General features: G+C 45.3%; 49 protein-coding genes, 2 pseudogenes, 1 riboswitch and 1 other annotated feature (2 of these 53 cut by a window edge). Of the genes and pseudogenes, 14 read left to right on the top strand and 37 right to left on the bottom strand.

Translation table 11 applies throughout. The annotated features are described in order from the left end of the window. Positions 1-113, top strand: partial view of an ABC-F family ATP-binding cassette domain-containing protein gene (locus MKZ09_RS05630; RefSeq protein WP_076147091.1) — the final stretch only. The gene continues 1,828 nt to the left of window position 1, outside the view; only the last 113 of its 1,941 coding nucleotides appear in the window; its start codon lies off the left edge, out of view; its stop codon occupies positions 111-113. 406 nt (positions 114-519) lie between these two features. On the opposite strand, the gene MKZ09_RS05625 is transcribed toward MKZ09_RS05630, so the two are convergent. The 8 genes and pseudogenes from MKZ09_RS05625 to MKZ09_RS05590 form a co-directional block, all read right to left on the bottom strand. Continuing rightward, positions 520-2,055 (bottom strand): 2-isopropylmalate synthase, encoded by a 1,536-nt coding sequence (locus tag MKZ09_RS05625; protein ID WP_076207391.1) that lies wholly within the window; start codon positions 2,053-2,055, stop codon positions 520-522. A 236-nt stretch (positions 2,056-2,291) separates the two neighbouring features. Further along, positions 2,292-2,572: a binding site (T-box leader), on the bottom strand. Between the two features lie 390 nt (positions 2,573-2,962). Then, positions 2,963-4,012: a tRNA (adenosine(37)-N6)-threonylcarbamoyltransferase complex transferase subunit TsaD gene (gene tsaD, locus MKZ09_RS05620; RefSeq protein WP_076099403.1), complete on the bottom strand. Its 1,050-nt coding sequence runs from the start codon at positions 4,010-4,012 to the stop codon at positions 2,963-2,965. Next, on the bottom strand, positions 4,009-4,533 hold the full coding sequence (gene rimI / locus MKZ09_RS05615) for a ribosomal protein S18-alanine N-acetyltransferase (protein ID WP_076207388.1): 525 nt from the start codon (positions 4,531-4,533) through the stop codon (positions 4,009-4,011). Before rimI ends, tsaD begins: the two co-directional genes overlap by 4 nt. Then, complete coding sequence (gene tsaB / locus MKZ09_RS05610) at positions 4,530-5,360, bottom strand: tRNA (adenosine(37)-N6)-threonylcarbamoyltransferase complex dimerization subunit type 1 TsaB (protein ID WP_076137215.1); 831 nt, start codon at positions 5,358-5,360, stop codon at positions 4,530-4,532. The genes rimI and tsaB overlap by 4 nt, the downstream gene beginning before the upstream one ends. Positions 5,361-5,365: 5 nt before the next feature. After that, the gene (gene tsaE / locus MKZ09_RS05605) at positions 5,366-5,848 is read right to left on the bottom strand and encodes a tRNA (adenosine(37)-N6)-threonylcarbamoyltransferase complex ATPase subunit type 1 TsaE (RefSeq protein WP_076137213.1); all 483 of its coding nucleotides are present in this window, start codon (positions 5,846-5,848) and stop codon (positions 5,366-5,368) included. A 159-nt stretch (positions 5,849-6,007) separates the two neighbouring features. Further along, positions 6,008-6,142 (bottom strand): annotated as a pseudogene (locus tag MKZ09_RS34365) (multidrug resistance efflux transporter family protein); the annotation flags it as partial. 121 nt (positions 6,143-6,263) lie between these two features. Further along, the gene (locus tag MKZ09_RS05595; RefSeq protein ID WP_036676525.1) at positions 6,264-6,449 is read right to left on the bottom strand and encodes an H-type small acid-soluble spore protein; all 186 of its coding nucleotides are present in this window, start codon (positions 6,447-6,449) and stop codon (positions 6,264-6,266) included. 31 nt (positions 6,450-6,480) lie between these two features. Then, positions 6,481-6,651 (bottom strand): hypothetical protein, encoded by a 171-nt coding sequence (locus MKZ09_RS05590; protein ID WP_162636663.1) that lies wholly within the window; start codon positions 6,649-6,651, stop codon positions 6,481-6,483. Between the two features lie 139 nt (positions 6,652-6,790). Between MKZ09_RS05590 and ku the strand changes: the two genes are divergently transcribed. Together ku and MKZ09_RS05580 are read left to right on the top strand one after the other, a co-directional pair. Beyond that, complete coding sequence (ku, locus tag MKZ09_RS05585) at positions 6,791-7,762, top strand: non-homologous end joining protein Ku (protein ID WP_076137211.1); 972 nt, start codon at positions 6,791-6,793, stop codon at positions 7,760-7,762. Positions 7,763-7,774: 12 nt separating this feature from the next. Further along, positions 7,775-8,722 (top strand): ATP-dependent DNA ligase, encoded by a 948-nt coding sequence (locus MKZ09_RS05580; RefSeq protein WP_076207385.1) that lies wholly within the window; start codon positions 7,775-7,777, stop codon positions 8,720-8,722. A gap of 45 nt (positions 8,723-8,767) precedes the next feature. Here MKZ09_RS05580 and MKZ09_RS05575 read toward each other — a convergent pair whose 3' ends face one another. From MKZ09_RS05575 to MKZ09_RS05560, 4 genes are all read right to left on the bottom strand, one after another. Continuing rightward, complete coding sequence (locus MKZ09_RS05575; protein WP_076207382.1) at positions 8,768-9,574, bottom strand: hypothetical protein; 807 nt, start codon at positions 9,572-9,574, stop codon at positions 8,768-8,770. A 26-nt stretch (positions 9,575-9,600) separates the two neighbouring features. Further along, the gene (locus tag MKZ09_RS05570) at positions 9,601-10,416 is read right to left on the bottom strand and encodes a hypothetical protein (protein ID WP_076207379.1); all 816 of its coding nucleotides are present in this window, start codon (positions 10,414-10,416) and stop codon (positions 9,601-9,603) included. Positions 10,417-10,969: 553 nt separating this feature from the next. Continuing rightward, the gene (locus tag MKZ09_RS05565; RefSeq protein ID WP_076207376.1) at positions 10,970-12,154 is read right to left on the bottom strand and encodes a hypothetical protein; all 1,185 of its coding nucleotides are present in this window, start codon (positions 12,152-12,154) and stop codon (positions 10,970-10,972) included. Further along, positions 12,118-12,720 (bottom strand): RNA polymerase sigma factor, encoded by a 603-nt coding sequence (locus MKZ09_RS05560; RefSeq protein WP_232061158.1) that lies wholly within the window; start codon positions 12,718-12,720, stop codon positions 12,118-12,120. The genes MKZ09_RS05565 and MKZ09_RS05560 overlap by 37 nt, the downstream gene beginning before the upstream one ends. 123 nt (positions 12,721-12,843) lie before the next feature. On the opposite strand from MKZ09_RS05560, the gene ligD reads away from it, so the two are divergent. Continuing rightward, positions 12,844-13,728, top strand: coding sequence for a non-homologous end-joining DNA ligase (ligD, locus tag MKZ09_RS05555; protein WP_076137202.1), 885 nt, complete (start codon positions 12,844-12,846; stop codon positions 13,726-13,728). Between the two features lie 203 nt (positions 13,729-13,931). On the opposite strand, the gene MKZ09_RS05550 is transcribed toward ligD, so the two are convergent. Together MKZ09_RS05550 and cls are read right to left on the bottom strand one after the other, a co-directional pair. Then, positions 13,932-14,771 carry a YitT family protein gene (locus tag MKZ09_RS05550; RefSeq protein ID WP_232061500.1) on the bottom strand — a complete coding sequence of 280 codons (840 nt, stop codon included), beginning with the start codon at positions 14,769-14,771 and terminating at the stop codon, positions 13,932-13,934. Between the two features lie 240 nt (positions 14,772-15,011). Continuing rightward, positions 15,012-16,442: a cardiolipin synthase gene (gene cls / locus MKZ09_RS05545; RefSeq protein WP_076137198.1), complete on the bottom strand. Its 1,431-nt coding sequence runs from the start codon at positions 16,440-16,442 to the stop codon at positions 15,012-15,014. Positions 16,443-16,604: 162 nt separating this feature from the next. Between cls and MKZ09_RS05540 the strand changes: the two genes are divergently transcribed. Together MKZ09_RS05540 and MKZ09_RS05535 are read left to right on the top strand one after the other, a co-directional pair. Next, on the top strand, positions 16,605-17,885 hold the full coding sequence (locus MKZ09_RS05540; protein WP_076207373.1) for a M23 family metallopeptidase: 1,281 nt from the start codon (positions 16,605-16,607) through the stop codon (positions 17,883-17,885). Between the two features lie 38 nt (positions 17,886-17,923). Next, a complete protein-coding gene (locus MKZ09_RS05535; RefSeq protein ID WP_038568928.1) occupies positions 17,924-18,373 on the top strand; it encodes a bactofilin family protein in 450 nt (149 codons plus the stop codon). Positions 18,374-18,381: 8 nt separating this feature from the next. Here MKZ09_RS05535 and MKZ09_RS05530 read toward each other — a convergent pair whose 3' ends face one another. From MKZ09_RS05530 to MKZ09_RS05510, 5 genes are all read right to left on the bottom strand, one after another. Beyond that, a complete protein-coding gene (locus tag MKZ09_RS05530) occupies positions 18,382-19,170 on the bottom strand; it encodes an ABC transporter permease (protein WP_076137194.1) in 789 nt (262 codons plus the stop codon). After that, positions 19,163-20,089, bottom strand: coding sequence for an ABC transporter ATP-binding protein (locus MKZ09_RS05525; RefSeq protein ID WP_232061156.1), 927 nt, complete (start codon positions 20,087-20,089; stop codon positions 19,163-19,165). Before MKZ09_RS05525 ends, MKZ09_RS05530 begins: the two co-directional genes overlap by 8 nt. 169 nt (positions 20,090-20,258) lie before the next feature. Continuing rightward, the gene (gltB, locus tag MKZ09_RS05520; protein ID WP_076137192.1) at positions 20,259-24,854 is read right to left on the bottom strand and encodes a glutamate synthase large subunit; all 4,596 of its coding nucleotides are present in this window, start codon (positions 24,852-24,854) and stop codon (positions 20,259-20,261) included. Positions 24,855-25,230: 376 nt separating this feature from the next. Beyond that, positions 25,231-27,585 carry a YhgE/Pip domain-containing protein gene (locus MKZ09_RS05515; RefSeq protein WP_076207370.1) on the bottom strand — a complete coding sequence of 785 codons (2,355 nt, stop codon included), beginning with the start codon at positions 27,583-27,585 and terminating at the stop codon, positions 25,231-25,233. 212 nt (positions 27,586-27,797) lie between these two features. Continuing rightward, positions 27,798-28,373: a TetR/AcrR family transcriptional regulator gene (locus tag MKZ09_RS05510; RefSeq protein WP_076129243.1), complete on the bottom strand. Its 576-nt coding sequence runs from the start codon at positions 28,371-28,373 to the stop codon at positions 27,798-27,800. Positions 28,374-28,638: 265 nt separating this feature from the next. Between MKZ09_RS05510 and MKZ09_RS05505 the strand changes: the two genes are divergently transcribed. Beyond that, a complete protein-coding gene (locus MKZ09_RS05505) occupies positions 28,639-29,826 on the top strand; it encodes an MGDG synthase family glycosyltransferase (protein WP_076137188.1) in 1,188 nt (395 codons plus the stop codon). Positions 29,827-29,891: 65 nt separating this feature from the next. Here MKZ09_RS05505 and MKZ09_RS05500 read toward each other — a convergent pair whose 3' ends face one another. The 3 genes from MKZ09_RS05500 to thpR all read right to left on the bottom strand — a co-directional run bounded on the left by MKZ09_RS05500 (position 29,892) and on the right by thpR (position 32,255). Further along, complete coding sequence (locus MKZ09_RS05500) at positions 29,892-30,575, bottom strand: metal-dependent hydrolase (protein ID WP_076137186.1); 684 nt, start codon at positions 30,573-30,575, stop codon at positions 29,892-29,894. A gap of 73 nt (positions 30,576-30,648) precedes the next feature. Then, on the bottom strand, positions 30,649-31,575 hold the full coding sequence (locus MKZ09_RS05495; RefSeq protein WP_076137184.1) for a cell wall hydrolase: 927 nt from the start codon (positions 31,573-31,575) through the stop codon (positions 30,649-30,651). A gap of 77 nt (positions 31,576-31,652) precedes the next feature. Further along, positions 31,653-32,255, bottom strand: a complete 603-nt coding sequence (gene thpR / locus MKZ09_RS05490; protein ID WP_076207368.1) for an RNA 2',3'-cyclic phosphodiesterase — start codon at positions 32,253-32,255, stop codon at positions 31,653-31,655. 89 nt (positions 32,256-32,344) lie between these two features. On the opposite strand from thpR, the gene MKZ09_RS05485 reads away from it, so the two are divergent. Continuing rightward, on the top strand, positions 32,345-33,301 hold the full coding sequence (locus tag MKZ09_RS05485; RefSeq protein ID WP_076207365.1) for a D-2-hydroxyacid dehydrogenase: 957 nt from the start codon (positions 32,345-32,347) through the stop codon (positions 33,299-33,301). Positions 33,302-33,379: 78 nt separating this feature from the next. Next, complete coding sequence (locus tag MKZ09_RS05480) at positions 33,380-33,895, top strand: GrpB family protein (RefSeq protein ID WP_076207362.1); 516 nt, start codon at positions 33,380-33,382, stop codon at positions 33,893-33,895. A 75-nt stretch (positions 33,896-33,970) separates the two neighbouring features. On the opposite strand, the gene MKZ09_RS05475 is transcribed toward MKZ09_RS05480, so the two are convergent. Next, the gene (locus MKZ09_RS05475) at positions 33,971-35,380 is read right to left on the bottom strand and encodes a deoxyguanosinetriphosphate triphosphohydrolase family protein (RefSeq protein ID WP_076207359.1); all 1,410 of its coding nucleotides are present in this window, start codon (positions 35,378-35,380) and stop codon (positions 33,971-33,973) included. A 279-nt stretch (positions 35,381-35,659) separates the two neighbouring features. On the opposite strand from MKZ09_RS05475, the gene MKZ09_RS05470 reads away from it, so the two are divergent. Further along, positions 35,660-36,409: a polysaccharide deacetylase family protein gene (locus MKZ09_RS05470; RefSeq protein WP_076129284.1), complete on the top strand. Its 750-nt coding sequence runs from the start codon at positions 35,660-35,662 to the stop codon at positions 36,407-36,409. 66 nt (positions 36,410-36,475) lie between these two features. After that, positions 36,476-37,474: a substrate-binding domain-containing protein gene (locus tag MKZ09_RS05465; RefSeq protein ID WP_076207356.1), complete on the top strand. Its 999-nt coding sequence runs from the start codon at positions 36,476-36,478 to the stop codon at positions 37,472-37,474. A gap of 389 nt (positions 37,475-37,863) precedes the next feature. Here the strand turns inward: MKZ09_RS05465 and modB are convergent, their stop codons facing one another. From modB to MKZ09_RS05435, 6 genes and pseudogenes are all read right to left on the bottom strand, one after another. Beyond that, entirely contained in the window at positions 37,864-38,520 is a 657-nt protein-coding gene (gene modB / locus MKZ09_RS05460) for a molybdate ABC transporter permease subunit (protein WP_172628881.1), read from the bottom strand. 40 nt (positions 38,521-38,560) lie between these two features. Continuing rightward, entirely contained in the window at positions 38,561-39,355 is a 795-nt protein-coding gene (gene modA / locus MKZ09_RS05455; protein WP_370511183.1) for a molybdate ABC transporter substrate-binding protein, read from the bottom strand. Between the two features lie 204 nt (positions 39,356-39,559). Next, positions 39,560-39,646, bottom strand: a pseudogene (locus tag MKZ09_RS05450) (oligopeptide transporter permease oppC); the annotation flags it as partial. Positions 39,647-39,900: 254 nt separating this feature from the next. After that, positions 39,901-40,866 carry a helix-turn-helix transcriptional regulator gene (locus tag MKZ09_RS05445; protein WP_076207354.1) on the bottom strand — a complete coding sequence of 322 codons (966 nt, stop codon included), beginning with the start codon at positions 40,864-40,866 and terminating at the stop codon, positions 39,901-39,903. Between the two features lie 199 nt (positions 40,867-41,065). Then, a complete protein-coding gene (locus MKZ09_RS05440; protein ID WP_076137171.1) occupies positions 41,066-41,752 on the bottom strand; it encodes a hypothetical protein in 687 nt (228 codons plus the stop codon). 190 nt (positions 41,753-41,942) lie between these two features. Further along, positions 41,943-42,629 (bottom strand): M50 family metallopeptidase, encoded by a 687-nt coding sequence (locus MKZ09_RS05435; protein WP_076207351.1) that lies wholly within the window; start codon positions 42,627-42,629, stop codon positions 41,943-41,945. Positions 42,630-42,854: 225 nt separating this feature from the next. On the opposite strand from MKZ09_RS05435, the gene MKZ09_RS05430 reads away from it, so the two are divergent. Both MKZ09_RS05430 and MKZ09_RS05425 read left to right on the top strand, forming a co-directional pair. Beyond that, the gene (locus MKZ09_RS05430) at positions 42,855-43,322 is read left to right on the top strand and encodes a hypothetical protein (protein ID WP_076137168.1); all 468 of its coding nucleotides are present in this window, start codon (positions 42,855-42,857) and stop codon (positions 43,320-43,322) included. A gap of 48 nt (positions 43,323-43,370) precedes the next feature. Beyond that, the gene (locus MKZ09_RS05425; protein WP_076137166.1) at positions 43,371-44,075 is read left to right on the top strand and encodes an AIM24 family protein; all 705 of its coding nucleotides are present in this window, start codon (positions 43,371-43,373) and stop codon (positions 44,073-44,075) included. Positions 44,076-44,169: 94 nt separating this feature from the next. On the opposite strand, the gene MKZ09_RS05420 is transcribed toward MKZ09_RS05425, so the two are convergent. Then, a complete protein-coding gene (locus tag MKZ09_RS05420; RefSeq protein ID WP_036676579.1) occupies positions 44,170-44,625 on the bottom strand; it encodes a Dps family protein in 456 nt (151 codons plus the stop codon). Positions 44,626-44,812: 187 nt separating this feature from the next. Further along, positions 44,813-46,291 (bottom strand): potassium/proton antiporter, encoded by a 1,479-nt coding sequence (locus tag MKZ09_RS05415; protein ID WP_076137164.1) that lies wholly within the window; start codon positions 46,289-46,291, stop codon positions 44,813-44,815. Positions 46,292-46,485: 194 nt separating this feature from the next. Between MKZ09_RS05415 and MKZ09_RS05410 the strand changes: the two genes are divergently transcribed. Beyond that, entirely contained in the window at positions 46,486-47,550 is a 1,065-nt protein-coding gene (locus MKZ09_RS05410) for a GNAT family N-acetyltransferase (protein ID WP_076207349.1), read from the top strand. Between the two features lie 87 nt (positions 47,551-47,637). Here MKZ09_RS05410 and MKZ09_RS05405 read toward each other — a convergent pair whose 3' ends face one another. From MKZ09_RS05405 to MKZ09_RS05380, 6 genes are all read right to left on the bottom strand, one after another. Next, a complete protein-coding gene (locus tag MKZ09_RS05405; RefSeq protein ID WP_081394372.1) occupies positions 47,638-50,343 on the bottom strand; it encodes a discoidin domain-containing protein in 2,706 nt (901 codons plus the stop codon). A gap of 51 nt (positions 50,344-50,394) precedes the next feature. Beyond that, on the bottom strand, positions 50,395-51,915 hold the full coding sequence (locus tag MKZ09_RS05400) for a glycosyl hydrolase (protein ID WP_256719280.1): 1,521 nt from the start codon (positions 51,913-51,915) through the stop codon (positions 50,395-50,397). A 151-nt stretch (positions 51,916-52,066) separates the two neighbouring features. Then, a complete protein-coding gene (locus tag MKZ09_RS05395; protein WP_081389089.1) occupies positions 52,067-53,617 on the bottom strand; it encodes a glycosyl hydrolase in 1,551 nt (516 codons plus the stop codon). 12 nt (positions 53,618-53,629) lie between these two features. Further along, positions 53,630-53,709, bottom strand: a riboswitch (cyclic di-GMP riboswitch). Positions 53,710-53,845: 136 nt separating this feature from the next. Beyond that, positions 53,846-55,219, bottom strand: coding sequence for a sugar phosphate nucleotidyltransferase (locus MKZ09_RS05390; protein ID WP_076129262.1), 1,374 nt, complete (start codon positions 55,217-55,219; stop codon positions 53,846-53,848). Between the two features lie 705 nt (positions 55,220-55,924). Next, entirely contained in the window at positions 55,925-57,265 is a 1,341-nt protein-coding gene (locus MKZ09_RS05385; protein WP_076207344.1) for a UDP-glucose dehydrogenase family protein, read from the bottom strand. A gap of 4 nt (positions 57,266-57,269) precedes the next feature. Further along, positions 57,270-57,671, bottom strand: partial view of a glycosyltransferase gene (locus tag MKZ09_RS05380; protein ID WP_036676592.1) — the final stretch only. The gene runs 699 nt beyond the window's last position; the window shows 402 of its 1,101 coding nt (coding positions 700-1,101); the start codon falls outside the window, past its right edge; it ends in the stop codon at positions 57,270-57,272.

Raw genomic sequence — 57,671 nt, 5'->3', positions numbered from 1 at the left:
CTGAAGTTTATCAGGATTATTTAGCACTTCAAGGTTATGAAGAGGACCTGAAGAACAAAAAATCTCAGCTGACAGATTTCTTTAGCGAATGGGAAATCCTTGCTGACGAATAATGTAAATCCTCCTTATAAATATTTTTTAATCGTTCTAGATTTGTTCATAAATAGTTATCCACAGCTCTATACACAGGTTTCGTGTATAACTCCCTACTTCAAAAGACCCTTCGGGGTCTTTTTTATGCGTTAAATCGGTATTTTCAAAGAAAAGGAATTATTATCCACGGATTTATCCACATTATCCACAATTCTCACAGTGTTTCATTGCCAACAAAATTGTTTATTAGCGCATTTTGAAAAAAGCCGTTATTGCTGATTTTACGCACTTTTTACACAACTCAGGCAGAATATGTGGATAACGTTGTCCACAACTTGACAAAAGACGTAACCCCATTTTACAAGACTGATTTTCTGCTAAAAAAGAACCCGCTATCTCCTAAACTGACAGCGGGCACGTCGTATTTTAGACAATCTGTGTAGAGAGCAGGGCAGCATTACAGGCTGCGATATAAGCGATGCCTGCCGCCATAATTATATCTTGATGAGTGGCTGTGCCTCTGAATTTAAGGCCCTCCCACTCCACCATCACCGCTGCTTCTGCTTGCGCATTCTCTCCGCTTCCAAGCGAATGAAGCTCGAGTCCTGCAAAGTCAATCTCCTCAGCAATCCCTTGCCCAATAGCAGCGATAATCGCTTCAAGCGGACCTTCACCAGTGCTGGTATGTGACGTTTCCCGGCCAGTCTGCAAATGGCGTACCGTAACTGCAGCTACACGGCGCTGGGCACTGCCCGCCAATACCTGAACCTCACCCAGCTCATAGACCTGAGCTTGTTGTCCAGTTGTACTGCTTACCATTTGCAGCAGCTGGTCATCACTTACGACCTTTTGACGGTCAGCGGTCTCTTTAAAGGACTCATAAAGTGCATCCAACTCCGCAGGCTCCAGCGTTATTCCATACTTCGCAGCCCGATCCTTCAGCGCATGTCTGCCAGAATGTTTGCCCAGAATGATCATGCTGCGGGGGATGCCCAGCCGTTCGGGATCCATAATCTCATAGGTACTACGATCCTTGAGCAGGCCATCCTGATGAATCCCGGATTCATGCTGGAAGGCATTTCTTCCGACGACCGGCTTGTTATAGGCGATTGGGAAATGCATCGCTCCACTAATCAGCCGTGAAGTATCATACAGTTTATCGAGCACGGTGCCTGTTTCTGCACCAATTGCATCGCCGCGGGTTTCGAGTGCCATAACAAGCTCTTCCAGTGCGCAGTTCCCAGTGCGCTCGCCTACACCATTCACGGTGACTTCTATCTGAGTCGCCCCTCCATCAATCGCTGCCAGACTGTTAGCTACAGCCAGCCCCAAGTCATTATGACAGTGGGCACTATAGCTAACCTTGCCGCCGCCTCTTGCTCCCTGCCGCACTCTACGGAACATCTCGCCATATTCATGTGGCAATGCGTATCCTACTGTATCCGGCAGGTTAATAATGGAGGCTCCTTCCTCTATAACTGCTTCAACCATTTCAATCAGATCATCAATCCCTGTCCGCGCAGCGTCCATGGCCGTGAATTCAACTACATCACAGAATTGTCGCGCATAAGCCGTCATCTCGCGCGCTTTAGCTACGACTTCAGCTCTGCTCATACGCAGTTGATGCTGTAAATGAATATCAGAAGAGGAGATGAACAAGTGAATCCGCCGACGTTCAGCGTCTTGAGTGGCCCGGACTGCAGCATCGATGTCTCCTTTTACGGCCCGCGCGAAACCACAAATCTCCACGTTGCGCACCTTACGCGAAATCGTCTGCACCGCTGCAAAATCTCCAGGACTCGATACCGGGAACCCCGGCTCCATTACATCAACACCCAGATCAGCGAGCTTATAGGCCAACAATATTTTTTGTTCAGGAGTCAGACTAGCCCCAGGGGCCTGCTCACCGTCACGCAGGGTCGTATCGAAAATTTGAATACGTTTCTTAACTGGAATAATCATCTGAATTCCTCCTAGTTTTGTTTTCATGTAATTGGATGCCTTATCTCTATCCTATGCTTCGGCGCAGAACCACACGTCGACTTGCGGTTCTGCTCATTTCCCACCCACTGCTGCCGGCAGCTGAAACAAATGAATCTCTGCACAATGTGCAGAGTGTTCACTTTTGGCGTTTTATGTAGCGATGAGTCCATTCCCCGGACTTTTTCTACAAGAACGCAAAAACCCGCCGTCTCTAATAAAGAGACGGCGGGTTACCCCTCCGCGGTACCACTCTTTTTGACGCATCGGCTGTCTTAATAACAAGCCTTAAAGCTGCGTCCAGCTCTTCTTCCCGGTTCAAGCTGGCATGCCAGCTTAAATCCGGAAAGGTCCGATAACGAGGACAGCCGTAGGCAGCGTACTCTTGTTCCGCCGCTCCGCTCCCGGGCGAGCTTCAAGAAATCCGGTGACTGCGTCGCACCAACCCGCAGCTCTCTGTTCACCGTCAAACTCTACTACTCCCGTTCTTAGCGTGTATTATATAAATTATTCACCACTCTAAATCCATACAAAAAAGCCTGCCATCTCATTCAAGAGACGACAGGCTGTTAACCTTCGCGGTACCACTCTTGTTGATGCTCTGTATCAGCTAAGTTCCTGCCGATTCTAATTGAACATCCACTCTACGGTCCAGTATGTTAGGTACTAGACCACCCTATCACGGAGGTTACCCGTAAACGATGTACAAACGTTCCGGCGACAATTGCCAGTAATGCTTCCACCGCTCCGCTCCCAGACGAGTTCAGGACTCCTTCGACTGCGTTGCACCTACCCGCAGTTCTCTTATCCCAGAGTATCCTTACTACTTCCGCTCATCGCGTTTGCCTTGTTTAATTGAACTGATTATACTCGTTAGCTCCAAATGATGTCAATAGGCAGATACAGACCATTGTTCCAGTGAGAATCCAGGGTCAGCAACCATATCCAGCGGTATTCCTCCGTCATGCTGCCACTTCACGTATGCAGCCGCTCCAATCATCGCCGCATTATCCGTGCAATACACCGGTGGAGGAATAATAAGTTCAATGCCCTCCGTTTCACAGCGTGAAATTAATGCCGAGCGGAGTCCGCCATTAGCAGCGACTCCCCCACAGAGCAATAACTGTCTGGAGTTAGTGGCTTTAACGGCGCGTACCGCCTTTTCCACCAGTACTTCTACTACGGATTCTTGGAACCCCCGGGCAATACCTGCCACATTGGGTTCAAGACCTTTCATTTTGCTCTGATTCACCACATTCAGCACCGCCGATTTTAGACCGCTGAAACTGAAATCATAAGAGTTCGGCTCCAGCCATACCCGCGGCAATGCAACAACTTCCGTTGCTTCGCGTGCCAGGCGATCTACATGGGGTCCGCCGGGATAAGGGAACCCTAGCGCCCGAGCCACTTTATCATAGGCCTCACCTACAGCATCATCACGCGTACGGCCGATAATTCGAAATTCACCCTCACGCTCCATATGAACCAGTTCAGTATGTCCACCTGACACCACTAGTGTCATACAAGGATACTGCAACTCTGCAACTAGGCGGTTAGCATAGATGTGGCCTGCAATATGATGCGTGCCAATTAACGGCTTGCCCCATGCAAGAGCAAGGCTTTTAGCTGCTACTACCCCGACCAGTAAAGCTCCCACCAAACCCGGGCCTTGAGTCACCGCTACCGCAGTCAATTGTTCGGGTGTAACGCCTGCCTTGGCGAGCGCTTCCTCGATTACGAGCGTAATTACCTCCACATGTTTACGGGAAGCCACTTCTGGCACCACGCCACCAAAAGCACGATGTGTCTCTATTTGACTCGAGATGATGTTGGATAACACTTCTGATCCGTTTTTGACCACGGCCACCGAGGTTTCATCACAACTGGTCTCTATAGCAAGTATTAGTACAGGTTGAGCTGCGCCCGTTTCTGTCTTCATTTCAAGTCCACGCTTCCTTCCAAATAGCCTTGCTCCTTATACTCCGGTAGATCCGCCCACATAATGAGTGCATCCTCGCGATTATCGGAATAATATCCTTTGCGCGTACCGGCAGAACGAAAGCCTTTTTTACGATATAAATTCTGAGCTACCTCGTTGGATACCCGCACCTCAAGCGTAATAGATTTCATGCCTACGTAAGAGGCAGTATTCATTAACTCCTCCAACAGGCGCTCCCCCCATTTACGTCCACGATAAGCTTCGAGTAAGGCAATATTCGTCACATGCGCCTCATCCACGATAGCCCACATTCCAGCATAGCCAATGATATGACCCGCCAGCTCCATGACCATGTATTTAGCAAAATGATTATGCGTCAGCTCATTCCGGAAAGCTTCCTCCGTCCACGGCATGGTAAAGGCTTCGCGCTCAATAATAAGAATGTCCGGAATATCCTCCAGCTTCATCAGACGAAAAACAAGGTCAGCCTCTTGTGCTCTCAATGATTCCACTTCCGTCATCGTTTTAAGCCTCCTTTACTACTTAACCGCAGATTGGCCTCCGCTTCCGAAATCTGAGTATAGTTAGGGATCAAGCTATGAATATCATCATTCTCTACTTGCAGCCGGGCTTCACCAAGGAAGCCTGTCCAGCGGCCCTCCAGCTCATATGGAACAGCTACAGAAGTGCCGAGTTCCGCCAGTGGATGTAGTGATTCTTCGCTGCCATGTACAGCGGTTTCTCCAACAAACCATAGAATAGCTGGTTTAGTTCCTTCAGCTGAAGCCTGTTGTAAACGTTCTGCCAAGTACTCCACCCAGTCAGCCATCAACCGGATGGCATCTGGTTCAAGGCGGCTAAGAGAACTATTCCCATCCGCTGCGAATAATCCTGTGTAGACCTGTCCCCGACGCGCATCCATCAGTGGAATGATCCAGTCTGGACCGTAGCCACTGTTCGCAGTGGCTTGTCCTGACTCTGCTGTCGTCTTATTCTTAAGGGCTGTTTCATGCCCACCCCATGCCACAGCATGCAGGCTCGAAATACCAACTACCGGGACATTCCATGCCCAAGCCAGTGTTTTGGCAGCGGTAACCGCGATCCGTGTTCCCGTATAAGATCCCGGGCCCACACCAACCGCAATCCCGCCCAGATTAGCAACGTTTGTTCCCGAAGCTTGCAGCGCCTGCTCTATAATCGGCAGCAAATGCACCGAATGATTCCGTTCACCGGAAGCATTAATTTCATGCAATAATTCTCCATTCTCGGTCACTGCAACCCCCAATACGGCAGTTGATGTATCCAGCGCTAAAAGCCGCTTGCGCGGCTCAGTATTCTCGTTCGTCATTTTTATTAACCCCACTTCTGGATCAGCTCCCGGCAAAGCTCACCATAAGGCTCCCCGATTCCGGTCACCGTAATGATTCGTTCCTCCGGTCCAACTGTTTCCATGTATATATGCATATGCCGCGGCGGCATCAACTCCGTAATAATACTGCTCCATTCTACCAAACAAACACCCTGACCATAGAAATACTCATCCAATCCAAGCTCATCTGCTTCCTGAAGTGAAATCCGATATACATCCATGTGATATAACGGCAGACGACCTTCGTACTCTTTAATAATAGTAAAAGTAGGACTGTTTACGATCCCTTTCACTCCAAGATGGCGAGCGTAACCTTGCGAGAAGGCCGTTTTTCCTGCGCCTAGATCACCGTCCAAACCGATAACCATGCCTGCCGTTGAAGCAGCAGCTATTGCACTTGCCAGTTGCTCCGTATCCTGCAGATTGTAAGAACGGTAAGTGAACACCGTTTCGACTGTTTTGTCCAACTACAACTACCACCTTTTAAAATATACCTGTCGAAAACCATTACATTCAATTATATCGGTATGGTCCATCCACCGCAACAACTGTCCCTGCCCATTGTTTAAGCTGAAGGAGGTAAAGCCCTCTTCTTCACTTGCGTGGTTAAGCAGATTTCGATAATGAACGCTGCGAGATTGGGTGGCTTCGACTGCCGCTAATCCGCTCATGCTGCTCCTTACCATATCTGTAGCCTGAAAGAATAATACTGTCGCAATAACTCCTGAACACAGCGCAACAATAATGGACTGTCCTGCCTGACCCAATATATTGCTTTAATTCTTACGCAAAAAAGAGACCTTTACGCAAACTTAAGCATAAAAAGTCTCTTTTTTTAAAAACTATAATTCAGCTTTAACGTAGGCTCTAAGTAGACCTTTGTTAGTGCTCTTGCTCTTCGAGTCGTTCAACACCCACAGTGTGCGTATTGGTTGGTCGAGAACCAACTTGTACCGTAGCCATTCCGTTCTCTTCATCCACATGTTCAATCCATACAGGCTCCCCATCCAAATGTACACTTACCGTTTCTTTAGAAGCATAAATATCCTGTGCCCGTTTGACGTCCACAACTGTTCTCCTCCTTTATCTTTCCTAAAGTTTACGATTCTAAGGGTGATGTATCTTCGAGGGTTCGTTCCGCATCCAGCTTTTCCGAATCGGATACCTGACTGGCCTCCGCGGGTGCAATAATGCTCTCCCAATCCACAACTGTGGCCGGAATATCCTGCTCGCTCAGCGCATCGCTCCATTCGTTATCTCTTGGTTCCATACCTTAGATTCTCCTCCTCAACTTCACAGGTCCGAGTTTATTTTTTCCCAAGCTTCTCAAAAAATGCACCCGGCTAGAAAAGCCTTTCCTGCCTCATACTAACCCAAAGCAAATCAACTTAGATCAGGAGGTGTTTCTCATGCATACCGTTTGGAAAGGAGCCATAAGCTTCGGGCTTGTGCATGTTCCGGTTAAAATGTTCTCCGCTACGGAAGACAAGGACATTTCTCTGCGTTATATCCATAAGGAATGTGGCAGCCCGCTGTCGTATGTACGCAAATGCCCGGTGTGTGACAAAGAGGTCGCTTGGGAAGAGATCGGTAAAGGATATGAGTATGAAAAAGGGAAGTTTGTGCTCTTCGACAAAGAGGAATTGGATCAACTATCCGACGAGACCAGTAAAAGCATCTCCATTCTCGACTTTGTTGACCTGACAGAAATCGATCCGATTTATTTTCAAAAAACCTATTATTTATCCCCGGATCAGGCAGGATCAAATGCTTATCGACTTCTTATGGAAGCCATGAAGCAGACAGGTAAAATTGGCATCGCCAAAATTTCAATCCGCTCAAAAAGCAGTCTGGCAGCGATCCGTGTGCTTGAGGATTGCCTTGCGATTGAGACCATTTTTTATCCCGATGAGGTGCGGCCGATCTCACAAGTGCCTGGTCTGCCCGAAGCAGGAACAGTGAACGATAAAGAGCTGGAAATGGCTAAGCTGCTGATCTCACAGCTATCCACTCCTTTTGATCCGGCAAAATATACCGATGATTATCGCCAGCGTATGCTTGATCTGATCTCACATAAAATTGCAGGCGAGGAATTTCATATCGCTCCTGCTAAACAGGAAAGCAATGTGATTGATCTAATGGCCGCCTTACAGGCTAGTATTCAAGCTGTGCAGCATATTCCTTCAGACCCTGGTCCTTCATTAACAGGCAACACAAAAACCAAAACTAAAGCGGCTCCTGCTGCCAAAAGAAAAACAGTCAAGACCAAAACAACCGCCGCGGAACCTGCGGAGCAGCAAAACGAGGTCTCCGGGCCGGCTCCAGTCATCACGCCGAAACCGAAACGCCGCAGCACGAAAAGCAAAACAACCGTATCTTAGGAGGCTCTGCGGATGAAGCTTCAGCCCATTATTCCTTTTGAACCTATACTGGCTGGGCAGCTTCCAGCAGGTGACCAGTGGATCGCACAAATTAAATGGGACGGCGTACGGATGTTGTCCTATTACGATGGAAGCACTACTCAGCTTATTAACAGACGTGGCAATTACCGTACTACGCAATATCCAGAACTTACTGAGGTATCTGCTTACTGCAAGGCTGACTCCGTTATTCTAGATGGTGAGATTATCGCGCTCAAGGACGGCAAACCCTCATTTCATGAGGTGATGCGGAGGGACAGTTTGAAAAATGGTTCCACAATTTCCGTCGTTAGGCATCAGGTTCCTGTCATTTATATGATTTTTGATATTCTGTTTTATAATGGCCAATCGACGATGGATCAACCATTATTCTTGCGGCAGCAGCTGTTAAGTAACATTCTGCTGCCGCATCCCCATGTTCAAGCTGTGCCAAGTTATACCGATCCTACAGAACTGTTCGCCGCCACTCAGAACCAGGGCTTGGAAGGGATCGTCTGCAAGGACGTCAACAGTACTTATGCTCCGGGCGGAAAAGATAAACGTTGGCAGAAACGCAAAATCAGTTCTGATATTACAGCTGTAGCCGGGGGTGTGACGTTCCGTGACGGTATCGTCAACGCGTTGCTTCTTGGTCTTTATGACGAAAAAGGAAATTTGCATTATATAGGACATGCCGGTCCGGGCAAATTGACTGTACAGGATAAACGCGACTTAACTGCGGAGGCACACCGCCTTAAACTGGATCGGATGCCCTTTGCAGATGTTCCACAGCGAGGCAAGGGTGCTTTTTGGATAAAGCCGGAGCTCGTCTTCAAAGTTCATTTTCTGGAATGGAACACCTCGGGCACTCTGCGTCAGCCTGTTACTCAAGCTAAAGTGGATCTTCCCCCGGAGGCATGCACAATGGAGCAAAAAGGATAAATTAATAAAGAAACGTCCTCCCAATCTGAAGTGGGAGGACGTTTCTTATTGCGCTGTAAGACTTGTTACAAGGGCCTCCAGCTCTGCCTTTGTCTGCGCGGTATTTTTTGTACTCGTAAGTGTATAATCGACACTTCCATCAGCACTGGACCATACCAGCTGGACTTTACGATCACCGTGATGAGGCCCGAAGACTGTGTAGACCGCCTCAACCCCGTTGATGGTCAAGCTCTCATCCTGATCCCCAGGCAGCTGGGCCAAAGTCACCCCTTCCGGTAGCGTGTATGCAGGTGCAGATCTTAAATTCACCCTCTCTCCATTTCGTAGATAGGTGATAGAGGTTTCTGTATTGCTCCACTTCAAGCTTTGCGAAATCACCTTTTTACCACCAGCTTGGGCTTTAGCTTTTAATTGATCCCTGAGGGTTTTATACTCTGAGCTAAAAAACATTGGAATCACTGGATTTAAAACGACATCCTGTAACTTATAATCCTCTGGTAGAGAAGTGGGTATCAGGAGTGACTTCCCGCTTAAGGAAAGTAACTTCTGCGCCGCTTCGTTTATAGAACTAAATCTATATGGCATATAGCTTATACTCAAGGTTTCATGTGGATTAGATTTCTTATCATTTACATACAGGACCTTAAGTTCGCCTGCTTGTAAGGGAACCGTATTTTCTTTAGCAATCAAAGCTTCAATCGTTGAAGATACGGGCGTATTCTGCTCAACGGGTGCGGTAGCTTTACTTTTATTATTACTCCCCGCAGGCACTGCTCCTGCTGTTCCACTCACCGCACTCATCAATACTAATAAGCTTAAGGCTGTAATCGCCGCGCTTTTCTTAATCGTCATTATAATATCCTCCTTTAGCCCCTTGGTTATTTGATCATGGTTTTAGCTACCGCCAGCATTTCATTTGTCGTCAGCGTACTGGCCCGATTGTCTGAAAGGGTGTATTGTATCGTGCCTGAGTTATCCAGCCATACTAGCTTTGTGTTAAAGCTTGCGTCTTTAGCGGAATCAGTTGTAAGTACTACTTTCCTGCCGTTGACCGTTAATTCTTTCTTAGATTCCGAGGTTCTTACAAATGGTACTGCTCCTTCCGGAAGTTTGGATGGCGGCGACCCAGTTACAATGCTAAAATTGGCTTTTCCTTTGGCATACAGCTGCATAGACAAATTCGTCTGGTTCCAGCTGATGATTTTACTAAACAACTGTTTATTAGAATTACCAGCAACCGCTGCTGCCTTCAATTCCTGCTCTAGTTGCAAATACAGCTCTGAATCATTAGCTACAGCCGGTGGATAGATGATCGCTCTCGCCAGAGTGAAGCCTTTAGGAAGATTTCCGGGCTGCGGAATAGACGGACCCTTTAGCGCTTTAAACTTCGCAGCAAAGGATTTATAGTCTTTAAAAACAAACCCTTTGCCAGAGAAGCTGATCGTATCCTGTGGATTGGAGACTTTATCCCGTACGTAGTAGGCCAAAAGCGTACCTTCCTTCACTCCAGCTACGAGTGCCTGCAATTCCTTTTGGGTCTTCTGATCGGTTTGTGATGCAACCTGTGCTCCTGATGCCGCCGCAATTGTAGAAGACAAGCCGGGTACATCCACACCCCCGGCCACTCCTGTTCCCAGCAAGATTGCTGCAGAGAACGTGATAACTGTTTTTTTGAAATCAGAATGGAGCTTCAATTTCTAACATCCTCTCCTTCAATAAGGTAAATGTATTTTCACCCCTGTTTTTAACTACACTTCTATAACAATCCAACATTAGAAAAAGGGACATTTCTCACAAAAAAGAGGCTGTCCCAAAAGCCATGAAATAGTTGCTTGGGACAGCCTCTTTTTTATTCTTAACATTACAAGTGACGCATCAAGTGATGCAATAAGTAAAGCTCTTATAGAATAATTGGGAATTTCTCCCTAAAATTCAGAGATTTCTGTTCATCGGACTTATAATTAGTTTAAAGCACTCTATACATTGCACAAACACAGAACGTAACGCCCATAGTCCACCGTCACATATACCAACTAATTCCACAAAATCATCTACTGCAAGCCGCACGAAAATCACACATAGCACATCGCCCACCGCCCCAACCATTAGCATAGAACACTACGCGTGGCATATCGTCACATGGCACAGTAAAATCCATCATTCCCCTATTCCATAAAAAAAGCTGCCTCCCAAGTAGAATTCACTACTTTTGAGACAGCTTCTCATAATGTACTGTTAGAACAGTAGCTAGTGAATAAAACTGGTGGCAATCTTTTGCCATTGCTCACGAGTCAGTTTATTCTCCTGCTTGTCGCTTAGAGAAAAAACCATCTGGGTGACTTCATCATACCAATACAATCGATTCTGAGAAAACCAAGCATTCTTCCCTTTTCCAGTACCCGCCGCGATAAATATTGCCTCTTTACCTGTACCTGTCACAGACCATTTTTCAGCAGTCTGGCCTTCCAAGATAGACACTTGCATGGTATAACCCTTAAAAACACTCTGCCTTAAGGATAGTGTAATTCTTTGATCTCCCTTGTCGTAGGTAACCTCAGCATTATCTATGGAATTTGCAGCTATCTTCTCCATAAATAAGTTCTGCCCAGTTTTATCGGTTGTAGCCTTTTTTTGAAATTGTTCAAGGATTTCTTCATATTCTGGGTCTAGCGACCTGTATAGGGGAGCTGCATTAAAGGTTCCTTGCTCGAATTCATAACCATCAGCTAACGAGGAAGGCAACCCTGGCCAGAAATCGCCAACAGTTTTTAATTCTTTTACGAAGTCTTGATATTTCGAATACACCGGCGAAATAAAAGCAAACTGCAATTGATTTCCATAGCCTAACCCTAACTGCAGCTTATTTAATTCAGCATCCTTCACATAATAAGCAGCCATTTCTCCAGTGTTTAAACGAGCAAGCACTTGCTCTTTATAAGTCATAGATAAGCTCTGATACTTCTCTATCGCAGGCGAGGTTGTCGGATCAGGCGTATTATTATGCATCGTCTTCACAACAGCCTTCCCTCCGCTGTTCACTAGTGTAATAATACCACCTTGGGGTTTTGTGATATCAATTGTAAACTGGCTACCTTGTTCCGATAACTTTCCATGTTCAGACAGCTGCAGAGCACCCAACCCGAAAATCCCCAGCAATACAGCCGCGGAGACTCCAGTGAGCACTCTTTTTCTAAACTTAGACGGGTGTTGGGGCATCTCCCTTTGCTTTTGCATAATAGGATCTTCCGGTTCTGGGAACGGCTTCAGCTCGCTAACCATGCTCGTCCTTTCACCGTCAATCCTATTCTGTTGTTCATGAATTGCTCTTACCCGCTTCATAACAGCTGCTTTTACATCCAGCTCTTCGCAGCTCCCTACCGCACCCATTTTCTTGATCATTTTCTCTTCAACAAAGCCTCGTTGCCGCACCATTCCGTTCCCCCTTTCTGAGCATTCAGCATTTTGCCAAGCTTCGTAATCGTTCGCCTGTATTTCTTCTTCACAGCATCAGTATTCTTATCCAGAATCTCCGCAATCTCCGGGAAGCTCTGTTCCTCAAAGATTCTAAGTACTAACAGGTTTCGCTCCTCTGTCTTTAGCTTCGCGAGGGCAAAAATCAGATGTTCGTTAAATATGTAACGGTCCATCAACTGTTCCGGGCTTTCCGCAGGCGGATCTGGTTGAAAAAGCGCCATAAACTTTATTTGGCTTTGACGTTTGCGGATCAGACTGAGGCAATGATGGTAGGCAATTTTATATAGCCATGAAGAGAAGCTCGCGATAGGGCGGTATGTGCCTATATGCTGATATGCCTTTACCAGAATTTCCTGTACTGCATCCTCCGCTTCAGTACGGCTCCCAAGCAGCCGACAGCAATAGCGGTAAATCGGCTTTTGAAACGCCTCGACGATTAAGGCATAGGAATCTACCTCGCCTGCCTGTACCCGAACAACGGTGTGCTCGATCCCGTCCAAAATCAGCAAACTCCCCTTTCTCATTAACGTATATCCTTATAAGTCTTATGATCATCCAAAAGGGACACTTTGGGAATATTTTTTTCATGAAAAGGAGCAGACTGACACATAATACCTTCATTCCTATCACAGAAAGGAGTTTCCCCGATGCCGGCAGCGATCAAAGGTACAATTACCATAGACGGAGAAGAAATCATCATCACTAATCCAGAGAAGCTGCTGTGGCCCGAATGTGGCATTACAAAACGGATTTATCTGCAAAAGCTCGCTGCACTCTCTCCCTATCTGCTGCGTTATTGCCGGGACCGGCTGCTTACCGTCATTCGTTATCCGCACGGCATCTCTGGAATGTCCTTTTATCAGAAAAATGCACCTGATCCGCTTCCGGCCTTTGTCCAAACCGCTGTGCACGAGAATATTAACTATATCAAGCTGCAAGGTTTACCTGAGCTGCTTTGGCTGGGAAATCTCGCTGCTTTGGAATTCCACCCTTCCCTGCATTATGTAGGCAGCGAGCTGCCCTGTGAGTGGATGATTGATCTTGATCCGTCACTTGAGATCGAACCCCGCATCATGGAAGCAACTGCGATCGTTGGGGGGGTCTTAACCTCCCTCGGCCTCTCCTCTGTACCCAAAACCTCCGGTGCTACCGGGGTGCAAATTATCGTCCCTATCGAGACTGGCGTTACTTTTGATGGATTGCGGAAAATCGGGCATTTTGTGGGTCGTTATGTCACCGAAAAGCATCCCAACCTGTTCACCCTGGAACGTCTAAAAAAGAATCGCGGAGATAAAATCTATTTTGACTACCTCCAGCATTATAGCGGCAAAACATTAGCTGCACCTTACACGCCACGTGCAAGACCACTCGCTACAGTTTCTACACCCTTGCTCTGGGAGGAGGTTCAGCAAAATGTATCTCCCTCTGATTTTCATCTGCTCAATATCGAGGAACGCCTTCAGCGTATGGGAGATCTTTTAGAGAAAGTGCCACCACAGCCCGTTGAACAGCTCATTGCTAAGCTCCCATAAAGGAGCAATCCCATTGAAAAAAGCCCCAAAAACAGCAATAAGCCCGCAGCATCAACTACATGCTACGAGCTTATTTGGCGTCCCACTCAAGGACAGAAGGTATACTATATAAGAATACGGCATGCCTAGCTTTGTTCACCGTATTTATTGCTTTTTTATCCGTAAAAATACCTTCTTTCAGTTAATGATACTTAAGAGCTACGCTAGTGGATGGATTTCTTCTTGAAGCGGCCACCTTTAACATCATGGATGTTACCTATTGCGATGAATGCATCAGAATCCCAATCTTCAACAATGGTTTTAAGCTTAGCTTCTTCCAGACGGGTGATAACTACAAAGATCACTTTCTTGTTCTCACCGGAAAATCCGCCTTCTCCATCTAAATAAGTAACACCACGTCCAAGACGCTCTGTCAAAGCTTCCCCGATATCGCGGAATTTATCACTGATAATCCATACTGATTTCGATTGATCCAGACCCTCAAGGGTGATGTCAATAACCTTAAATGCAATATAATAAGCAATCAGGGAGAACATCGCGTTATTCCAACCAAACACAAATCCAGCTCCGGACAAAATGAACAGGTTGAAGAACATAACTACTTCACCTACAGAGAAGGGAAGCTTCTTGGCTACTAAAATCGCAACAATTTCTGTACCGTCTAGAGATCCCCCGAAACGTACAACCAACCCAACACCTACACCTAGAATAATACCGCCAAACACGGCAGCAAGCATCGGTTCAACTGTAAAGGCCTCTACATGATGCAGCATTGAAGTGCCGATAGACATAAGTAAAATCGCATATAACGTAGATAAGGCAAATGTCTTACCGATTTGCTTATAACCGATTAACAGGAACGGAAGGTTGAGCAATGTCAATAATATACCCAGAGGAATGTCGAATAAATGTGATAACATAATGGAGATACCGGTAATCCCGCCATCAATCATTTGATTAGGTACTAGGAATATCTCAAGTGCAACAGCCATCATGGCGGCCCCTACGGATAACATGATCATACGCTGCGCGAACTTAGCCATTTTATGGGCACCGGTCTTCTGCAGTTTGTTCTGCTCCTCTTTGGTAAACATTTGTGGACTCACATTCATAGAACTCCCCCTACAATTTAACAGTATAGTTTTGAAACATTCGGAAGTATAATTACAATCTATACTTTCTTACATTTCTTCTTATACAATTATTATATCACAAAATATGCTCTAATAATGAATGGAACACGTACTATCCTTCGAAAAATTCAGATTTAGTCCTCTTTCCGGTCATAACAGCGGTGATAACAACTGACATAGCCCTTCACCGAGTTTGACAATTCTCCCTCTCTCCTTAAATTTTACAGGATCAATGAATTCACTGTTCTTTTGATCCTTTTCAAACCCCGCGACTAGCACTGCTATCGTCTCAGCATGCAGCAAAACCGCTGTCATTTCGAAATTAGAATAGAAGCTGCGCATATCCAGATTCGCACTTCCCACCGTACCCAGCAGATCATCCACTATCATGACTTTGGCATGCATAAATCCTTTGGTGTAGCGATAGAACTTCACGCCTGCATCTTGTAAATTCTCCAGATAAGACAAAGAAGCATGATAAACAAGCTTATTATCGGGCTTCGCCGGAATGATGATTCTAACATCCACTCCACGAAGGACTGCACTCTTCAAAGCACGACAAATCGCAGGGTCCGGAATAAAATACGGCGATGTAATCCAGATCCGTTCCCTAGCAGAGCAAAAAGCGGCAAAATACATCTCCTGAGAAGCATCGATTGCAGCATCCGGTCCACTTCCTACTATCTGCACGGCTTCTTGCTCCTTACAAGAGTGCTCAGGGAACAAACGAGGATGGCTCATACCTTCACCAGAGGCCAGTCTCCAATCCTTCAGGAAGACATACTGAATATAATAAACAGAATCTCCTTCTAAACGCAGATGGGTATCGCGCCAGTAACCCATCTTGGCGTCCTTTCCTAAGTAATCATCCCCGATATTCATTCCACCTGTAAAACCAATCAATCCGTCCACCACTAGGATCTTCCGATGATTGCGGAAATTAAACCGACGATCCAGTAAAGAACTAATCGGAGGTAAAAAAAAGTGGAACTCGACCCCGGCATTTCTCAGGGTTCGAATAAACCTACGGCTTAATCGATGACTGCCCAGTCCATCACAAAGCAAACGCACCTTTACTCCCTGCCGCGCCTTTCGAATCATAACGTCCTGAAACTGTTCTCCAATCTCATCATCACGATAAATATAAAATTGCATGTGGATATGTTCTTTTGCCTCTTCCATGGCTTCCAGCATAGCGTCGTAAGCTTCTCTTGCAGTTGACAGTACTCTGCTTTTGTTATGGCCTGTAATAGGCCCTTCCGAGAGCTTTGCAAGCAAACCCAATAAACCTTCGTTATTCTCAAACTGAGCGTTGCCAGTATCCGATGCTTGTTTTACTACCTTAATCTTACCAGTGACATACGAACGAATTTCCCGGAAGAGCGAAGTACATCTTTTGTTCAATTTTCTATTCTGTCTGTAGTCACGACCTAGAAAATAATAGAATGCCAGACCGAGCGGTGGACAACAGAAGGAAATAAACAACCATGCTATAGCCCTTTGCGGGCGGCGGTACTCCAGAAATACAATCAATGCAATCTGTATGATAAAAAGAATTAGAATTATCGCGAAAATCTTCAATTCTCTACCCCCCTCAATTCATAAAAACAGATGCAATAGACTCTCTATGATGACTCTAGTACAGGTTTTGCCGTAACTCTCCTTCTTTATTCAAACAAACCGTTGTCATGTTCCTGAAAGATATGGAATACATAGAGTAGTAGGACAATTCGGATGAGCCTAATGGAAGAAAAGTCGTTAGCCTCAGGTATCGCAAGCGGCTACCATAAGCCGCAGAAAGGAGAAGCCATGAAGAGTCAGCCAGATCATAAACGGATTACGCTGCTTGTCGTAAGGGATGCCGGACGTCCAGTCAAACAGCTCCACATCTCCAAACCGCTAGCGTTCGCCTTACCGGCAGCAGCAGCCCTGTCTATCTCCAGTCTGGTCACCTCTATGCATTTCCATGCCTCTCAGTCCATCTCACAGCTAGAAGCCGAGGCAGCCGCACTATCGCTAACCAATCTCCGCATGGAAATGAAGGTCGCCGACAAGGATAAAGATTTAACACAGCTTCGTAGCCAGGTCAGCGAGCTTTCGGAAGAGGCAGATAACATTAAAGACAAGCTGAAGAGTGTAAATGCACTGGAACAGGAGCTGCAAGCATTGATTAACAAAAGCAAAGGTGCTGCTGCCGCTACAGACTCGAATGAATCCCAAACGGAGAAATCTGCAACAGAAAAATCAAAAGCTGGATCGGCCACTTCAAATTCAACATTAGGTTTATCGAGCCGTCTTTCTTCTCCCGTTCCTAAAGAGACCTCCTTTAAGCAGAGTACTGAAGAGAACTCATCTTCCACTTCTCTATCCGCCATAAGTTTCCGCTTTGGAGCCATCACCGCAGCCCTTCCAAAAACACTCACCCCGCAGGTTGGTGGAGAATACATCGCAGTGTATCAGAACGACGCTACGAGCTTGGTGGAAGAAACTAAGGATGACTTTGAGGAGATTCACGGGATGCTTGATGAAATGGTGGAAAGTATCACACAGACAATCACACAGGCAGAGCATGAGAATAACGTACAGGCAAATCTGCAAGCTCAAAAGGCCCGTGCAGAAAAGGCTAAACTTAACGCAGTACCGCTCTGGCCTACCGAGTCCAAAGTCATTTCTTCAAGCTTCGGCTACCGCTCAGATCCATTCAAAGGTTTATCTGCGTTCCATTCCGGTGTCGATATTGCTGGGAACATCGGTGATCCTGTATATGCTGCCTTAGATGGCGAGGTTATTACTGCGGAACAAATGGGCGCACGCGGAAAATACATCGTGATTAAGCATCCAAATGGATTGGAAACCTGGTACATGCATTTGAACGGAATGATCGTATCTGCGGGAGACAAGGTTAGCAAGGGGCAGAAAATCGGCTTACTTGGAAGCACTGGCCGAAGCACAGGTCCTCATCTTCATTTTCAGGTTGTGAAGCAGAATAAAACTGTCAACCCTTTGGCGTATGTCAAACCCTAAAAGGTTGCATTTAATTTCAAAATAGGAGGAATTTATAAATGTGGAACAAACGGCAGCAGCGTGTCCCCTTTAAATCTACCGATTCCCTAATTGGGCATGGAGGAACACTAGAGGGTAAGGTCCAATGTGATACAAACCTGCGTATTGAGGGTACCTTTAGCGGTGAGATTATTTGCAGTGGTGTCGTAACTGTAGGAGAAGAAGGAACAGTGCGCTCCAGTATTAAAGCGGAGGAAATCGTGATCGCCGGCAAAGTATACGGGGATGTTACGGCTGATCGCAGACTCATTATGACCGGAACCGGGGAGTTGCATGGCAATATTTCAGCAGGAGCACTTAGCATTATGGAAGGCAGCCTCCTGAATGGCTCCATTGCCATGCAAGAACAGCCCACCTCTGAAAAAGCAGGTGAGCCCAAAAGTAATATGAAAAAGGACAAGGCAGCCAAGCGCTCCTCCAAAGCTCAAGGAACACTTGAAGCCGGCTAGACTTATTTCTATGAAGCAACGTCCCTTTTACGGAAGACAATCCAGGAAATGGCCAGGAATAGGATATAGTACACCGCTAATACAGCTATGGAGAAGCCAAGTGTAGAGCCCCCCGGACCCGTATCTGACAATAGGTAGCCTCTTAGATCCATATGTGTGAAGATCAAGTATTGGGCCCATTCAAACCGTTCTGGACTAAAAATAACCGTAAAAATACTCTTGGCAAACATAATAAATAAGGATAATCCAATAGCCAGCCCACTTGCGCGGAATACGCTAGATACCATGAAAGCCAGAGCAGCAGTCAGGAAAAGCTCAATGTAACGACATAGGAGATCTAGGAAGGAATATTCCGCTGGACTCCAAGCCGTAATGGACGACATCGTATCTCCCGAAGATGAGGAGAAGATTAACGAAGCACCAAACCCAAAAGCAATCAATACTGCGGTGCTAAGCAAACTGAATAACACCATGGAAATATATTTCGAGAGCAGGATCTTGGAGCGACTCCACGGGCGAATCAGCAGCAGCTTGATGGTTCCCCAGGTAAATTCGCCCGCTACGGAGTCAGAAGCCACTACAACGGTAAAGATTGTATTCAAGAAGAACGCAATACTCACCGTCATCTGAAAGTTGTCCCAAAGCCCCAGAAGCGATGAATCGCCTTCGCTTGTGAAATAAATAAGCGCAGGAAGCAGCACGCTCATCACTGCAAGAATAAGCAGCATAATCCATGTGCGGACACGGCTGTATATTTTGATATTCTCATTATGTATGAGAGCTGTAAACTCACCCAATTCCTTCACCTCCTGTAACCTCTAAGAATTGATCCTCCAGCGTACGGGCAAGAGTTCTGATGTTATACACCTTAATCCCACCTGCCACTAGCTTGGCATTTAATTCTGCAATCTCCTCACGCTCTGCCTCAAGCACAAGTCCCCCACTCTTAAATACTCCACGTCCAATGAGGGCTAAGGCAGCTTCAGCATTATCAACCTCGAACAAGGTTTCTCCCAGAGGCATTACAGTATTGCCTACCCCTTTCAGCTGCTTCACATCCACCAGTCGTCCATTTTGGATAATCGCTACGCTGTCACACATGAGCTCCATCTCGGAAAGTAAATGACTGGAGACGAATACAGTTGTTCCTTCTTCCTGACATAAACGGCGTAAATAGTCTCGGAGCTCGCGTATCCCTTGTGGGTCCAGCCCGTTGGTTGGCTCATCTAGAATCAGCAGCTTGGGTCTGTGCAGCAGTGCTTGAGCCACTCCCAGCCTCTGACGCATACCTAGCGAATAGGTCTTAACTTTGTCATGAATTCTTTGACCCAATCCGACTAGCTCGACAACCTCATCTATCCGTTGCTTCGTTACCCCTGGTACCATTCGTGCATATTGGCGCAGATTCTGATAACCGGTGAGGAACTTGTACATCTCTGGATTTTCTACAATGGCCCCTATATTTGCGATAGCCTCTTCAAAATGGTTTTTAATACTACGGCCACAGATCAAGATGTCTCCACGACTAATGGAAATCAATCCTACCATCATCCGTATTGTAGTAGTCTTACCTGCTCCGTTGGGTCCCAAAAAACCGAAGATTTGTCCTGGCGGGATGTCCAGCGTTAAATCGCTCACCAGCGTTTTCGAGCCGATTTTTTTGGTGACTCCCTGCAGGCGGGCAACAGGCTCCATCAATATTTCTGTATTCGACATAGTCTCACTTCCTTTCATCTATAACCTAGTTTACCACATATACCCTTTTTTCCGAAAATCACTAGAGGATAAGAGTCTGCCATCTAAAAAAAGGAACCTGACCTCTCCGGTATTAGGAAGAGTCAGGTCCCCTTATTCATATAGTTCCTATTTCATTCAAGTACAACAGTTAACCGCCAACACGGGCAAGCTCGCGCATATTCGCTTCAAATGCAGCCATCAACGCAGCTTCTCCGGTCAATCCGGTTTGTTCTACCTTGCGAATTTGCTCCATCATCCGTTTGTAATCCTTCGGAATGACACGAACGAAGTTCGGCAAGCTATCTGCCCACTGATCCAGTACCCGTGCGCCAGCCGCACTACCTGTAAGCTCGGTATGGCGGATAATCAGCTCACGCAGCTCTTCGATCTCCTCAGACTCTTCCACTCTCTCGAGCAGTACCATTTCGAGATTGCAGCGGCCGATGAAGGTTCTATCTGGGTCGTAGACATAAGCGATACCGCCTGACATCCCTGCCGCAAAGTTACGGCCAGTTTCACCAAGGACAACCACTCGGCCTCCAGTCATGTATTCACAGCCGTGGTCACCCACGCCTTCTACAACAACCTTCGCTCCGGAGTTACGGACGGCAAAACGTTCCCCAGCGATACCGTTGATATAGGCTTCTCCACCTGTTGCACCGTAGAATGCAGTATTTCCGATAATGATATTGTCCTCAGCAGCAAAGGTAGCTTTCGGAGATGGCTTGATAATAATCTTACCACCCGACAATCCTTTACCTACATAGTCATTGGAATCTCCTTCCACCGTAAGCGTGATTCCCTTAGGCACGAATGCACCCAAGCTTTGACCAGCAGAACCGGTGAAATGAAGCCGAATCGTATCATCCGGCAAACCTGCGGCCCCATACTTGCGGGTCAGCTCGCTGCCAAGGATAGTTCCGACGGCACGATTAACGTTCGTGATTGGCAGTGATGCCTCAACAGCCGTACCTGATTCCAGTGCAGGTGCTGCCAGGTCGAGCAGCTGCGAAACATCCAGTGTCTCTTCCAGACCGTGATTCTGGTATTTACTGCGGAAGCGTGTACTTCCTTCCGGTAATTCCGGTGTATGCAGCAGGCTGCTCAAATCTATGCCTTTCTTCTTCCAATGCTTCGACGCCTGAGTTGCGTCTAGACAATCGGTACGGCCTACCATCTCTTCAATTGTACGGAAGCCGAGACTTGCCATAATTTCACGCAGATCCTGTGCCACAAAGGTCATAAAGTTAACTACATGCTGCGGATCACCGGTAAAATTCTTACGAAGATCCGGATTCTGTGTAGCTACACCAACCGGACAAGTATCCATTTGGCAGACACGCATCATAATACAGCCAACAGAGACTAGTGGAGCAGTAGCAAAACCATACTCTTCGGCCCCAAGCAATACAGCTACAGCTAAATCGCGGCCGCTTAGCATTTTACCATCTGTTTCCAGAACTACACGGTCACGCAGATTGTTGAGCATCAATGTCTGATGGGTTTCAGCCAAGCCAAGCTCCCACGGAAGACCCGCATGACGAATGGAGTTCATCGGCGATGCCCCTGTACCTCCATCATAGCCACTAACCAAGATAATATCAGCGCGCCCTTTGGCTACACCCGCAGCAATCGTACCCACTCCAACTTCCGATACGAGCTTAACATTAATATTTGCACGTGGATTTGCATTTTTCAGATCATAGATCAGCTCTGCCAAATCCTCGATAGAGTAAATATCATGATGCGGTGGAGGTGAGATCAGACCCACACCTGCTGTTGAGCCACGTACTTCAGCGACCCAAGGATAAACTTTACGTCCCGGAAGCTGTCCACCTTCCCCTGGTTTAGCGCCCTGAGCCATTTTAATCTGGATCTCATCAGCGTTAACTAGGTAGTTCGAGGTAACACCAAAACGTCCAGAAGCTACTTGTTTAATCGCACTGCGACGTGAATCACCATTGCTATCCGGAATATAGCGGGCTGGATCTTCGCCGCCCTCACCTGTATTACTCTTGCCACCGATCCGGTTCATCGCAATGGCCAATGTCTCATGTGCTTCCTTACTAATGGAACCAAAGGACATTGCACCCGTCTTAAACCGTTTCATAATGGATGATGCCGGTTCTACTTCTTCCAGTGGAATCGGTTCATAGGCTGACTTGAACTGCAACAAGGAACGAAGCGTCAATTGCTTCTCGCTTTCTCCTTGAACAAGGGCAGCATATTTCTTGTACATATCATAATTCCCGCTACGCACAGAGTGCTGAAGCAGATGAATAGTCTGTGGATTGAATAGATGCTCTTCCCCATCATTACGCCATTGATAATCGCCACCGGAGTCAAGCACCTTATCATTTCCGTCTTTTTCTGTAAAAGCACGGTTATGATGGATAAGCGCCTCAGTTGCAACTTCCTCCAGGCCAATACCGCCAATCCGGGAAGGTGTCCAAGTAAAGTAACGATCCACGAATTCAGAGTTCAGACCCACAGCTTCAAAAATCTGCGCACCGCGGTAAGATTGAATCGTCGAAATTCCCATTTTGGAAAGAATCTTAACTACGCTCTTAGTCGCAGCTTTAATATAGTTCTTCACTGCTTTTTCATGCGAGATTCCCCGCAATAAACCTTGGCCGATCATGTCATCCAAGCTTTCAAAAGCCAGATAAGGATTTACTGCACTCACACCATAACCGAGCAGCAGCGCATAATGATGGACTTCACGTGGTTCACCGGATTCCAGCAAAATACTAACTTTCGTCCGTGTTCCTTGGCGGATCAAATGGTGATGCAGACTTGATACCGCAAGCAGCGCTGGAATCGCAGCATTCTCACTGTCCACACCGCGGTCAGTCAGAATCAGAATGTTATGCCCTTTAGCCATAACACGGTCAGCAGCCTCGTTCATGCGCTCAAGCGCGATGCGTAATCCTTCTGCCCCAAGCTCAGCCGGGAAAAGAATTGGAATAGACATCGATTTGAAGCCTGCACGGCGAACATGGCGAATCTTAGCAAAATCTTCGTTCGAAAGAATTGGCGTTTGCAGCGAGATCTGGCGGCAGCTTTCCGGTTCCGGTTTAAGCAAATTACGCTCTGGTCCAATCGTAGTCGTTGTGGATGTAACCAGCTCTTCACGAATGGCATCGATGGGTGGATTCGTTACCTGAGCAAACATTTGTTTGAAATAGTTATAGAGACGTTGCGGGCGGTCCGAAAATACGGCGAGTGGAGCATCATAACCCATGGAACCGACAGCTTCAGCACCAGTAGAAGCCATTGGTTCAAGCACTTTGCGCAAGTCTTCAAAAGTATAGCCGAAAGCCTGCTGTAGCTGTTGTACATTGTCATGCTTAGGATTTGGCAGTTCAGGCGCATCCGGAAGCTCATCAAGACTGATCAAATGCTCATCCAGCCACTGGCGATAAGGCTTCTCAGAGGCGATAGCCGATTTAACTTCCTCATCGGAGATAATGCGGCCTTCCTTCGTATCCACGAGCAGCATGCGTCCAGGTTTCAGGCGGTCTTTATATAAGATGTCCTCTGCTGGAATGTCCAGTACACCGGCTTCTGAGGATAAAATAATCATATCGTCTTTCGTTACATAATAACGAGCAGGACGCAGGCCGTTACGGTCCAGAATAGCGCCGATTTGTATACCATCGGTAAAGCCCATTGCAGCAGGCCCGTCCCATGGCTCCATTAGAGTACTGTGATATTCATAAAATGCTTTTTTATCAGCATCCATACTATCATGATTGCTCCATGGTTCAGGAACCATCATCATGGCTACCTGTGGAAGGGAGCGTCCGCTCAAATAGAGAAACTCGAAGGTGTTATCGAACATTGCAGTGTCCGATCCATCCGGGTTAATAACAGGCTTGATCTTGTTCAGATCTTCACCAAACACTTCGCTCTTAAACAATGATTGGCGCGCATGCATCCAGTTCACATTACCACGCAAGGTGTTGATCTCACCGTTGTGGATCATAAAGCGGTAGGGATGTGCACGTTCCCAGCTTGGGAAGGTGTTCGTGCTGAAACGGGAGTGAACTAACGCGATCGCTGATTCCAGCTCTTCGTTCTGCAAATCCAGGTAGAATTGTCCAACTTGTTCTGTAGTCAGCATGCCTTTGTATACAATCTTACGGCACGACAAGCTTGGAATATAGAAGGATTCATCCTCTTCTGCACCACCGTAACGAATGGCAAGCTCTGCACGTTTGCGGATTACATAAAGCTTACGTTCAAAAGACAACTCATTCGTGACCGAAGCCGAGCGGCCGATAAATACTTGACGCACAAAAGGCTTAGCAGCTTTCGCTGTCTTGCCAAGCATTTCATCATAGGTAGGCACATCACGATAGCCGAGTACTATTTGACCTTCTTCAGCAATAATATTGCTTAAGAGAGCTTCATGCTGCGCCCGAACTTCTTCGTTATGAGATAAAAAGATCATGCCCACGCCATAATGGCCTTGTTCCGGCAAAGCAAAGCCTAGCTTCTGAGCTTCGCTTGCAAAGAAACGGTGCGGAATTTGAAGCATGATACCTGCTCCGTCACCAGAGTTGGGTTCGCTACCTTGGCCTCCCCGATGCTCCATATTAAAGAGCATTGTCAAAGCATTACTTACGATATTGTGAGACGGTGTGCCTTTAATATGAGCTACAAATCCCATGCCGCAAGCATCTTTTTCGAACTGGGGATCATACAGGCCCTGTTTTACGGGCAGTTCAGTGTGTTTCATCGAACGCAACCTTTCTATTATAAAGTATGCAATGTCTTAGGAAAATTTTTCACATGAAAATCTTAATAATTATTCAATCCAGATTAGTGCTATTATTTTATCACCGAGGTATCATCAGCGCAATTTAAACTTTTTTATGATGCTGATTAACATTTGTTTTTGCATCACAGCTTTAGTGAGTAAAAGTTTAAAAAAACTTCATATTGCATAATTATACATAAATAACGCATAAGTGCATATGCAATGAAAGCGTTACAAGATTTTTCATTCCTTCTATTATGTTTGCAAGAAAAAGGGTTTTTATGATTTTAAATCAAAAAAAGCGTCTCCCGGAGGAGACGCTTTTTTATACTTTTTTTTCAAAAAATTTATCAGTTTATACAGTCAAAACTTGTTCACTATTCACTCCAACTTCATTCTCACGGCTACGAGTCATGAAGTAAGCGAAGGTAAGAGCAAGGAATCCAAGACCAAAGATTGCCAGGATACCCACATCTCCCCACATCGCACTGAAGTCACCTGTAGAAATTACTGCTTTGAGACCACTAACTGTGTAAGTCATTGGAAGCAGTGGATTAAAGAATTTCATCCAGTCAGGGATCAATTCAAGTGGGAATGTTCCGGCACTAGTTGTTAATTGGAAGATAAGAATAACGATAACAACGAAACGTCCCGGTTGATCCATCCAAGTAACAATCGCTTGAACTACCCATGTGTAAACTAAGCTGGTTAAGAATGTAAATACGAAGAATAGCGGTTTACTTTGTACTTCCAGTCCAAGTCCGTACAATACAACCACAGCAGCCAGCATAGACTGGATAAAGCTCATGATTGTGAAGGTAAGCGTACGGCTGATGAAACGGTTCATACGGCTAGCACCAAGGACAGCCGAATCACGCATTGGAATAACAATTGTTGAAATCAAAGCACCTACAAACAATCCAAGGGATAGGAAGTAAGGAGCAAAACCTGTACCATAGTTCGGAACATGATTCACAACTTTATCCTCAACCACAACTGGTTGTGCGAACATTTCCATCATTGCATCTGTTTTGTTCACACTGCCTGTTTTTTCAGCAGCATCGCCAAGCTTAGTTGCCAGTTCTGTTGATCCAGATTTCAGATCATCCATACCATCTTTCAGCTCGCCTGCGCCATCAGCCAGTTTTTTCGAACCATCTGCTACAGCACTGATACCGGAACCTAGTTCGCCTACACCGCTAAGCAGTTTTGAGGTACCATCACCAAGTGCTTTACCGCCTTCAGCCAGCTTGCTGCCTCCAGCTGCAGCTTCTTTAAGCTTCGCACCAAATTGTTGCATTCCTGCATTCAGCTTGTCGCCACCAGTTACAAGTGCAGATGCGCCTTGTGCCAGTTTTTGTTGGCCTGTCAACAGCTGTGTGCTACCAGCATTTAATTGCTTTGCTCCATCATGCAACTGAGTTACACCAGCATCTAACTGCTGTGAACCCGAGTGCAGTTGAGTTGCACCTTGTGCCAGTTGCTCTTGCCCACTGTGGAGTGCAGTTGCACCCTGTGCCAGCTGCTCTTGGCTTTGTTGCAGTTGCTCACTGCCTTGTGCCACAGCTGCACTAGCTGCCAGCAGCTTCTGTACCGCTGGATTTTGTGCCAGCTCAGGACTAGCCTGTGCCAATTGCTGCAATCCTTGAGCTACCGCTTTAGCACCCTCAGTTACCTTCGTGCTGCCTGCGGCGGAAGCTTGCAAACCTGCTTCCAGTTTTGCGCTGCCATCTACGGAAGAAGTTAAGCCCGCTTCCAGCTTCGCGCTGCCATCAACTAAAGATTGTGTTCCTGCTTGTAGTTTAGAAGTACCATCCACAGCAGACTGTGTTCCCGCCTGAAGCTGTGTAGCACCTGTTACAGCTTGTTTCAAGCCGTCACTAAGCTGTTTACTGCCGGCAGAACTTTGTGCAACACCGTCTTGAAGTTGCGTATGTGCAGTAGACAGTTGTTGCAATCCGCTTGCCAACGTGGTTGATCCTGTTTTAAGTGCTGTAGCACCTGCATTCAAATCAGTCACGCCTTGTGTAAGGGGTTCTACACCATTTTGAAGTTTACCTGTACCATCTGTCAGTACAAGAAGATTATCTTTCAGCTTCAAGGCTCCGTCATCTAGCTTACCAGCGCCATCAGCGATCTTGGAAGCACCATCTCCGGCTTCGCCCAATCCATCAGATACTTCTGTAATCTGATTGAATACAGACTCAACATAAGCTTCTGTTACTTTAGCAGATACTTTATTTTTAATTTCTGCAACAGCCGTACCACCGATCTGACCTGCCAAGAAGTTATAACCTTCATTTGGCTCATAAATAATTTTTGCCGGCTGTGGTTCATCATCCATAAGAGTAGTAGCTTTAGCAGAAAAGTCTTCCGGAACAATGATCGACATATAATAAGTATTGTCCTTCATTCCTGCTTCCGCTTCTTCAAGGGAAACGAAGTTCCACTGGAAGCCGTCGGTTACCTTCAACTCTTCTATAAGATCATTACCGGCTTGTAGTTGCTTGCCTTCATAATTAGCGCCGACATCCTGGTTGACCACAGCAACCGGAAGTTCATTCATCTTGCCATACGGATCCCAGAATGCCTTCAGGAAGAATCCGCTGTACATCACCGGAATAAATAGGATAGCAATCATTGGAATCAGCACCTTCGGATTTCTAAGGGCTGCGCCAAGATCCTTGGTAAATACGGATAATGATTTCATTCTGGTTCTCTCCTTATGAGCTTATGCTCTCTTTAAAATGCTTTGTTTGCGAAATATTACGTAACACTAAATGACTGTTTTCCCCATTCGGTCAATTCAGGGTATAAAAAAATGCCTTGCGGCTCTTCTTCAATGCCTAATCATCTTGAGAATTGTTAAGGGAAAGCGAATCGAGTGATGCTGAGAACGCCATCCCTATCCTGAATCAACCCTTACTGTGCCAATCCTTCGGCGAGAAACAAATGAAAATACATCTTGATCTGTTCCTTGTCCAAGGGAGTATGTGTTTTATTCAGTTCAGCAGTCAATACAATATATAATCTGAACATGACTACCGAGACGATTTTGGGATCGCAAGGTTTGATTTCTCCCTGTTGGAGCGCTTGTTGCACCTCCCGTTCTAAATATTCTAAAACTACGTTCTCGATCTTCTCGAGTCCTTCTCCAGCCTGCGGCGTACCGAATTCGCGATTCTCCTGGGAAAGTTTTATGAATAGCTCCTGCTCACTTCGAAACTCAAGCAGGGCATCCAGCACACGATGCAAGTTATCAAAGAAAGGTCTGTCTCGCCTGATCTCCCGTTCAGCTATCGTCTTCATTTCCATCATCATATCGCGCAGGATCTCGTCAAACAATTGTTCTTTGTTTGTAAAAAAGGTGTAGATGGTTCCCTTACCGACATTTGCAATCTTAGCAACCTGATCCATTGTAGTTGCCTTATAGCCAAATAATGAAAAAGATTTTGCTGCGGCCTGAAGCACCTGCTGTCTTCGATCCACCACTGCCACCTGTGCACACTTCCTTTCTCCAGAAAATATCGTTCCCGCTGACTTCTGACCACTTTACTAATCCGGTCATTTGGTCATTCACTACTTTATCATGTTGTTTTCTAGTTTGCAATACTTTGGGCGAACCTTTTATTTTTTTATTTATTGCAGGGTTTTAACTTTCTATTTACGTCTTACTTGTATAATGTGAGTATAGTATAGATTTCCTAGTATAATTAGAAGAAGGAAAGCATTTCTATAGAAAAGGAAAGTAGCAGGTGAACTTATGCGAAAGAAAAGAGTACTGCTGTTTTCGGAAGGCTTCGGTACGGGCCACACAGGAGCAGCCTATGCTCTGGCCGAAGGAATAAAGCTGCTGAATCCGGATGTCCAGTGCCGAGTCATCGAGCTGGGGAAATTTCTTAACCCGACGGTCGCCCCTTGGATTCTTTCCGCTTACCGCAAAACAGTTAGCAGCCAGCCTAAGCTGGTCGGCATGATGTATAAGACACAATATCATAAATCATTGAACCCGTTGACTAAAATGGCGCTTCACCGGATTTTTTATACACATGCTTCACAGGTGATCGAACAGCTAAAGCCTGATTTGATTATCTGCACTCATCCCATTCCGGCTGCGGTCATTTCCAGACTAAAGCGTCGTGGATTAAATGTGCCTCTGTATACATTAATTACAGATTATGATGCCCATGGAAGCTGGGTAAATTCCGAGGTCAATCGTTATCTCGTATCTACCCCACGCGTCAAATCCATTCTGACGGGCCGTGGGATCGCTCCAGAGCTAGTAACCGTCACTGGCATCCCAGTGCACCCAAAGTTCTGGGAACGCTCCAACAAGACGCTGCTGCGCAAGGAACTGGGATTGGCTGATATACCAACCGTACTCATTATGGGTGGAGGTTGGGGGCTGATGTTCGGCAAAGAGATTATGCATTCCCTCACCGCCAGAATGGATGAGATTCAGCTCGTCTTCTGTATGGGCAGCAATGAGAAGCTAATCGCCAAAATGAAGTCCAATCCGCTGCTCAATCATCCCAATGTTAAAATTCTGGGATATAGCAGTGAAATCAATAAATTGATGGATGCCTCAGACCTGCTGATCACGAAGCCTGGAGGGATGACCTGCACAGAAGGTCAGGCCAAAGGAATTCCGATGCTTTTCTATAAAGCCATTCCAGGTCAGGAAGAGAAAAACTGCCAATATTTCGTAGAGCTTGGGCTGGCAGAGGTGCTCGACTCGGAAGTAGTGAACAAATGGTTCACTATGATGCTGCGTGAATATTCAGTTCTGGAAGAGCAACGCAGACGACGTCTCGCTCCAGATAAACATCAACCGCAAAGCTGTGCGACTACTGTTCTGAAGATGTTAGGTAATCCCGTAAGCGAGGCAACTGAAATCAGAGGCTCTAGAGCGCCAGCACGTAATGAAGAACCTGTATGTATTACACCTTAAAGAATAAGCAGGTAGTCAGGGAATTCCCCCGGCTACCTGCTTTTTTTAATATAAATCGGATTGGTTTAAATTTCTACACTCTCACCAGCTTTAAGCGGGAAACCTTCCACTCCCTCTTGGTGCAGGCGATCGCAGAAATCAGCACCATCCTGAGCAATATCCGGAAATGTATTGTAATGTAGCGGGATCACCTTATCCGCCCGCAGCCAGCGTGCGGCCAGCAAGGCGTCATCCGGTCCCATGGTAAGCATATCGCCTATAGGCAGAGCTGCCAAGGCAATCGCATTCCTTTCTCCAATGAGGCGCAGATCACTGAATAGCGCGGTATCCCCCGCATGGAAAATCGTCTTGCCCTCAATCGTTAACAAAATCCCCGCGGGTTGTCCAGCATAAATCCAAGAGTCGCCTTCCTGAATGGATGAGGAATGAAATGCCTGCGTAAATTTCACAGTCATCCCGGCATAGGTATGACTACCACCTATATTCATGTGCTTTACCTGTGCACCCTTCATCCGGCAATATTCGGCAAGCTCAAACACCGCAAAGATCGGACAATCATTCTGCTTGGCAATTTCGACAGCATCTCCTAAATGATCAGAGTGGCCGTGAGTAAGCAGAACGGCATCAACGGAAATCTCGGCAGGTGAAATACCGGAGTTCGGATTGCCTGACAAAAAGGGGTCAATAATAACCTTCACGTTCCCCGTCTCTACCAGCAGAGCTGAATGTCCATAATAAGTGATTTTCATGGTTATCTTCACCTCCAGATTCATATAGTTTAGTTTACCCTATATAGCGCTGAGGTTCACAGATCCACCAAATTTATTTATAAAAAGTATGATTGCCAATGGTTTTAACATAAGTCTGTGTATGATGTACGGTCAGATCCTGTGCAAGTTTTAGCGACAAGAAAAAGTAAGTATTATCGGGAACTTCCTTTACTCCGGAGAGTGCAGCATTCACCGCTTTAATACTATCATCGTTAGGCTTCACACGGTTAAGACGCCCGTTAGCTACAGGGCTGAACTGGCTCTTCTGATAAATAACCTTATATATCGTGTCGGGGAAATTGGCTGACCGCAGCCTATTCAGAACAACGTTGGCAACTGCCACCTTGCCCTTGTACGGTTCACCTTCCGCCTCTGCCATTACAATTTTTTGTAGCAGAAGCAGTTCTTCTTCGGATACAGCGTAGCGCCGGGTTGCTTTACTTTGCTGCTCCTGGCTTAATAGCTCTGTCCGAGAGAAGTACAATGTTGTGAGGGGATGTTTCTGAGAAGCCGAGACTGTCTTCGCTGTCGCCTGACTACTCTTTGTTGCTGTTTCCGCCAATTGCGACGCTTTTTGCGCAGCTGGCTTGGATTGTACTACATCAGCCTTCACCCGAATAATGGAAACGTTCGATGTGTTTTTTGTGTTTTTTTGTTTTAATTTTTTTACACTAAGCCATTCCACACCCTTCGCCGGTTTCCAAGCGGAACTTAAAAGACTGAATGTGTTATTAAGCTTATTGGCTTGTGTAACTTCAGTAATGCCCCTCGTAATGCTACTCGTTATACTAGACTTCGATTCATCTTGCAAAAGAGAAAGTACGGATGCACGGCTGGTGGATTGCAACTTATCCATCTGCACCCTGTCCATCTTCCCTTCCGCAACTTGTTCGGGTTGCAATAAGCTTATGGCAGAGAAACACACTAGTATAACGCCAACGAGCAACGCAATATAGCGGTTTTGTTTAAAAATTAACATGATATTCCTCCTATTTCACGGCACATTCCTATTGTATGTAACCGAAAACGGAAGCTTTGAAAACTTTATTATCGATTTTAAACTGTAAACTTTTCAATAATTTCATACATAGGAATGGCATACATTCTGGTAGCATACAACACAAAACTATCAATCGTCCAGTCTCTCTGATAGTTTTTTAGGTTCCAATCATCATCCAATTTCAGTAAGTTTTCCAGCAATTTATCATCATATGAATTTTTTCCCCGGTACTTTCGAGCCACGGTAAGATGCGGTTTATAGGCCCTGGATTCGCCTGAAAAACCTAATGGAAACGTCGCTGAATGCACTCTGGCAGCTAATTGATTTAATGCCTCTATTTCGCCGGAAACCCCTATCCACAGGACTCTTGGGGAAGCTGGAAGACCAAATGTGTCCCATTTGTCCAAAGACAGATTGAAGGGTCTGCCTTGACCCGCAGTCTGCCTCAAGAATTTTACTAAATCTGGAATTTTGGACTTTGGGGTATCTCCTAAAAATTGCAGGGTAATATGATAATCTTGCGGATTTGTCCATTTAGCAAAATCAAAATTTTCAGATAGCTTTGAACATGCCTGTGCCACTATTTCTCGCAGCTCAGAAGGTAATTTTACAGCAAGAAAAAGCCGTTCTGATTCGTTCTCTGATGGTTTAGCATCCATGGTCAATTTCACCTTCTCCAATAGATTTGGTATTCTTAACCTATAACATGATCCATATCCATTAAACCACAAAGTAGGAGGAATACATCATGACTAAGTCTATAGTATGTCTACAACCACTTACATCTCAGCAGCAGGAAAGGATCAAAGCCGCTGCCCCAGGCTATACATTTTCACAAGGAGACGCAAAAAATCCGGATTTGCAGCTGCTTGCAGAAGCAGAAATTGTAATTGGCTGGGCAAAAGGTATTTCGGATACACTCCTTCGCCCCGAGTCCTCCCTTCGCTGGGTTCAGTCCTGGTCTGCTGGTATTGAGAAGCTTCCTCTCGATCGTCTTAAAGAACAAGGAATCCTGCTCACCAGTGGGAGCGGAGTTCATGCCGAACCTATTTCTGCGGTAATCTTCGGGTTTATGCTTCTCTTCACCCGTAATTTGCATACGGCTGTACGTAATCAGCAGAACCGTATTTGGAAATCTGATGGCAGTGAAAGCGAGCTGTTCGGTAAAACAGCTGTAATAGCTGGAACTGGAGCGATCGGCAGTGAAACCGCCAGAATTGCTAAAGCCTTCCGGATGAAGACTATCGGTGTCAGCCGTTCCGGTAAGCCAGTTGCAGACTTTGATCAAATCTATACAACAGATCGTTTATCCGAAGCTGTAAGTCAAGGCGATTTCATCATCAATACCCTTCCTATTACCGATGAGACCAAGCATTTATTTAATGCCACCAGCTTCTCCGCGTTTAAAGAAGGCTCCTATTACATTAACATTGGCCGGGGCGCAACTACCGATACAGAGGCGCTGATCGATGCCTTGAATCGCGGACAACTCCGTGGCGCTGGGTTGGATGTTTTTGAGACCGAACCTCTTCCGCAGGATCATCCGCTTTGGTCTATGGAGCAGGTTATCATCACTCCACACTCCGCTGGAATTACAGATCAATACGCTGACCGGATCGTTAATATTTTTACCGAAAATGTGAAGTCTTACTTATCATCAGGCACGCCTTCTCTAAATCTTGTTGATTATGACCGGCAATATTAATAATAAGCTTTACAAAACAGGAACATCTGTTCTATAATAAGAAAATCCAAAGTTATCCATAAAGAGAGGGTTAGTGCAATGAAGGTCACGGTCACAGAATTTAACGAACAATGGGGTCTACTGTTCAACGAAGAAGCTCAGAAGATTAAAGATATCTTTGCTGATGCCCTTGTTGATATTCACCATATTGGCAGCACTTCTGTTTCCGGACTCAAAGCGAAACCAATCATAGATATAATGCCTGTAGTACGAAATATCGCAGCTGTAGATGAGTTCAACCAGCAAATGACAGCACTTGGTTATGAATGTATGGGTGAGTTCGGTATCAGTGGCAGAAGATATTTCAGAAAAGGCGGAAATAGCAGAACCCATCATGTTCATGTCTTCCAAATGGATAATAAGATAGATATCGGTCGTCATCTGGCTGTAAGAGACTACCTTCGATCACATCCGGAGGCGGTTAAACAGTACGGAGATTTAAAGAATACTCTTGCCAAACAATTCCCAGAAGACAGTGGAGCTTATATAGACGGGAAAGAAGAATTTGTAGTTAATCTTGAAAAAAGGGCATATGAGTGGTATTTAAATCAATAATCCTTATAAAAATAGCCCCTGCTGTTCATTTAGATCATCCTAAATGAACAGCAGGGACTACTTGTCTAAGAGCCTCTAATCCAAATCATAAATCGAGCCGACTTTCAGTCCGTACAGCTCATTATATATTTTCTCTGCAAAAGCATCAGTCATCCCTGCGATATAATCAATCACCATATGCTCCCAAGTCCAAATCGGCTTTGCCTGCTTCTGATCTTTCTCAAAGCGCTGCAGCCAATCCGATGGAATAATGGCTTTAGAGGTCTGTGGATCCAGAAATGCTCCCCATAGACGGCGCAAAATCCACTCACTACGTTTCTGCAGCCGCTGCACACGCAAATCACGGATCATAGTGACCCATGCGAAGCTTTTCAGCACACTGACGGTCCGCAGCATATCTTCATCTTCTTTTCCTTCCTTTATAAAGGTGACCTTCTTCCAGTCTCCATCTTGGATCACTCCCAAGCTTGCGACAAAGGTACTTACCCAATAAGCCTTAACTTCACGTCGAGTGCGGGAATAGTCGTTTTCACAGGTTGGCATTTTTTCCTTCCAAACCCGAAGAAATGAACTGAGCACTTCCTCAACCTTCGCGCGAATGCCTTCCTCTTCCCAGCCCTTCCAGAAGAAATCCTCGAGCGTGGTGATTTTCTCCACGATTAACCGCTGGATATAAGAATCATGCATAAAGTGTTCATGCACTTCAATCTTTCCGGCTTTAATCCCATCCTCCAGATCATGTGCAGAATAAGCGATATCGTCACAAAGGTCCATAAGCTGAGCCTCCAACGTTTTCTTACCTGTTGGTATTCCCCATTCTTTGCGGATCTCCGAAATATATCCCCATTCGTGCAGGTACATCCCCTTCTTCAGCGAGGTGCCGGGAAAAGGATATTTATTTATGCCTAGCAGCACAGCATCCGACAGATTTAGGCCATCAATATTTTCACGCTTCTCCAGAAACATAATCAGCCGATAATTGTGGGCATTTCCTTCGAAATGCTCATAACGTTGCTTCATCTGCTCATGGATCAGCAGCCGATCCACACCCGTTGCGCCTGATTGCAGCGCAGCTTCGTTAGTTTTCTTTTCAATAAGCTGTTCCAAAATATTATCCAGCACTTCTTCCCCTTTATGTCCAAAGGGAGGATGGCCAAAATCATGAGCGATAGCTGCGCATTCCACTACCTCTGGATCAATAACAAGACCCGGATTCTCTGCCTTAGTGGTTTCCACTTCTGGATACGATCGCAGCAGACTTTTCGCCGCCTCACGGGCAATCTGCGCAACTTCAAGTGAGTGAGTCAGACGCGTACGGTAATAATCACCCGTCCCTGCTCCGAATACTTGTGATTTACCTTGTAGCCTACGAAAAGTAGGCGAATGAATCAGACGTGAATAATCACGCTCATAAGCAGCTCTCGACGTTTCAAGGCGGGTAATCTCCGGATATTGCCGGTGTTCTCTTTTTTCAATAAGTGTCATATTCCCACCCCTAACCAAATGTCTGTATATAGTACTTCATTATAAGGCATTTTCATAACTATTTTCACATCAAAATACAAAAGCTAATTTAATTATAAACGGGCATGTCGATAACTATGTAATCATCAGAAGCCAAAATGAATCTCATAACCTTTACATGAAGGTATAGTAGAAAGAAGAAAGAGCACGAAAAAAGACTGGTTGTCTATACAAAACTTAAACTATGAATATACCTACCCCCAAAAGGAGCACTCTAAAATAAAAAAAACAGGTGAAATGATGAAAACTCGCAGCAAAATTATGATGATCACCCTTACACTCTTTTTATGCTTCACGAACTCTGCTCTAGGCAGTCCAAGCAAAAACCGCGACTACTACGAAAAAAGAGGAGACATGATTTGGGAAGTACATACTAACCAAAAAGTGATTGCATTGACGTTCGATGACGGTCCTGACCCTACTGAAACCGATCAAATCTTAAAGGTATTGAATCAATACCATGCGAAATGCACCTTTTTTGCGATAGGAAAAAGAATTGCAGCCTATCCAGAGGTAGCGAAACGAGTTATTGCTGAGGGGCATGAATTAGCTAACCATACCTACAATCACGTTTATTTTAAAAGACCTATTAATGAAGCGCAATTTGAGCAGGAGCTAAAATTAACCGAAGAAGAGATTATAAAAGTCTCCGGTAAACATAGTTCACTGTTCAGACCACCAGGTGGCATGTATGACGAGACCTTAGTAGATCTGTCTAACAATATGGGCTTGAAGCCAATATTATGGTCCTGGCATCAAGATACACGTGACTGGAATCGCCCAGGCGTATACAGTATTTCGAACAAGGTCATTCGAAATGCGCGTAATGGGGACATCGTTCTGTTTCATGATCATGTGCACGGGCAGTCACAAACTAGAGAAGCGCTTAAAATTATTTTGCCGGAATTAGAAAAGAAAGGCTTTCGATTTGTCACTGTCTCTGAGTTGATCAAATTATCCAGTACACAGCAGGCTGGGAAACAACAATAGGCTAATTGCACAGGGCTTCAAAATAGGGTAGTCTTGTCCTAATATGAAGTTCTGGAGGCTTTTGTGATGCCCGATAATACATCCTATACGACAGAGGAAATTGCCCGCTTATTAAAAATATCAAAATTAAAAGTATATGATCTAATTAAAAAAGGGGAGCTCCCCTCCTACCGTGTAGGAAAACAAATGCGCGTGGATCAATCCGATTTGGAAGCCTACAAACAAAATACACGGAGTGGGGCGTCTACCGCTAACCTTACTACTATAATGGGCCAAACTCCACCAGCAATACCCTTAGCCTTTTCCGGTACAAATCCAGCTCAAATGCCAGCACAATCTCCTCACCTTAAAGCTGTAGGACACAGCTTGGTGATTACAGGTCAGGATATGTCACTAGATATTCTAGCTACCTATTTAGAACGGGCTCTGCCTACTGAACGTCCTCTTCGTTCTTATGCCGGGAGTCTAGACAGCCTGATAGCCATGTATAAAGGGGAATCGGACATTGTCAGCACACATCTGCTCGACGGGGATACTGGAGAATACAACCTACCCTATATCCGTAAAATACTCGTCGGATGCTCTTATGTTGTAATTCGCCTGCTAACCCGAAGTGCTGGTTTTTATGTACAAAAAGGGAACCCTAAAGGTATTCAGGAATGGTCTCACTTAGAACAGAATGGACTCACGCTGATCAATAGAGAACGAGGCTCAGGTGCACGCGTATTATTGGATGAAGAGCTTCGATTGCATGGCATTCCAGCAGCCAGCCTAACAGGCTATAAGAACGAGGAGAACAGTCATTTGGCAGTTGCCGGTAAAGTGGCCCGGGGAGAAGCTGATGTAGCTATCGGCACCGAGAAAGCCGCCAAGATTGTCAACGGCGTTGATTTTATTCCTATGATTCAGGAGTGCTACGACCTGGTGATGATTAAAAAACCGGAGCATGAGCAATGGATCGCTGCCGTGATTGATATTTTGCGTTCACCAGCCTTCCAGAATGAGCTTGGATCCATTCACGGATATGATCTCACGGAAACTGGGACGATTATTTATGAGACTTAATGGTCGCAGACAGAAGAAGGAAGCAATATGCAGAAGCGTTTAGCTGTATTTCGTACAACTATATTTCTTCGAACAACTAGCAAATTAGATATAACTGTATTTGGTACATCTATTTCTTTTGAATTACTACCACATAGGTGATTTTCGCGTTTTAGTTGTATAGAATACAATTAAAGCTAGAACGATCCCTTATGCAGACCGAATAACTGTATAGAATGCAGTTAACTCACAGATTCCATCAAAATTTGGCGGTGCTAAAAGCTAATCTAAAAGCTGACATCAAAGTCGCCGGGTTTCCACTCGCTCAGCATCTGCTCAAACCGCCGCCGCAAACCAGAAACACCAGGCAGCAACTCTCCCATAACCGGAGAATCGCTGTCTGGTGTTTTTTAAGAACGCCGATTCACAAACATCAGCATAGCGGCTGAAATAACAATAATTGAGCATACCCACATCCACGCGAGCGTCATATTGCCTCCATCTACCGCAACATAGATCGCTGTGGGTAAGGTTTGCGTACGACCCGGAATATTGCCAGCTACCATGATGGTAGCTCCAAACTCCCCAAGACCGCGGGCAAAGCCAAGAACATAACCGGCTGCCAGCGACCGGCCCGCAAGCGGCAGCGTGACATAACGCAGTACTTGCAGTTCACTTGCCCCTTGTGCCCGCGCTGCATCTTCAAGATCTGCTTCTATCCCTTCGAAACCCGCCTTCACTGTGCGGTATACGAGTGGAAAAGCTACGACTACAGCGGCGATAACAGCTGCCCCCCATGTGAACAGGATCGTCTGCTCCGTCATCTGTTCATACCATCTGCCGATCCAGCTTCGTCGGCCTAAAATAACTAAAAGCACAAATCCCACGACCGTCGGCGGCAAAACGAGCGGAAGCAGCATTATGGTCTCTACTAAGCTGTGACCGGGAAACTTCCGGCCTGCCATGGCCTTCGCAGCAGCTGTTGCCAAAATGAATACAATAATGCTGGTAATCACAGATATTTTTACGGAAAGCCATACCGGGGCGAAGAAATCAGTCCAATTTATTTCCAACCTTATTCCACCCGCTTCTACTCGTAATTTCTATTTAAGGAAGCAGGAAGCCATAACTTACAAAGATATCATTAGCTTCCTTGCTCTGAAGGTAACTATACAACTCCTTAGCTGCCTTTTGATTCTTCGAGCTCTTCACGATGCCTGCCGGATAATTTATGGCTTTGTGTACATGTGGACCGACCGTCAAAGCGATTTTAGTTTTCTTTGAAGTAAGCGCATCTGTCTTATAGACAAAACCAGCATCGGCATTTCCTGTTTCTACATAAGAGAGAACCTGACGCACATCCTTGGCAAATACGAGTTTGCTTTGCAGCGGATCCCATACCTTTTTCGCTGCCAGCGATTGCTGAGCATATTGACCCGCCGGCACAGATTCAGGCTGTCCCACTGCCACCTTCTTAAAAGCTTTATCCGTAAGCTGAGTAATCGTAGTTAATTTGACCTTTGAATCTGAGGGTACAACTACAACCAATTGATTCTTAAGCAGAACCTTATGATCGAAGATAAGTCCACCTTCCACCAGTGCATTCATCTGTTTATCACCTGCAGAGAAGAACAGATCCGCCGGGGCCCCTTGCTCAATCTGCTTTTGCAGAGTGCCGGATGCCGCATAATTAAAAACCAAATCAATATCGGGATGTTTCTTTTCATAAAGGAGGGCAATCTTATCCAGGCTGTCTTGCAAACTAGCCGCTGCGGAAACAATAATTTCGGTCTTCTTGGTGGCTGCTTGCACCTCTACACCTGAACCTGCAGATAAATTTACAACCAGAAGGATTGCCAATATCCCCATCACGGAGAGTGCCCATTTCTTAAACATTTCCATTCCTCCCAATTTCGTATGTATATATTTAGATGCTATTCTAGCATACAGTTTTTCGTTTTTCTATAACTACAGTTGTGTTTGGATATGTTTAGTTATATATTGTTATAATTAGACAATATATAACGATGATTTTGGCTTTTTGCACACAAAAAAGATGCCTCTGACGCCCCTAAATAGGGCTGCAAAGACACCACACGAATGATGTTAATTCTTTATACGAGGGTCAAGCACAGCACGCAGACCATCACCCATCAAGTTAAAGCCCAGTACCGTCAACATAATGGATAATCCACTCCCCCAGAAACCTCACCCGGATTAATATATTCATTTTTAAGAATCAAATGAATCTAGAGAATAGCTTTCTTCTGTATAAAATTGAACAAAGGTCAAATTCGAGGATAAAAATAACTCTATAAATTGCAATTATGTTATTTAATGTATGGTGATATTATAAAAAGACTCACCAAACAAGAGAAATATTCTATAATTTTTGATTTGTAACAATATATGTAAACGAATATTTCATTTGAAGGTGAGAATCCATCTTATTTATATTGTGATATCCATTTCTCCAACTGCTGCCTGAGCACTTCCCGATAATATAACGGCTCTATGATTTCTGCATCCTCTTCGAATCTCTTAATCCAGCGGACAAATGCAATATCTTGTTCCAACGCGACTTTAAAATAACAACACCGAGCTTGACGGTCTACTTTATTCGGCTTATAGGGCAGATCCTCTCTCTTAAGCCCTTCCATGATTCGCTCCGAAAATTTCACTTTAAACTCTACTTGCAAACTATCGCGGTCAAGCGACCATTTTTGCTTCATAAAAGCTTGCAAATCAAATGATTCCTTTGAGAAGCAGCGGTTTAGTGGCTTCACGTTTGAAAAATCGTTGATATGATATGTACGAATAACACCCTGATGATGGCAAAATCCAATGAGATGAAAACGATTTTCCAGTGGGACTAAACAATAAGGATCGATGGTTATTTCTTTCTCCTCCACCGCATTCTCACAATAATTCGCTTGAATACTCCTCTGCTTTAATAAAGCCTCCAAAATAGGTGTTAAAAAAGATTGATGCTCCATCTGTGCACCGCTTCTTTCCAACCAGATTGTACCTGCTTCTCTTCTTGCACGTTCTATCGTTTCTTCCCGCTCCGCCTTTCGCTTGTATTCAGCTGCAACTACTTTTTCATAAGCGCCTTCAAAACCGATAGGCAGAACGGGTTTAATATCTTCCATAATATAGCGTAGTTGCGAAAACGCAGACGCCTCTTCTTCCGACCAATCCAAAGGATAAAGTGCAAAATTGCCAATAAAAGCATAGCCTTTTCCATGTCCAAGGTGGGTTATAGGAATATGCATGGCGCTAAGCGCGTCCATATCCCGGTATATCGTTCTCTCGCTGTTGCCGCAGCGTTCCGCCAATTCACGGGCTAATATCCCTGGCTTGGCTTGAACAAGTGTAATAATGCGCATCAGTCGGATTAATCGGTCTGTCATATTCAGTTCCCCTTGATTTATGGTTAAATAGACCCATTATTTTATGAAAAAAAGTAATAGTGTGATAGAACTTTTTTACTATGTTACCACATTTTATATTACAATTCTTCTGATTATTTTCCGCCGAACCCGCTGACAAAACAAATTTATGTATAGGTCTTTTTTCGTCAATATGCATCTTCTAGTTGTATGTCCTATATCAATTTCCAGTAGCAGTTTTCCCCCGCTTCTGATACTCGAATCCAATCTGTTTATACAACATTTCGGCCTCTTTAAGTAGTAAAGGATCTCCAGAACGTACGGCTAGTAATAGTAATTTATCTGCGTGACGGCAGAGCATTTCATGAGCTTGACTATGTTGTCCTTTATTTTGCAACATGGTTGCCTCCTCAATCGTTTCAGCTGTTTTTAACAATTCCAAATGTTTCTCTACGTGAAAGCAGCAGCTTTCACTCAGAACCTGAGTATGATGGGTGTATTCTAGCTCAAGAACCTTTACTGGAAGTTCTTGAACACGCTCTACGGTTGGCTTTTTATATTTCCACTGTAAGGAAAGAGCTTCATATCTACCTGCAATAGTAGTAGAGATATTGAATTCCAAAGCAATAAACTTTCGTTGCCCCGTTTTTATTTTGCCAAGCTTAAGAAGTAGCGATCTGCCTTCACCGACTTCAAACTCACACCCATACGAGCGCTTAAAAGTTACATGGGGTTCAAGCCAAACCCGCAGCTCAATTTCACGGGCAACCACTTTATAACTGCTGGGTCGGCTATGCTCTGCAGGTATATTCCCTTTCCATTCAACAAGCAAAATAACATTACGATTGCCGCCTGCAAAAATACGATTTTGACTCCATGTGAATACGGGATGAATACTTTCTATCATTATTTCCACCTCTTTCTTTTTTTGGGTCTTCTATTAATGTACCAATAATGGCGGACAACTCCATGTCATGGAATGTATGTTCGGTTCTATATTATCGACAAAAAAAGAGTCATTCTACATGCTTAGTAGACTGACTCTTGTAAAAACAACCCCTTTTGTCTTTTTATGACGAAAATTTTATGTTTTTTTCTCATCGACTCCCTAATTTAGTCTGCACTCGCTCTCGTTTGAAAAATAGTCCCAGTGCCCATTTAGCACACAACAGAGAAAATATAAAAAACAGTGTGGCCCAAAATATTGCGGGTATGGGAGTCATTCTTGCCAGATTACTGGCATCTCCTGCACGGGACGGTGATACAGCAGCCGCGTATACCAGAAATAAACTTCCCATTACAGACTCCTCCAAGGTTAAAAAGGCCAATAACAAATAATAATATTTGCTGGCCTTCTTCCAAACCACCAGCATTAGAATATTTAGCGTAATAAATCCGCCCAACCACATCATGCCAAAGCTTCCTCGTACGTATAGCAGGAGCATAATCAACGCCACACCCGTAGCTAAGATAAGGCCCCAATCATGGCGTCCCTTACTATATAAATAGAAGAGCAGAAGTGCAAATAAGGAGGCTAGCAAATAACCCGAGAGGGAAACTAATATTGCCTTGCCCCCTTCTTGAATCGCTGAATAGGTTACACCGCTATGATCTGCGTATAATTCAATCCTCAGCACACTGCCCGACAGTAGTAAGGTCATCAAAGCATGATCAAATTCATGAATCATCGTGTCTAAATTCCGAAACAAAGATGAAAATGGGATCAATCTAGTCAAAAAAGCAGATCCGATCAGAAGCAATATTGTTTTAAGCCATTTGTTCAATCGACAGCAGCCCCTTTCGTCCAAAGTATACGATAAATAGTACCTCTTCTCAATCGAGATAATCACGGACTGATCGTGTTTAATAATGAGTAAACGAAATCCTTAAGGAGGTAAAAATTACTTTCATTATAAGCATTGCCAGTCCCATGGCGTACGCTGTCAGAAGCTGTCAAGCTGTGTTAAAATAAAAGAACTACAAGCCTAAATTGGGTGGTGATTATATAGATGAAGCAACATAAATCCCGAACATATCTACAGCTGTTATATTCGCTCCTGTTCTTGCTGACGCTTACTGTATGCCTGCCAGCTCCTGTAGCAAAGGCTAATATATTCAGTGATATCTATAATGGAGTTAAAAATTTCTCCGAGCTGCCAAACGAAGTGAATGAATTAAAGGAAGGTTTTCAGCAAACTGCTGAAGAGCTTCAGCAGGCAAAGGATAAGCTCGCGAATACCACGCAGGAGATGGAAGCTTACCGGATACAGAACGAAAGCCTACAAGAGCAGAATCGCCAACTGACGCAGATGGTTGATGAATTAAAAAATGACCGGACGGCACGCGAAGAATATTATCACAAAATCAAAGTGACTATTTTTACAGGGATTGGACTAATCCTAGGTTATTTTATACTGATCCGTTTTATTCGTTTCAGCATGCTTTACCGTTCGCGAAAGGGCGACCGTCTGCGTTAGTCTTATGTATTCTTGAAGATCACAGTCACAGCATGAGGGAGATGAACTATGAACATCGATATCCAAGATGAAAGCGACAGTGGAAGCGGACAAGCCGTAGCCTTCTCCCTTGAGGAGAAGGAAGAGGTTCATATACTCCATCCACAACAAATTATCGCTTATCAAGGTCCTTCCTCAGGACGGGCGGACAGATTTATGGATGTAAAGGGCATATACCGCAAGCGAAAGTTGATTCGTTCCGATATGGCAGGTCCTTGCCATTTCGTTGCCGCCCTTCCACCAGGCTATCGCATAAAAATCCTGAAGCTCGATGGTAAAAGCGATTTGCTGTACGACTTTAAGCATCTTTTCTTCTACAGTATTGGTATTTCGCTGGAGACCCGAGTGCTAAGCATGAAGAATGTGCTCGTTACACGGGATATTGTAAAGGTGAAATTTTCGGGCAATGGCATGATTGGCATACTGACAGAAGGTACGGTCTGTGAAGCTGTACTGCATCCGACCAACCCCCTTTATGTGGATGCTGGCAGCATTATTGCCTACCCTGAGAATGCCAAGTTGGAGCTCACCGTTTACGGCAACCATTTGGCTAGCCAGCATATGAGCTATCACTGGAAGATGACAGGTCACGGGCCTGTGCTGTTTCAGGCAGGACGCCAGAATCGCCGATTCGAAAGAGATAATAACGATGATGGAATTGTTAAACGATTTCTACGCGAGGTAGTCCCCTTCGGGGGTGTATTTATTAAATAGTTGTGTTCAGCAGTAAAACAACAAAACAAAGAGCGCCATGCGTATCCTACACGCAGGCGCTCTTTGTGGTTCTATCCTTTATAAGAATGTTGTCTTAGGCGATAAAAGCATTCAACATCCAAGCATGTTTCTCAATGCTGCTTCTAATACCAATCAGCAGATCCGCAGTAGGTTGATCAGCCAGTTCTTCTGCAGTAGCAATCGCAGCTTGCAGTTCTTTAGAAACAGTTGTAAAGTCTCTAACCAGCTCCATTACCATACCCTTGGCATCTTCGCCGCCACGAGCTTCCTGTAAATCGGAAAGCTCCAGATATTGTTTCATAGAGGAGGCAGGTTGTCCACCAATAGCAAGCAGGCGCTCAGCCAAATCATCTGCATAACCAGCAGCTTCATTGTAGAGTTCTTCAAACTTCTCATGCAGCGTGAAGAATTGGGAGCCGCTAACATACCAGTGATAATGATGAAGCTTTACCCCAAGCAGGAACCAGTTCGCGGTCTGGCGGTTCAAAGCAGCGTGCAGTTCAGTTTGGCTCTTTAGTTGTGTACTCATTAATAAAACCTCCTATGGTTAATTTATTATATTGTATTTAGACTCGTTCTAAATCTATATACAATTTAACACATCCTTTTGCTTTTTGCAACCACTCTGAAGATTTACATGTTGCCGATTCTAGCATAACTTTTGTTATAACGCCTATTATCTCTGTCACACTCTGGATAACGGTCTCTTTCTAGACTTAAATCAAAGATATATTTTCCTCCGCCGTCTTCCCTTTCTGACTCCGGAAAAAAGCCCTCATCTCATCGCGTTTGCTCTTTGGACTTAAGACATATACAGTATCCCCTGGCTCAATGACCGTACTGCCATGGGGGGTGACAATGCTTTTATTCCGGATAATAGCAGTAAATAAGATATCATCTGGCAGTCCGATATCGGAGATTTTCTGCCCGGCAATGGGCATGTAAGGTTCAATTCCTATGTGGTTAAACTCGGAATCCGTCTTGCCAAGGGCGACCAGCTCCATCAGTGATGGCTGTGCTGAATCCTCTTGCCCCACCAGCTTCAACCGGGAAGCCAGCGGTGAAATGCTTGTTCCTTGAATCACTGCTGAGGTCAGCACGACGAAGAATACCACATTGAAGAACAGTCGGCCGTGGGGAAGATTAGCTAGCAGCGGATAAGTTGCCAGCACAATTGGAACGGCTCCGCGCAGGCCGGCCCAGGAAATCAGTGTTTTCTCACGAATAGAGAATCTGGAAAAGAGCAAGCTTATAAACACGCCTATTGGCCTTGCCACAACCATCAGAATGACGGACAGCAATATACCTTGCCAAGCCACCTCTGCCAGCTCCTGTGGAAATACCAGTAGACCCAGCAATATAAACATAAATATTTGCATCATCCAAGCAAAGCCATGACTAAAATTCATAATGGTTCGATGATACATCAGCTCGGAATTGCCAAGAGTAAGACCCATTACATAGACAGCCAGCAAGCCGCTGCTATGAACGAGTGCAGATAAGCCGTAGGTTAGGACAGCAAATCCAATTGCCAATACCGGGTAAAGCCCGGTGGAATCCAGGTTTATTCGATTGATAAGATACACTGCGACTTTGCCAAGTACAATCCCTATCACCAAACCAACTGCCATCTCCCATATAAAGGACAACACAAGTCCCCATATCGCCATATCCGGATGCTGAATCCATTCGATCAGCGATACTGTCAAAAACACCGCCATGGGATCGTTGCTGCCTGATTCCGCTTCGAGTGTCGAGGTCAGTCGTTTGTCAATATTCTTACCGCCTAATACCGAAAAAACCGCAGCCGCATCAGTCGAACCCACAATAGCTCCGAACAAAAAGCTTTCCGCCCATGACACCTCAAGAATCAGCTTAGCGAACACCCCAACGATAGCTGTCGTTAACAATACGCCTACCGTGGATAAGGATAATGCCGGCCGAATAATAGGCTTGATATCCTTAATACTGGTCTGCATCCCACCTTCGAACAGGATAACAACCAGCGCAAAAATCCCAGCCATTTGTGTTAAGGAAGCATTGTTAAAAAAGATAAATTGACTCAGTACCATCCCCGCAGCAAGGAAAAGCACTAGAGCTGGCATTCCAAATTTAGTGGAGAATTTGGTGGAAAACACACCTACAAGTAAGAGAGCTGCCAGCAATAATATGATATTATCTGCAAGTTGGGTCACCGTTTATTCACTTCCCTTTCGCTTCTAGCTTAAAATATAAGCTTCCTTATTTATGTACGTTATTACCCTTATCCACCTCCTTTTGAGACATTGAATAATATAAGCAGGATTGAAGATTTCATCCGCTGGGGCTTATACTTAAAATAATTCCTTTCTACCCTACTCGTATTTACATATAAGGAGGCTGACTGTATATGCAATTGAGATTAATTAAACCTGCGGAGCTGGAGCAAGCTGCTCTTCTAGCCCATTCCATCTTTCGCCAAGCCGGCGACACTTCTATGAAAGAGCTGTTTCCGCTGATTTTCAGCCCTGGTTACACTCACTCTTATGCAGCCGTTGCCGAGGACGGTAACATCGCTGCTTTTATGGGATTAGTGCCCTCCACGATCCGCACTGGAGAAGCTCTCCTGAACGTGTTCTCCATCGGCGCGGTTTGCACAGATCCTGCTTATCGCGGCCAGGGACTAGCCGGTCAGCTTCTACAGCTATGCCAGACCCATGCTGCGAATGCCGGCGCATCGCTTATCTTTGTCTCGGGTGACCGCTCGCTGTATACCCGAGCGGGCTGCGTACCGTTCGGCGGTACGCAATTTGCCGAGCTGAACGCAAGCTCGGCTCACGCACTTGCTGCCGCAGCAGGGGAAGAATGGACGCTGCGGCCCATGCAGCCGGGCGACTTCTTCGCCGTCAACCGGCTGCTGAATGAACGCGAAGCCGGACAGGTATACAGTCCGGGTGAGCTGGCGCTGCTGCTGGGTGCCGAGGCTTACGCAGGTGTGCTGGGCTTGTCCCAGCGCACACTCGTAGCCGTGCGGGACGGCAGCATCGAGGGGTTCGCCGCGATGGCTGTGCCCGCGGCGGGTGTGCCGGCGGCGAGCCCAGCGACGGCGGTGGAATGGGCCGGCCAGCCGCAAGCGGTAGCGGCGTTGCTGGCCAAGGCGGCTCTGTGCAGCGGCGTTGGCACGCTGCAAGTGCCTGTGCCGTGGCAGGAGCGCAGCCTGCTCGCGCTTCTGCGGGACGCCGGCGCCGCCTTAAGCGCCGGCGCGAACAGCGGGACGGTCTGCATCGCAGACCGGGAAACGCTTTTGCGGCAGACGGAAGTATGCCGCAAGCGCAGCCTCGACTTGTCGTCCGTGGACGACAAGGAGCTGATCTCGCTGCTGTTTGATCCAGCGAGCCCGCTTCGCACCTCTGATTCCTTGGAGGAATCAGAGGTAATTCCTTTACCTTATATGTCAGGCCTCCATTTTATTTAAAGCACAAAAATAACCTCAGCGGGAGAATGATCCCGCTGAGGTTATTTAGTATGCTCTATTAACAGTTATATAAATTCAAATAATTGCTTATTCTCTGGAGTACACCTGTAGCTCTTGAATAGACCAATAATTCCCGCCGGCTCCGTTCTGTACAATTTTGACATACCTCGTCTTCACTTTAGAAAAGGATATCTTAGTAAGCTCTTTCGTACCTTTACCAGACGTGAGTTTTTTCCAGTTTTGAGCATCGTCAGAAATATAAACTACATAGTCTCTTGGATAATCAAACGGTGATAACGTGCTATCCAAATCTATTCTTTCAATTTCATGTGCTTCACCCAGATCAATCTGAAAATACTCTCCGGAAACCTGATGTTTCCCCGTATCCCAGCGCGTGCGCCGATCCCCATCGATAGCCAGACTAGGAGCTGATGCTGCCGTATTCACATTTGAGGATACCTTCCATTTAGTACGATCCAGGGGAACCAGTCCGGTGGCTGTAATCTGAACTTTATCGGACAGTAAATTAGAGCCGGATACCCATACCGCGTAGGTATATAACGTCCCTTCACGTAAATTATGGTCCGTATATTCTGTAAGCTTCACATCGGTGGCCACCACCTTCATTTCCCCCCCGCTACCTTCAGCACGAAGAAGCTCATAGCTTGCTCCCGGTGCCTCCAACCAATTTAATTTTACAGCTAAACCTTTTGTTGCTGCGGCTTTGAATCCTTTCGGTGCCGACGGCTTTACTTCAGAGGAAGGCTGCAAAATATACTGCACAGCCTCTCCTGGAGCAAGTGTCTCCGTAAAGGTTAACGTGGGAGTAGCCTTTTTACCTGTTACATAACTTCTTGCTTTTTCATACGTATTCCCGTTTCCAAAACGCTCCCCTTCATACACCCCGTTTTTCGGCATAGTCACATTTACACTCACCGTTTGTGGAGTAGACTCAAAGTTAACGAAATTAACCAACACCTTATTTGAGGTCGCTCCACTTCCCGCAAGAGGCTTCAATGTAGAAGTATCCACGGCCCGAACATATACCAGCTTGTCGGCTAACACATCTTTGTTAGCTATTTGATAAGTTAGCGGAGCTCCATGTGTAGCATAGGCAAGACTAAGCCTTCTCATGATGCTGACACGTGAATCCTCATTTTCTTTTGTATAATAAATCTCTGTGGTCGCCGGATCATGCTCTTCTAAATTAAACCCATATTTGAATAAACTGAAATCCTTAAAAAAAGCAGCATGCTGCACAAACATATCCGCATAACCAATATGTGCACGCATGATCCGGTCAAATACAGCCGCTGTCCGCTCCGTTGCCCCGTATTGATAGGCATCCACATGACTGTCCGAGGTACCAAATTCAGTGGTCAGCATTTTTTTGCCGAGTCCATTATCTGCGCCAGTGAAGGTCTTCAAATTCTCAGTAAAGCTTCCTCCATTACTAAAAATATAAGAGTCGCCGTAGGAATGTCCATTGGTCAAATCCGTAACCTTCTCCAGCTCCATACGTTGCTCTGGATCACGTTCCCAGCCATCCGGATCTCCACATTCCTTCCCAGTTCCCTTCTGATTACCGCAGGAATCCTCACTGTAGCTCGGCCAATACGCCCAACCCGGAGCAACAGTTTGTAAATGGGGCGCAATTTGCTTGCCCTTTTTATTCAGCCAGTCCGCAATTGCCAGGTTCACTGCCTTAGATCGATTGAATAATCCTGGCTCATTATCTACCTCATAATATTGAAAATAGGGGCTATATTGCTCAAAATAATCCGTCAGCTTTTTCTCTGCATCAGCGGGCAACGATCCATCAGCCTTAAGCTTAATATCACCAGTATGCAAATACAAAGCTACCGCCTGCATGTTGTAATCCTGCAATACCTTGTAATATTCCATCATATCCGAGCAGGATCTCCCGACATCACTGGCACAGCTAGTACGCATCACATTGCCGCTATAAGCCATACCTAGCCATTTGATAACATAAGGCAAGTGCGTAACTGCACCTTCATCGAAATAAAATTGCTTATTATTCACTACTGTTCCGGTCAATGTGTAGCTGCCATGGATAGGCTCAGAAATTGGAGCGTTAAGAGACTCTAAACGGAGATTATCCCAAGTCCACCAGGAATATTCGTCTTCTTTGTCACTGCAATATAAACAGCGAACCGTTTGCAGCTTCAATTCGTTCGTTCCTATCTTCAATTGCTCCTTGGGAATATATAATTCATAGGTCTTTTGAAAGCTATATTCACTTTCTGTGCCAGCAACCCCCGCAATTTGAATGATCCCCGACAATTGATGATTGGAGAACACACTCATTTGCGGCACGGATTTATAAGCATCCAGAATACCTACGCTAAATAAGACCCCATTCTCCGGGATCTTATTTAGCTGATATGTGATCGTTAATTCCGGCTGGGTCTTTCCATTCAAGCCTGCAGGCAAGCTCTGCAGAGCCGATGATTTGAGCACCGAAGAAGGAACATTAAATTCCTTCTTGCTGCCGGAAGTGCCACTCGCAGCGAATTCAGCTGCTGAGCCATCATGTTGTCCCAGATTCCAGATCACAGTACCATCCGGTATTTCTGCTGCAGCATCAGTTCCTGCAGATAGTCTCGGTATATTGGCACCTACCTTATAATCGTTTGTCCTATTCGTTCCGAAGACAGAGACAGACAACAGAAACAAGACGGTTAATGCGGCGAATTTTAGTAATAACAGTAATGGTTTGTTTGCAGATATCTTATTTTTTCTATTAGATATTCTCCTCGTTATTCCCATCCATAGGTCCTCTCTTTCTTCCGGAATGTCTTATCCTATCATTTCATTAGATTAAGGAAGAAACAATGCCCCTTGTGGTATTACCTGCTGCTTCTGGCTGGAACTCTCCCATAGCAAACGAAGATTGGCATCTCCTTCATTCTCATAATATTCAATTTGGATATCATAAAGCGTTCCAGCTGTGAGCGGGATACTGCCTTTATGAAGGGTTGCACTTTGATTTTTCCAATTGTCGATGATTAGCTTTCCGTCAATCCAGACACGGACTCCATCATCAGAGGATGCCGAAATCGTATATTTTCCACTGAATTTGGGTTTGAGTTTCCCTTTCCAGCGTACAGAAAAGTGATCTTCATTTATCTCTGAGGCAGGGGACCCACCATGCCAGTTAAAATCAATCTTACGGTCATTACGGATAAGTACCGCTTCTCCCTCTAAATCAGTATTGTTATAGTATTCTCCAGTTAAACCCGTTAGGGTTACCGGAGTTACGGGTGCTATCGAAGGACCTCCTGTTGTGAGAACATAGTCCTCTCTCGATACTATAAACGAGTCTTTCATAAAGCTTTTAATTGACTGTAGCGTATTATTTTCTGTCAGTAATTTTCCCCAGGTCATCATATAGACCCATTTATTTTGTTTCTCAGTTAATACATCCGGGTTCGGCAGTTGCCCACTCTCCCCGATTCCGATAGGTTTACCCTCGGCCAATGCGAGCAGATCCTCATAGTAGGACTGTTTATAATCGTTATTGTAGATATCCGCAGCCAGAACATCGAGTTTATCCCCACCGGGATAATATGCAGCATATGGATCTGCCCATTCATTCGGCGCATTCGGATTCCACACCCACAGTAGATTATTTAGCTTGTGTGTGTTTACAAAACGATCATAGACAATACTCCACAGCTCTGAAAAATTGTCCTTTTTCCCCCACCAAAACCAACCGCCATTCATTTCATGGTAAGGTCGCCATAAGACCGGAACTCCGGCATCACGCAACTGACCCAAATACCCCGCAACCTCGTCTAGATCTGAGATTAGCCTCTTATACTGAGCCGTCCCAGGTGTAACATAAGCATTAAATTTCTCTTGACTGAGACTTCTATTTACATTGGACCATTCTGGAGAGGTTCCAGGTAAACTCTGATGGAATGTCATGGCTACAATGCCACCCTCTTGATGCCATTCAATTGCACTGTCTATAACAGCTTGCCGCTGTTCTGCGATTGTCCCTGCGGATTGATTATTAATCGCCCCTAATTCATAACCATGTAGAACAGCATTTTGTCCCGAAGTATTCTTCAGCTTATGAACCAGTTCATCTGGACTTTCTAGATAATCATGTTGGCCGGACAAGATCCCTTTGCCACGTAGATTCACCAAATTACTCAGCAGTTGCTTGGCTTCTTCAGAAGCCGAAGGATTACTTGGTATAGCCGGAGGTAGGGAGGAAGAAACACTCATAGCCTTCGGAAGACTTTTAACCTCTCCCCAAGGCAGCAAGGAAAAAATAATAAACACCGGTAACATAGTAAACAACAATCTGTTTTTCTTATAATATTTAAGCAAATAAATCCTCCTTTCGGTAGCTGTACTGCCTCCACAGGTGTTAAAAACATACCTGTTATCGGACAATCGTCTTCTGACCTAATGAGGACTATAGCTTAGTAGCTCTGCAATAACGCAGAGCCACTAAGGATCGACCTTTAATTTTCATCAATCAGGAGACATCCGGAAGAAAAAGTGCACTTGCTGGTACTGTCTCTTTAGCTTGACTAGCACTTTCCCACATCAAGCGGACTCTCGCATCGCCTTCATTCTCGTAATACTCCACCTTGATATCATATAGCTGGCCAGCCTTCAGCGTTATAGTGCCCTTACGCTCAGTACCACTTTGCTTAGTCCAACTATCAATAAGGGATTCCCCATTCACCCAGACACGGATGCCATCATCTGAGGTAGTGTAAAATGTATATTGCTCATTATATAATGGCTTAATTTTACCGCTCCAACGTATGGAGAACCGATCAATCCCGAGGGCGGCATCCGGCGAGCCTTGCCGCCAATTGAAATCGATTATTGCATCAGTTCTGTTAAGAGCTGCTGCTCCCGACAATTGCATGTTGTTGTAATACTCTCCTGCAAGCCCCTTCGCGAGAGGAATTGCTGCCTCCCCCTCTTCTTCGGAAGGTGCCGGCGCTGGGGCGGCGCTAGGTGTCGGTGCCAGACCCGTATTTAATTTATCTCTGGTCAGGGTATAGTTGCTATTCATAAATGTTTTGATTGTGTCTGAACTGTTATTCTCGTAAAGCATTTTTCCCCAGCTCATCATGTACGTCCATTTACTTTGCGATTGCTGAAGCTTCTCCAGATTAGGCATTTCACCATTCTCCCCGATCGCAATCGGTTTGCCTGCGGCTAGACTCAATAAGCTGTCATAGTATTTTTGCTGGTAATCATTTTCATATATATCTGCTGCCAGAATATCTACTCTATCAGCACCTGGATAAGTTAGCGCATAAGGATCTGACCAAACATTGGGAGCATTCGGACTCCATACCCATAACAAATTATTTAATTTATGAACGTTAACAAAACGGTCATACATAATATTCCATAGTTTAGAAAAGTTATTTTTCTTCCCCCACCAGAACCAGTTCCCGTTCATTTCATGATAGGGTCTCCAAAGCACCGGAACATTGGCATCGCGCAAGCTTTTTAAAGAGACTGCCACCTTATCAAGCTCAGCGATCAGATTGTTATATTGCTTGGTACCCGGTGTAACGTAACTATCGAACTCACTCTGGCTAAGTGTTTTTTTTACATTATCCCAGTCATAAGAGGTGCCCGGCAGGTTAGCATGAAAAGTCATAGCTACGATCCCGCCCGCTTTATTCCAGTTGATGGCGCTGTTCACCACATTTTGACGTTGCCAAGCCATCGTTGCTTCGGACTGACCACTGATCGCACCCATTTCATAACCGTGAAGAGCCGCATATTGTCCGCTGGTTCCCTTCAGCATATTGTTAATTTCATCTGGACTTTCTAAATAGTCATGTTGACCGGCAATAATACCTTTTCCTGAGATCGAGTAAAAATAGTTAAGCAGCTTTACGGCTTCAGGTGAGGCACCTGGGGTAACTGGCGTTCCAGAATTTGAAGCAGCTATGACAACAGACGGCGAAATTCCAACAGCAAGCGGAAGTGCAGTCAGAAACAGGACGAGTGACAGAAATGCACCAAACAATCGATACGTACGGTAAGCTTTCAAAATAATCTCCCTTTCGGTAGCCAGGCTGCCACTCTTTCGAAGGCCCTATAGCTTTGCGTCCCTACCTTTCGATAGGTTTGCCTTTTCAATTTAAGAGAAATATTCTCTCTTACCGTAAGTATCGACGACAATTAATGATATATTTAGTGTTTTTATGACTTTTTTTGATAATTGAGTCATTTTACCTGTTTCAAGAAATTTTCAATTGGTTAAATAGATAGGTTAGACCTATGAAATGAATTGTTGTAGTTCTATATCATTCCAGTCTAAAGTAATACGTATGTTATCTTCTTCAACTAATTCAGAACCTGTCTGTACTTCTATAAACTCAACATCCGTCAAAGCAAGGATCGCGTGCTTCGTTCCTTCAGGTATACGTACCACGTCCCCAGCCTTCACATTATGTTTTTTCTCATTCAGCACAATACTTGCTTCGCCGCTAACGATTGTCCAAATTTCACTACGCTTGCGATGTAATTGATAGCTGATATTATTCCCCTCGGATATAAAAATCCGTTTGGTCAGCACTTCATTGCCTTCATCATATTTCACATAATCGATAACTTTGTAATGGCCCCAACGGCGTTCCTCGTACATCGGTCTCTGTTCAAAGGTTTTCAGCACTTCTTTAATCCGTGGGCTCTCAGCTTTATGAGTAACTAGAATCCCATCCGGGCTAGCCGCAATGATCAGATCCTTCGCACCAATTACCGTAATCGGAATATCCAGCTCATTAATCAAGCAAGTCCCCTCAGAATCCGCCGTCACAAAACCTTTTCCTACATGCTTGCTGCTCATTTCCTCTGTCAGCGTATTCCACGTTCCAAGATCCTTCCAGAATCCATCATACGGCTGCACTACAATATGTTCTTCTTTCTCCACCACTTCATAATCAAAGCTGATGGAAGACAATAGCTTATACTGCTTCTGCAATTCTTCATATCCTAAAGGCAACCCTTTACGCTGCAAAATATCTAACAAGTACCCTAAGCGGAAAGCAAACACTCCGCAATTCCACAAGGCATTTTGCTCGATGAGCTGTTCTGCTTGTATGCGGTCTGGTTTCTCTTGAAAGTGACTTACCTTCATAAAACCATTTTCCCCCGCCTCTTCGGTGGTAGGAATAATATATCCGTATTTCTCTGAGGCATGTTCAGGAACAACACCCATTAGTGCCAGATTTGCTCCACTTTCCAGCATGGTCCCCTCAAGCATAGCTATGGTATCGAAAAAGGATGCTTCTACATAAGGGTCAACAGGCAATATTGCTACCGTCTCCGCTGGAGAAACACCTGCCACTGAATAAAGATAGGTAGCTGTTAAGGCGATAGCCGGAAAAGTATCCCGACGCTCCGGTTCGACGATAATCGGCACATGACTTCCCAATTGGCTTTGGATCATTTCTACTTGGCCGCGGCCGGTGGCCAGATAAGATGATTCTGCCATCCCTGCTTCCTCCAGCTGTCTCCAGACACGTTGTACCATAGATTCCGGTTCACCTTGAGGGCTTTCAAGTACCTTTAGAAATTGCTTTGAACGTGAGTCGTTGGACAACGGCCATAACCGTTTACCTGAACCGCCTGATAGAAGTACCATTTTCATAGAATGAACCCTCCTTGAATTATGGAAATCGAGCATAATGGAATTGTTATCAAAACGTATAGCTTCCGCTTAGCCTTAGTTCGAGCGGATGCATTTTTTTAAAAATTTATTAGGTATGAACCACTCCAAGGGATTTTGGACTTCCGATCGCTGTTATCCTCAGATTTCCTGATTGGACCGCTTCTCGCGGTAGAAATCCGAGGATAAAGGCGAACACTCCGTTTCTACAGTTCCAAATTCCCTTTCCGTTCTTTACCTAACCAACTTCCTCTAAATGCTTGAACCGTACTGCACCGGGCTGTACCAGCCGGAAGGCAGCACGTTTTTCTAAAGATTTGCTTCTGCTCCTATGGAGGCAGCAGCAACTGCAAGAACAACTGCAACTAAAAGAGCAAGACTAGTTGCCACCACAGAGACAGAGACAATGACAACAATAAGTGCTACTGCTACTGCTGCTGCGATAAACAATCAGAGTACACTAACTATATAAATTGCTTAGAAACTTAAAATAAGGGAACGAAGTGGCGGAGGAGAATTTTGGAACTGGAGGAGCTATAGGTCCACCTTTGTCTGCGGATTTCTACCGCTATCAGCGGTTAAAATCAGGAAATCTGCAGACAACAGCGGCTGGAAGTCCAAACATTCTCTGGAGTCACGGCTCATCCCTAAATAGAAAAATCACAAGTTCAATCCATATAACTTAGATTAAACCGCTCCAGCCACACTAGCAGAATAACCGCTCAATCCACCCATCTGCGGGCGGCCGACAGAATGATAAACGAGGCCGGTACCCTCAATTTGCTCCTTGGAATACACATTGCGTCCATCGATCAGCACCCCATTGCGCATGCTTTTCGCCAGCTGATGCAGATCAATCTCCTTGAGTAGGCTCCAATCGGTCAGCAGGCAGACGGCATCGCTGCCCTCAGCCGCTTCCTCTGGCAGATTGCACCAGCGAAGCTGCGGATGATCATATTGCTGTCTGAAATTTGTAGCTGCGATTGGATCATATAGTTTGACTGTTGCCCCTTCAGCTACCAGTGCCTCAACAATCTCTCTGGCGGGAGCTTCGCGGACATCATCAGTGTTAGGCTTAAAAGCAAGTCCCCATATCCCAATCGTCGAACCGCGCAGGCTGCCAAGTGATTCATGCAGCTTGGAGATGATCATAAACCGTTGTCCCTTGTTCACTTCGACTACAGATTTCAATAATTTGAATTCGTAATCGACGTTGCCCGCAATTTGAATGAGCGCATTAGTGTCTTTCGGGAAACAGGAGCCTCCATAACCGATACCAGCCTGCAGGAAGGATGACCCAATTCTTTGGTCCATACCCATTCCTTGTGCTACCTCGGTTACATCAGCTCCCACTTTTTCACAAATATTGGCGATCTCATTAATAAAGGAAATCTTCGTGGCCAAAAATGCATTCGAAGCATATTTGATCATTTCAGCACTGCGTATATCTGTTACAAATACATTTTCTGTGAAACCCTTATGAAGCTCGCGCATAGTTGGTTCCAGCTCTGGATTATCAAGGCCAATGATAATTCTATCAGGATGGAGGGTATCGCGAATCGCTGACCCTTCACGTAAAAACTCAGGTGCAGACACGATATCAAAAGAATGTTGGGTATACTTAGAGATCATTTGAGAGATTTTTTCATTTGTGCCTACTGGAACTGTAGATTTAGTCATTATAATTTTGTGCCCTTCCATCGCTTTGGCGATTTCAGCGGCTGCACCCTCAATGTAGGTTAGGTCTGCTTCACCGTTAGGCAATGATGGCGTACCTACAGCAAGAATGATAATATCTGAACGGCGCACCGACGCTTGAAGATCTGCAGAAAAAGATAACCGTTCCTCACGAAGATTCAGTTCAATCAGTTCCTCGATTCCCGGCTCGTAGATGGGCGATTCCATCTGTTTCAGCTTCTCAATCTTTTCCTCGTCCTTATCCACACAGATGACATGATGTCCGCTCAATGCAAAGCACACGCCAGATACAAGACCCACATACCCAGTACCGATTACTGTCAGCTTCATATAATCATCCTCCTTTTAGAAAATTGACGTACGCCTGCTCAACATACTGCTTGAACTTAACCATAAACGCCTGCTCATCGAATTTTCGTGCATGCTCCATAATTTGATCGATGTCCCAAGCGTAGGACTCTACCTCATAAATGGCCTTAAGTAGATCCTCCACTTCTTGATGCTGAAAGAACACACCATTTACATAAGGAATAATAGTGTCCAGTGCCCCACCTGCTTGATAAGCAATTACCGGTCTTCCTGCAGCGTTCGCTTCCAGCGGTGTAATTCCAAAGTCCTCTTCTCCTGGAAAAATAAATGCTCTACATTGTGCCATCATTCCAGTCACTTGTTCATCTTCTAGCCGGCCCAGAAACGATACATTATCCTTAGCCATGCCTTCGAGACGCTTGCGATC

Origin of the sequence: Paenibacillus sp. FSL R5-0908 (assembly GCF_038006245.1) — a bacterium.
Lineage (GTDB): Bacteria > Bacillota > Bacilli > Paenibacillales > Paenibacillaceae > Paenibacillus_AQ > Paenibacillus_AQ odorifer.
Note: the sequence above shows the minus strand (reverse complement) of the source record. Positions and strands in the feature narration are given on the sequence as shown.

What these genes read in the sequence shown, in the direction of transcription:
- MKZ09_RS05480 (WP_076207362.1), top strand. Translation starts at nt 33,380, where the DNA reads ATGAAGGTCACGGTCACAGAATTTAACGAACAATGGGGTCTACTGTTC.
- MKZ09_RS05505 (WP_076137188.1), top strand. Translation starts at nt 28,639, where the DNA reads ATGCGAAAGAAAAGAGTACTGCTGTTTTCGGAAGGCTTCGGTACGGGC.
- MKZ09_RS05385 (WP_076207344.1), bottom strand. Translation starts at nt 57,265, where the DNA reads ATGAAGCTGACAGTAATCGGTACTGGGTATGTGGGTCTTGTATCTGGC.
- MKZ09_RS05540 (WP_076207373.1), top strand. Translation starts at nt 16,605, where the DNA reads ATGGAAGAAAAGTCGTTAGCCTCAGGTATCGCAAGCGGCTACCATAAG.
- MKZ09_RS05515 (WP_076207370.1), bottom strand. Translation starts at nt 27,585, where the DNA reads ATGAAATCATTATCCGTATTTACCAAGGATCTTGGCGCAGCCCTTAGA.
- tsaB (WP_076137215.1), bottom strand. Translation starts at nt 5,360, where the DNA reads ATGACGAACGAGAATACTGAGCCGCGCAAGCGGCTTTTAGCGCTGGAT.
- thpR (WP_076207368.1), bottom strand. Translation starts at nt 32,255, where the DNA reads ATGGATGCTAAACCATCAGAGAACGAATCAGAACGGCTTTTTCTTGCT.
- MKZ09_RS05525 (WP_232061156.1), bottom strand. Translation starts at nt 20,089, where the DNA reads ATGTCGAATACAGAAATATTGATGGAGCCTGTTGCCCGCCTGCAGGGA.
- MKZ09_RS05485 (WP_076207365.1), top strand. Translation starts at nt 32,345, where the DNA reads ATGACTAAGTCTATAGTATGTCTACAACCACTTACATCTCAGCAGCAG.
- MKZ09_RS05565 (WP_076207376.1), bottom strand. Translation starts at nt 12,154, where the DNA reads ATGGTGCGGCAACGAGGCTTTGTTGAAGAGAAAATGATCAAGAAAATG.
- MKZ09_RS05575 (WP_076207382.1), bottom strand. Translation starts at nt 9,574, where the DNA reads ATGACGATTAAGAAAAGCGCGGCGATTACAGCCTTAAGCTTATTAGTA.
- modA (WP_370511183.1), bottom strand. Translation starts at nt 39,355, where the DNA reads ATGGAAATGTTTAAGAAATGGGCACTCTCCGTGATGGGGATATTGGCA.
- MKZ09_RS05445 (WP_076207354.1), bottom strand. Translation starts at nt 40,866, where the DNA reads ATGACAGACCGATTAATCCGACTGATGCGCATTATTACACTTGTTCAA.
- MKZ09_RS05420 (WP_036676579.1), bottom strand. Translation starts at nt 44,625, where the DNA reads ATGAGTACACAACTAAAGAGCCAAACTGAACTGCACGCTGCTTTGAAC.
- MKZ09_RS05405 (WP_081394372.1), bottom strand. Translation starts at nt 50,343, where the DNA reads ATGGGAATAACGAGGAGAATATCTAATAGAAAAAATAAGATATCTGCA.
- MKZ09_RS05425 (WP_076137166.1), top strand. Translation starts at nt 43,371, where the DNA reads ATGAACATCGATATCCAAGATGAAAGCGACAGTGGAAGCGGACAAGCC.
- ligD (WP_076137202.1), top strand. Translation starts at nt 12,844, where the DNA reads ATGCCGGCAGCGATCAAAGGTACAATTACCATAGACGGAGAAGAAATC.
- MKZ09_RS05470 (WP_076129284.1), top strand. Translation starts at nt 35,660, where the DNA reads ATGAAAACTCGCAGCAAAATTATGATGATCACCCTTACACTCTTTTTA.
- MKZ09_RS05625 (WP_076207391.1), bottom strand. Translation starts at nt 2,055, where the DNA reads ATGATTATTCCAGTTAAGAAACGTATTCAAATTTTCGATACGACCCTG.
- MKZ09_RS05535 (WP_038568928.1), top strand. Translation starts at nt 17,924, where the DNA reads ATGTGGAACAAACGGCAGCAGCGTGTCCCCTTTAAATCTACCGATTCC.
- MKZ09_RS05440 (WP_076137171.1), bottom strand. Translation starts at nt 41,752, where the DNA reads ATGATAGAAAGTATTCATCCCGTATTCACATGGAGTCAAAATCGTATT.
- ku (WP_076137211.1), top strand. Translation starts at nt 6,791, where the DNA reads ATGCATACCGTTTGGAAAGGAGCCATAAGCTTCGGGCTTGTGCATGTT.
- rimI (WP_076207388.1), bottom strand. Translation starts at nt 4,533, where the DNA reads ATGACGGAAGTGGAATCATTGAGAGCACAAGAGGCTGACCTTGTTTTT.
- MKZ09_RS05465 (WP_076207356.1), top strand. Translation starts at nt 36,476, where the DNA reads ATGCCCGATAATACATCCTATACGACAGAGGAAATTGCCCGCTTATTA.
- MKZ09_RS05580 (WP_076207385.1), top strand. Translation starts at nt 7,775, where the DNA reads ATGAAGCTTCAGCCCATTATTCCTTTTGAACCTATACTGGCTGGGCAG.
- MKZ09_RS05560 (WP_232061158.1), bottom strand. Translation starts at nt 12,720, where the DNA reads ATGAGAAAGGGGAGTTTGCTGATTTTGGACGGGATCGAGCACACCGTT.
- MKZ09_RS05500 (WP_076137186.1), bottom strand. Translation starts at nt 30,575, where the DNA reads ATGAAAATCACTTATTATGGACATTCAGCTCTGCTGGTAGAGACGGGG.
- gltB (WP_076137192.1), bottom strand. Translation starts at nt 24,854, where the DNA reads ATGAAACACACTGAACTGCCCGTAAAACAGGGCCTGTATGATCCCCAG.
- MKZ09_RS05390 (WP_076129262.1), bottom strand. Translation starts at nt 55,219, where the DNA reads ATGAAAATGGTACTTCTATCAGGCGGTTCAGGTAAACGGTTATGGCCG.
- MKZ09_RS05430 (WP_076137168.1), top strand. Translation starts at nt 42,855, where the DNA reads ATGAAGCAACATAAATCCCGAACATATCTACAGCTGTTATATTCGCTC.
- MKZ09_RS05410 (WP_076207349.1), top strand. Translation starts at nt 46,486, where the DNA reads ATGCAATTGAGATTAATTAAACCTGCGGAGCTGGAGCAAGCTGCTCTT.
- tsaD (WP_076099403.1), bottom strand. Translation starts at nt 4,012, where the DNA reads ATGAAGACAGAAACGGGCGCAGCTCAACCTGTACTAATACTTGCTATA.
- MKZ09_RS05550 (WP_232061500.1), bottom strand. Translation starts at nt 14,771, where the DNA reads ATGGCTAAGTTCGCGCAGCGTATGATCATGTTATCCGTAGGGGCCGCC.
- MKZ09_RS05590 (WP_162636663.1), bottom strand. Translation starts at nt 6,651, where the DNA reads ATGGAACCAAGAGATAACGAATGGAGCGATGCGCTGAGCGAGCAGGAT.
- MKZ09_RS05495 (WP_076137184.1), bottom strand. Translation starts at nt 31,575, where the DNA reads ATGTTAATTTTTAAACAAAACCGCTATATTGCGTTGCTCGTTGGCGTT.
- MKZ09_RS05475 (WP_076207359.1), bottom strand. Translation starts at nt 35,380, where the DNA reads ATGACACTTATTGAAAAAAGAGAACACCGGCAATATCCGGAGATTACC.